This is a genomic window from Streptomyces sp. CA189 (genome assembly GCF_056428985.1).
Map to the genome: position 1 here is coordinate 227,935 of NZ_JBWJVM010000003.1, position 46,245 is coordinate 274,179.

Annotated in this window: 44 protein-coding genes (1 of these 44 only partly in view); 20 read left to right on the forward strand and 24 right to left on the reverse strand. The window is 71.5% G+C overall.

Going from position 1 to position 46,245, the window contains the following annotated elements:
* Positions 1–138, forward strand: the 3' portion of a protein-coding gene (locus tag AC061S_RS04535; RefSeq protein WP_478684507.1) for a GNAT family N-acetyltransferase. Its footprint begins 429 nt before the window's first position; the window shows 138 of its 567 coding nt (coding positions 430–567); its start codon lies off the left edge, out of view; its stop codon occupies positions 136–138.
* 5 nt (positions 139–143) lie between these two features.
* On the opposite strand, the gene AC061S_RS04540 is transcribed toward AC061S_RS04535, so the two are convergent.
* Positions 144–926 carry a GntR family transcriptional regulator gene (locus AC061S_RS04540; RefSeq protein ID WP_478684508.1) on the reverse strand — a complete coding sequence of 261 codons (783 nt, stop codon included), beginning with the start codon at positions 924–926 and terminating at the stop codon, positions 144–146.
* Positions 927–1,112: 186 nt separating this feature from the next.
* Here AC061S_RS04540 and AC061S_RS04545 point away from each other — a divergent pair, with 186 nt between their 5' ends.
* Together AC061S_RS04545 and AC061S_RS04550 are read left to right on the forward strand one after the other, a co-directional pair.
* The gene (locus tag AC061S_RS04545) at positions 1,113–2,363 is read left to right on the forward strand and encodes a PTS transporter subunit EIIC (RefSeq protein WP_478684509.1); all 1,251 of its coding nucleotides are present in this window, start codon (positions 1,113–1,115) and stop codon (positions 2,361–2,363) included.
* Positions 2,360–2,599 carry a DeoR family transcriptional regulator gene (locus tag AC061S_RS04550; RefSeq protein ID WP_478684510.1) on the forward strand — a complete coding sequence of 80 codons (240 nt, stop codon included), beginning with the start codon at positions 2,360–2,362 and terminating at the stop codon, positions 2,597–2,599. The genes AC061S_RS04545 and AC061S_RS04550 overlap by 4 nt, the downstream gene beginning before the upstream one ends.
* A gap of 70 nt (positions 2,600–2,669) precedes the next feature.
* Here the strand turns inward: AC061S_RS04550 and argG are convergent, their stop codons facing one another.
* From argG to AC061S_RS04565, 3 genes are all read right to left on the reverse strand, one after another.
* Positions 2,670–4,118 (reverse strand): argininosuccinate synthase, encoded by a 1,449-nt coding sequence (gene argG, locus AC061S_RS04555; RefSeq protein WP_327250668.1) that lies wholly within the window; start codon positions 4,116–4,118, stop codon positions 2,670–2,672.
* A 159-nt stretch (positions 4,119–4,277) separates the two neighbouring features.
* Positions 4,278–5,453, reverse strand: a complete 1,176-nt coding sequence (locus AC061S_RS04560; protein WP_478684511.1) for an SGNH/GDSL hydrolase family protein — start codon at positions 5,451–5,453, stop codon at positions 4,278–4,280.
* A 65-nt stretch (positions 5,454–5,518) separates the two neighbouring features.
* Positions 5,519–6,088, reverse strand: coding sequence for a TetR/AcrR family transcriptional regulator (locus tag AC061S_RS04565; RefSeq protein ID WP_478684555.1), 570 nt, complete (start codon positions 6,086–6,088; stop codon positions 5,519–5,521).
* A gap of 71 nt (positions 6,089–6,159) precedes the next feature.
* Between AC061S_RS04565 and AC061S_RS04570 the strand changes: the two genes are divergently transcribed.
* Entirely contained in the window at positions 6,160–6,690 is a 531-nt protein-coding gene (locus AC061S_RS04570) for an FBP domain-containing protein (RefSeq protein WP_478684512.1), read from the forward strand.
* Positions 6,691–6,885: 195 nt separating this feature from the next.
* Entirely contained in the window at positions 6,886–8,301 is a 1,416-nt protein-coding gene (locus tag AC061S_RS04575; RefSeq protein ID WP_478684513.1) for a L,D-transpeptidase, read from the forward strand.
* 98 nt (positions 8,302–8,399) lie between these two features.
* Here the strand turns inward: AC061S_RS04575 and AC061S_RS04580 are convergent, their stop codons facing one another.
* Positions 8,400–9,704 carry a PucR family transcriptional regulator gene (locus tag AC061S_RS04580; protein ID WP_478684514.1) on the reverse strand — a complete coding sequence of 435 codons (1,305 nt, stop codon included), beginning with the start codon at positions 9,702–9,704 and terminating at the stop codon, positions 8,400–8,402.
* A 128-nt stretch (positions 9,705–9,832) separates the two neighbouring features.
* Between AC061S_RS04580 and AC061S_RS04585 the strand changes: the two genes are divergently transcribed.
* Positions 9,833–10,723, forward strand: coding sequence for an esterase/lipase family protein (locus tag AC061S_RS04585; RefSeq protein WP_478684515.1), 891 nt, complete (start codon positions 9,833–9,835; stop codon positions 10,721–10,723).
* Positions 10,724–10,751: 28 nt separating this feature from the next.
* On the opposite strand, the gene AC061S_RS04590 is transcribed toward AC061S_RS04585, so the two are convergent.
* From AC061S_RS04590 to AC061S_RS04615, 6 genes are all read right to left on the reverse strand, one after another.
* Positions 10,752–11,711 (reverse strand): aldo/keto reductase, encoded by a 960-nt coding sequence (locus AC061S_RS04590; protein WP_478684516.1) that lies wholly within the window; start codon positions 11,709–11,711, stop codon positions 10,752–10,754.
* A 9-nt stretch (positions 11,712–11,720) separates the two neighbouring features.
* Positions 11,721–13,727 (reverse strand): Dyp-type peroxidase, encoded by a 2,007-nt coding sequence (locus AC061S_RS04595; protein ID WP_478684517.1) that lies wholly within the window; start codon positions 13,725–13,727, stop codon positions 11,721–11,723.
* A 63-nt stretch (positions 13,728–13,790) separates the two neighbouring features.
* Complete coding sequence (locus tag AC061S_RS04600) at positions 13,791–14,318, reverse strand: galactose oxidase early set domain-containing protein (RefSeq protein ID WP_478684518.1); 528 nt, start codon at positions 14,316–14,318, stop codon at positions 13,791–13,793.
* Positions 14,319–14,330: 12 nt separating this feature from the next.
* Complete coding sequence (locus AC061S_RS04605; RefSeq protein ID WP_478684519.1) at positions 14,331–14,942, reverse strand: hypothetical protein; 612 nt, start codon at positions 14,940–14,942, stop codon at positions 14,331–14,333.
* A 256-nt stretch (positions 14,943–15,198) separates the two neighbouring features.
* On the reverse strand, positions 15,199–15,414 hold the full coding sequence (locus tag AC061S_RS04610; protein ID WP_478684520.1) for a hypothetical protein: 216 nt from the start codon (positions 15,412–15,414) through the stop codon (positions 15,199–15,201).
* A 316-nt stretch (positions 15,415–15,730) separates the two neighbouring features.
* On the reverse strand, positions 15,731–16,222 hold the full coding sequence (locus AC061S_RS04615) for a GNAT family N-acetyltransferase (RefSeq protein ID WP_478684521.1): 492 nt from the start codon (positions 16,220–16,222) through the stop codon (positions 15,731–15,733).
* A gap of 181 nt (positions 16,223–16,403) precedes the next feature.
* Here AC061S_RS04615 and AC061S_RS04620 point away from each other — a divergent pair, with 181 nt between their 5' ends.
* From AC061S_RS04620 to AC061S_RS04640, 5 genes are all read left to right on the forward strand, one after another.
* Positions 16,404–17,225 (forward strand): SCO4651 family lipoprotein, encoded by an 822-nt coding sequence (locus AC061S_RS04620; protein WP_478684522.1) that lies wholly within the window; start codon positions 16,404–16,406, stop codon positions 17,223–17,225.
* Between the two features lie 104 nt (positions 17,226–17,329).
* Entirely contained in the window at positions 17,330–18,001 is a 672-nt protein-coding gene (locus AC061S_RS04625) for a TetR/AcrR family transcriptional regulator (protein WP_478684523.1), read from the forward strand.
* Between the two features lie 373 nt (positions 18,002–18,374).
* Complete coding sequence (locus AC061S_RS04630; protein ID WP_478684524.1) at positions 18,375–19,487, forward strand: tyrosine-type recombinase/integrase; 1,113 nt, start codon at positions 18,375–18,377, stop codon at positions 19,485–19,487.
* Positions 19,484–21,964, forward strand: coding sequence for a tyrosine-type recombinase/integrase (locus tag AC061S_RS04635; RefSeq protein ID WP_478684525.1), 2,481 nt, complete (start codon positions 19,484–19,486; stop codon positions 21,962–21,964). The genes AC061S_RS04630 and AC061S_RS04635 overlap by 4 nt, the downstream gene beginning before the upstream one ends.
* A complete protein-coding gene (locus AC061S_RS04640; protein ID WP_478684526.1) occupies positions 21,961–22,491 on the forward strand; it encodes a DUF6262 family protein in 531 nt (176 codons plus the stop codon). The genes AC061S_RS04635 and AC061S_RS04640 overlap by 4 nt, the downstream gene beginning before the upstream one ends.
* Before the next feature lie 103 nt (positions 22,492–22,594).
* On the opposite strand, the gene AC061S_RS04645 is transcribed toward AC061S_RS04640, so the two are convergent.
* Together AC061S_RS04645 and AC061S_RS04650 are read right to left on the reverse strand one after the other, a co-directional pair.
* Positions 22,595–24,910: a hypothetical protein gene (locus tag AC061S_RS04645; protein WP_478684527.1), complete on the reverse strand. Its 2,316-nt coding sequence runs from the start codon at positions 24,908–24,910 to the stop codon at positions 22,595–22,597.
* A 448-nt stretch (positions 24,911–25,358) separates the two neighbouring features.
* Positions 25,359–26,570 carry an ATP-binding cassette domain-containing protein gene (locus tag AC061S_RS04650; RefSeq protein ID WP_478684528.1) on the reverse strand — a complete coding sequence of 404 codons (1,212 nt, stop codon included), beginning with the start codon at positions 26,568–26,570 and terminating at the stop codon, positions 25,359–25,361.
* Positions 26,571–27,143: 573 nt separating this feature from the next.
* Between AC061S_RS04650 and AC061S_RS04655 the strand changes: the two genes are divergently transcribed.
* A complete protein-coding gene (locus tag AC061S_RS04655; RefSeq protein ID WP_478684529.1) occupies positions 27,144–29,096 on the forward strand; it encodes a bifunctional metallophosphatase/5'-nucleotidase in 1,953 nt (650 codons plus the stop codon).
* 28 nt (positions 29,097–29,124) lie between these two features.
* Here the strand turns inward: AC061S_RS04655 and AC061S_RS04660 are convergent, their stop codons facing one another.
* Positions 29,125–30,540, reverse strand: a complete 1,416-nt coding sequence (locus AC061S_RS04660; RefSeq protein ID WP_478684530.1) for a sensor histidine kinase — start codon at positions 30,538–30,540, stop codon at positions 29,125–29,127.
* A complete protein-coding gene (locus AC061S_RS04665) occupies positions 30,533–31,210 on the reverse strand; it encodes a response regulator transcription factor (protein WP_243333090.1) in 678 nt (225 codons plus the stop codon). Before AC061S_RS04665 ends, AC061S_RS04660 begins: the two co-directional genes overlap by 8 nt.
* A gap of 132 nt (positions 31,211–31,342) precedes the next feature.
* Here AC061S_RS04665 and AC061S_RS04670 point away from each other — a divergent pair, with 132 nt between their 5' ends.
* Complete coding sequence (locus AC061S_RS04670) at positions 31,343–32,047, forward strand: PepSY domain-containing protein (RefSeq protein WP_478684531.1); 705 nt, start codon at positions 31,343–31,345, stop codon at positions 32,045–32,047.
* A 107-nt stretch (positions 32,048–32,154) separates the two neighbouring features.
* Here the strand turns inward: AC061S_RS04670 and AC061S_RS04675 are convergent, their stop codons facing one another.
* Positions 32,155–33,804: an AMP-binding protein gene (locus tag AC061S_RS04675; RefSeq protein WP_478684532.1), complete on the reverse strand. Its 1,650-nt coding sequence runs from the start codon at positions 33,802–33,804 to the stop codon at positions 32,155–32,157.
* Between the two features lie 164 nt (positions 33,805–33,968).
* Here AC061S_RS04675 and AC061S_RS04680 point away from each other — a divergent pair, with 164 nt between their 5' ends.
* The gene (locus tag AC061S_RS04680; protein ID WP_478684533.1) at positions 33,969–34,958 is read left to right on the forward strand and encodes an amidohydrolase family protein; all 990 of its coding nucleotides are present in this window, start codon (positions 33,969–33,971) and stop codon (positions 34,956–34,958) included.
* 133 nt (positions 34,959–35,091) lie between these two features.
* Here AC061S_RS04680 and AC061S_RS04685 read toward each other — a convergent pair whose 3' ends face one another.
* Entirely contained in the window at positions 35,092–35,838 is a 747-nt protein-coding gene (locus tag AC061S_RS04685) for an anti-sigma factor (protein ID WP_478684534.1), read from the reverse strand.
* Positions 35,835–36,446, reverse strand: a complete 612-nt coding sequence (sigK, locus tag AC061S_RS04690) for an ECF RNA polymerase sigma factor SigK (RefSeq protein ID WP_478684535.1) — start codon at positions 36,444–36,446, stop codon at positions 35,835–35,837. Before sigK ends, AC061S_RS04685 begins: the two co-directional genes overlap by 4 nt.
* Before the next feature lie 372 nt (positions 36,447–36,818).
* Here sigK and AC061S_RS04695 point away from each other — a divergent pair, with 372 nt between their 5' ends.
* The 6 genes from AC061S_RS04695 to AC061S_RS04720 all read left to right on the forward strand — a co-directional run bounded on the left by AC061S_RS04695 (position 36,819) and on the right by AC061S_RS04720 (position 42,009).
* Positions 36,819–37,058 carry a chaplin gene (locus tag AC061S_RS04695; RefSeq protein WP_478684536.1) on the forward strand — a complete coding sequence of 80 codons (240 nt, stop codon included), beginning with the start codon at positions 36,819–36,821 and terminating at the stop codon, positions 37,056–37,058.
* An 81-nt stretch (positions 37,059–37,139) separates the two neighbouring features.
* A complete protein-coding gene (locus AC061S_RS04700; RefSeq protein WP_478684537.1) occupies positions 37,140–37,349 on the forward strand; it encodes a hypothetical protein in 210 nt (69 codons plus the stop codon).
* 30 nt (positions 37,350–37,379) lie between these two features.
* Complete coding sequence (locus AC061S_RS04705; protein ID WP_478684538.1) at positions 37,380–38,969, forward strand: molybdopterin-dependent oxidoreductase; 1,590 nt, start codon at positions 37,380–37,382, stop codon at positions 38,967–38,969.
* Between the two features lie 89 nt (positions 38,970–39,058).
* On the forward strand, positions 39,059–39,712 hold the full coding sequence (locus tag AC061S_RS04710; RefSeq protein WP_478684539.1) for a fasciclin domain-containing protein: 654 nt from the start codon (positions 39,059–39,061) through the stop codon (positions 39,710–39,712).
* Positions 39,713–39,981: 269 nt separating this feature from the next.
* Complete coding sequence (locus AC061S_RS04715) at positions 39,982–40,623, forward strand: RDD family protein (RefSeq protein ID WP_478684556.1); 642 nt, start codon at positions 39,982–39,984, stop codon at positions 40,621–40,623.
* A gap of 333 nt (positions 40,624–40,956) precedes the next feature.
* Complete coding sequence (locus AC061S_RS04720) at positions 40,957–42,009, forward strand: LacI family DNA-binding transcriptional regulator (RefSeq protein WP_478684540.1); 1,053 nt, start codon at positions 40,957–40,959, stop codon at positions 42,007–42,009.
* A 97-nt stretch (positions 42,010–42,106) separates the two neighbouring features.
* Here AC061S_RS04720 and AC061S_RS04725 read toward each other — a convergent pair whose 3' ends face one another.
* From AC061S_RS04725 to AC061S_RS04750, 6 genes are read right to left on the reverse strand one after another with little or no spacing between them, the layout of a single operon-like run.
* Entirely contained in the window at positions 42,107–42,457 is a 351-nt protein-coding gene (locus AC061S_RS04725) for a TcmI family type II polyketide cyclase (protein WP_478684541.1), read from the reverse strand.
* Positions 42,458–42,477: 20 nt separating this feature from the next.
* Positions 42,478–42,957, reverse strand: a complete 480-nt coding sequence (locus AC061S_RS04730; RefSeq protein ID WP_478684542.1) for an SRPBCC family protein — start codon at positions 42,955–42,957, stop codon at positions 42,478–42,480.
* Between the two features lies 1 nt (position 42,958).
* Positions 42,959–43,216 carry a phosphopantetheine-binding protein gene (locus AC061S_RS04735; protein WP_112448182.1) on the reverse strand — a complete coding sequence of 86 codons (258 nt, stop codon included), beginning with the start codon at positions 43,214–43,216 and terminating at the stop codon, positions 42,959–42,961.
* Positions 43,217–43,234: 18 nt separating this feature from the next.
* Positions 43,235–44,470, reverse strand: a complete 1,236-nt coding sequence (locus tag AC061S_RS04740; RefSeq protein ID WP_478684543.1) for a ketosynthase chain-length factor — start codon at positions 44,468–44,470, stop codon at positions 43,235–43,237.
* Entirely contained in the window at positions 44,467–45,750 is a 1,284-nt protein-coding gene (locus AC061S_RS04745; RefSeq protein WP_243333072.1) for a beta-ketoacyl-[acyl-carrier-protein] synthase family protein, read from the reverse strand. Before AC061S_RS04745 ends, AC061S_RS04740 begins: the two co-directional genes overlap by 4 nt.
* On the reverse strand, positions 45,747–46,193 hold the full coding sequence (locus AC061S_RS04750; RefSeq protein ID WP_243333070.1) for a cupin domain-containing protein: 447 nt from the start codon (positions 46,191–46,193) through the stop codon (positions 45,747–45,749). The genes AC061S_RS04745 and AC061S_RS04750 overlap by 4 nt, the downstream gene beginning before the upstream one ends.
* Positions 46,194–46,245: the final 52 nt, after the last annotated feature.

Consider the following 46,245-nt stretch of genomic DNA (forward strand, 5'->3'; position numbering starts at 1 on the left):
CTCCTGCACCAGGTGGACAACACGGCGTCCTGCCGGGTCGCGGAGAAGGCCGGTTATGGCTTCGAGGGGGTCCTGCCGGCCGCACCGCCCGCCTATCCGCTCGACGGACACCTGCACGTACGGCGCTCGGCGGCCTGACCCGCTCAGTCCCGCCCGGGGCCGGCCGTCAGGGTGGCGTGGAAGCGGTAGCGGTCGGCGCGGTAGACGACGCGGTTGTACTCGCAGGGGCGGCCGTGCTGGTCGTAGGTGAGCTGCTCGATGTGGAGTACGGGAGCATCCTCGGGCAGGTCGAGCAAGGGGGCATCGTCCGGGGGAACCAGCGCGGAGTGGACGGTGTAGCTCGCGCGGGTGGGGACGACGCCGCGTGCGGTGAGCTCGGTGTACAGCGAGGCGGTGGTGTAGTCGGGCTCGCCGATGCCCGGGGCCCGCTCGGCCGGGACGAGGGTGACGGAGTGGCACATCACCGCGTCGCCGAAGAGCCGTACCCGGTCCAGCTCGAAGATCCCCGCCCCGGGCAGCACGTGCAAGGTCTCCGCCTCCTCGAAGTCCGCCGCGCGCAGCCTGGCGGCGAAGACGCGCGCGGTCGGGGCGAACCCGAGCCGGCGGCCGTACTCGTTGAGTCCGCCGATCAGCTCCGAGGTGTGCTCGAAGGCCGGGGCGGCGCCGGTGCCGGCGCCGGTCGCGACGTGCCAGCCCGCCCGTTCCGCCGAACCGACCCGGCCCTCCTCCTGTAGCGCGTGGAGCGCCTTGCGGAGCGTGACCCGGCTGACGCCGAGCCGCTCGCAGAGGTGGCGCTCGGAGGGGAGGCGCGTGCCGGGGGCGAGGGCGCTGGCGGCGAGGGCGTCGGCGATCGCGTCGCGCGCCTGCACGTGGACGGGCCGCGACCCGTCCCGGAGGACGGGCCGCAGGTCGAGAGACTGGTTCACCCCTCCAGTATTCACCTCGGCAGCCCCTTCTCTGTACCAGGAATGGACCAGAAGGATGAGTCCCATCGGGGCCAAATCAGTCCACGGGCCCGTAACCACGGGACTTTCGGCCGAGTTCCGACCATCCCCAGTGGTCTAGTTTTGGTCTATATCTGGTCCATACGCATACGGGAAGAAGCGCACGGGATGAGCAGCCGACGGGGCTCCGGGGTCATCAGGGGGATGCAGAAGATCGGCCGGAGCCTGCAACTCCCGGTCGCGGCACTGCCGGCCGCCGGAATCATGGTCCGTCTGGGCCAGCCGGACGTTTTCGGCTCGGACGGCCTGGGCTGGGCCAAGGCGGCCGAAGTGTTCGGCCTCGCCGGCAACGCGCTGCTGGGCGCGCTCCCCCTGCTGTTCTGCGTCGGCGTGGCCATTGGGTACGCGAAGAAGGCGGACGGCTCGACCGCCTTCGCCGCCCTCGCCGGGTACCTGGTCTTCGGCAAGGTCCTGGAGGCGTTCCCGGACGGGGTCACCGGCAAGCCGACCGACCCGGGCGTACTCGGCGGCATCGTCATCGGACTGATCACCGCCGTCCTGTGGCAGCGGTACCACCGCACCCGGCTCCCCGACTGGCTCGGCTTCTTCAGCGGCCGCCGCCTGATCCCGATCCTCATGGCGTTCGGCGGCCTTGCCATGGCGGTCGCCTTCGGCCTGCTGTGGGCTCCGGTCGGCAACGGCCTGAACGCCTTCGCCGAGTGGCTGTCCTCCCACGGAGCCGTCGGCTCCGGCATCTTCGGCTTCATCAACCGGATGCTGCTCCCCGTCGGCATGCACATGCTGCTGAACACCTACGGCTGGTTCCAGTTCGGTTCGTTCACCGGCCCCCAGGGCCAGGAAGTCCACGGGGACATCGCCCGCTTCCTCGCCGGCGACCCCTCGGCCGGGATGTGGATGACGGGCTTCTTCCCGATCATGATGTTCGCCCTGCCCGCCGCCGGACTCGCCATCGCCCACTGCGCACGTCCGGAACGCCGCAAGGCCGTCACGGGGATGATGGTCTCGATCGGCCTCACGGCGATGATCACCGGTGTGAGCGAGCCGCTGGAGTTCTCGTTCATGTTCATCGCGCCGGTCCTGTACGGGATCCACGCGCTGCTGACCGGCCTGTCGATGTTCCTGACCATGGCGCTGGGCGTGAAGGCCGGCTTCACCTTCTCCGCGGGCCTCTTCGACTACACCCTGAACTGGTCGCACGCCACCAAGCCCTGGCTGATCATCCCGATCGGCCTCTGCTTCGCCGCCGTCTACTACGTGGTCTTCCGCTTCGTGATCACGAAGTTCGACCTTCCGACCCCGGGCCGCGAACCCGAGGACCAGGCGGACGAGGCGGAAGAAGCGGGCGGGGCGGAAGAGGAAACGAAGGACGGAGCGGACGCGCCGGGGAGGCGGCCGTGAGTGACGACGTGCGCCGGATCAGCCTGGCGACGGGCAAGCTGACCGCCGCTTCCCGGCGCCGTCACATCGTCGGGACGGTATGCCGTGAGGGGTACGTCTCCCTCGAACGGCTCGTCCGTGAACTGGACGTCAGCGCGATGACCATCCACCGCGACCTGCGGCTCCTGGACTCCCGGGGCGAGGTGCGCCGGGTCCGCGGCGGCGCGGTCGCCCCCTGGATGACCACGGCCTCCTGAGCAAGGCGAACGCCGCCGGCGGCCCCTCCGGGGACCACGGGCGGCGCTCCACGTCCTGGCGCGGTACCGACTAGTCGGTGCCGAACTCCATCGCGGCGCGGTCCAGCAGCTCGTCGTCGCCGGAGACCTCGCCACGGGAGGCGATGGCCTCGGCGCCGCCCTCGGGCATGGCACCGATCAGGCCGGAGCCCGGAGCCTCGACGGCGCCGATCAGGGCGGGGTGGGTCGTACCGACGATGCCAAGGCCGGCGTACTGCTCCAGCTTGGCGCGGGAGTCGGCGATGTCGAGGTTGCGCATGGTGAGCTGGCCGATGCGGTCCACCGGGCCGAACGCCGAGTCCTCGGTGCGCTCCATGGACAGCTTGTCCGGGTGGTAGCTGAACGCCGGGCCCGTGGTGTTCAGGATCGAGTAGTCCTCGCCGCGCCGCAGCCGCAGCGTCACCTCGCCGGTGATCGCCGTACCCACCCAGCGCTGAAGGGACTCGCGGATCATCAGCGCCTGCGGATCCAGCCAGCGGCCCTCGTACATGAGGCGGCCGAGGCGCCGGCCCTCGTTGTGATACTGGGCGACGGTGTCCTCGTTGTGGATCGCGTTGACGAGGCGCTCGTACGCGGCGTGCAGCAGGGCCAGGCCCGGAGCCTCGTAGATGCCGCGGCTCTTCGCCTCGATGATCCGGTTCTCGATCTGGTCCGACATGCCCAGGCCGTGGCGGCCGCCGATGGCGTTCGCCTCCATGACCAGGTCGACGGCGGAGGCGAACTCCTTGCCGTTGATCGTGACCGGGCGGCCCTGCTCGAAGCCGATGGCCACGTCCTCGGTGGCGATCTCGACCGAGGGGTCCCAGAACCGGACGCCCATGATCGGGTCGACGGTCTCGACACCGGTGTCGAGGTGCTCCAGGGTCTTCGCCTCGTGGGTGGCGCCCCAGATGTTGGCGTCGGTGGAGTAGGCCTTCTCGGTGCTGTCGCGGTAGGGCAGCTCGTGGGCGAGCAGCCACTCCGACATCTCCTTGCGGCCACCGAGCTCGGTGACGAAGTCCGCGTCGAGCCACGGCTTGTAGATGCGCAGGTGCGGGTTGGCGAGCAGGCCGTAGCGGTAGAACCGCTCGATGTCATTGCCCTTGAAGGTCGACCCGTCGCCCCAGATCTGCACGTCGTCCTCAAGCATCGCGCGGACCAGCAGCGTGCCGGTCACGGCGCGGCCGAGCGGCGTCGTGTTGAAGTAGGCGCGGCCGCCGGAGCGGATGTGGAACGCACCGCAGGCGAGAGCCGCCAGGCCCTCCTCCACGAGCGCCGCACGGCAGTCGACGAGGCGCGCGATCTCGGCGCCGTACGCCGTGGCCCGCGTGGGCACCGACGCGATGTCGGGCTCGTCGTACTGGCCGATGTCGGCGGTGTAGGTGCAGGGGACGGCACCCTTGTCGCGCATCCAGGCGACGGCGACGGAGGTGTCGAGGCCGCCGGAGAAGGCGATACCGACGCGCTCGCCGGTGGGCAGGGAGGTGAGAACCTTTGACATGGGATGAGTATGCGCGATGATGCATGATCATGCAAAATGGCGGGCCGGTGAAGATGTCGGACGACCGGCGGGCACGCCGTCATTCTGACGCGCGGCCGGGTCGGCGGCGAGTCCGGCGGGGCACCCGAGGGAGCCGCCCCGCCGGGCGCGGCGGGCGGTTCAGCCGGTCGTGAGAGCGAAGGGGCCCCCGGCGGCGAAGGCGTGGCGGGCGAAGTTCTCGGCGATGCGCACGTGGCCCGCGGGGTCGGGGTGGAGGTCGTCCGGCAGCGGCAGCTCGGCGTGGTCCGCGGCTCCGTAGAGGTCGCGGCCGTCGAGGTAGTGCAGGTGCGGGTCCTCGGCCGCCCGCTGCGCGACGATCCCGGCGAGCACCTCGCGGACGACGGTGAGCGTCAGGCGCCCGGCGGCCCGTTCGGCCGGGTCTCCCAGGGCCTTGAAGCGCAGGGTCCCGGTGCTGAAGTCGGTGGCGAGGGGGCCGGGGGTGTCCTCCTGGATCGGGCACAGGAGGGGCGACACGACCAGGAGCGGCGTGGCCGGATGGCCCTCGCGGAGGGTGTCGAGGAAGCCGTGGACCGCGGGGGCGAAGGCGCGCAGCCGCATCAGGTCCAGGTTGACGATGTTGATGCCGATCTTGACGCTGATCAGGTCGGCGGGGGTGTCGCGCATCGCGCGGGCGGTGAAGGGGTCCAGCAGGGCGCTGCCGGAGAAACCCATGTTGAGCAGGTCCACCGCCCCGCGCGCCGCGGCCAGGGCCGGCCAGGTGCCGGTGGGCCGCACCGCGTTCGAGCCGTGGCTGATGGAGCTGCCGTGGTGCAGCCACACCTTGAGCCCGCTCTGCGGCGCCGGCGTGACGGGGGCGTCGGTGCGCAGGGCGATCAGCTCGGTGATCTCGGTGTGCGGGAGCCAGATCTCGACGTCCTTGTCCCGCGCGGGCAGATTCCCGAAACGTGCGGTGCCGGGCGGCCCTTCTTCGAGTTCTACGGCCTGGGTGGCCAGGTCGAGGGTGCGGATCCTGCCTCCGGGCACGGTGGCCCGGGCCGTGAGCACGCCGTCGATCACGAGGTCGTACGCGCCGTCGGGCGAGGCCGGGAAGCCCCGGTAGGCCCTCTTGGTGGGCAGGGCGTCCAGTTCGACGACCGTGGCCCGGGTACGGAAGACCAGCCGCACGCCGGACGGGCGGGCCTCGGCCGTGGCCAGTTGGTCGTCGGGGATCTGCCGGCGGGCCCGGGCGGGCAGCCGGTGGGGCAGCAGGCCGTGCGCGGTGCGCTCCACGTCGAGGGCGCCGCGGAGGAGGTCTTCGGTGACGGGTGTGGTGATCCAGTCGTGGTCGCGGGTCATCGCCTCAGCCTGGTGATGGTCGGGGGTTGCGGGGTTGCCGGGTTACGGGGTTGCGGGATACCGGGTCACGGGGTCGCGGGCTTGCGCAGCATCGCGTCGAGCGAGTCCACGATCCAGTCCCAGGACTCCTGCGGGTCCACGGTGGTGTGGCTGAAGCCGCCGCCCAGCTCCAGGCTGACGTAGCCGTGGAAGACGCTGCCGAGCATCCGGACCGCGTGCGTCTGGTCCGGTTCGGTCAGGTCGTAGCCGCGCAGGATCGCCCGCGTCATCTGGGCGTGCCGTACGCCCGCGCTCGCGGCCGCCGTCTCGGGGTCGAGCCGGAGCCGGGCGGCGTCGTAGCGGCCGGGGTGCTCGCGGGCGTAGTCCCGGTAGGCGTCCGCGAAGGCGGCGAGGGCGTCCTTCCCGGCCCGCCCGGCGAGGGCTGCCGCGACCCGGTCGGCCAGTTCCTCCAAGGCGAACAGGGCGATCCGGGTCTTGAGTTCCTGCGAGTTCTTCAGGTGCGAGTAGAGGCTCGCGACCTTGACGTCGAACCGCCGGGCGAGCGCCGAGACGGTCACCTGCTCGAAGCCGACCTCGTCGGCGAGCTCCGCGCCCGCCCGGGTCAGCCGCTCCGCGGTCAGTCCTGCTCGAACCATCATGTGCCTCCTTTCTGGCGATAGCTATTATGCATTTGCCTAAAACCTTTAGGCAAATTAGCCTGCTGCTCATGAAGCCGCTGACCGAACAAGAGATCCGTACCGCCTTCGTGAACTGCACCAAGGGCGAGGCCAAGCGCCTGTCCGTGCCCCGCGATCTGGCCGAGCGGCCCTGGGACGACCTGGACTTCCTCGGCTGGTGGGACCCCAAGGCCCCCGAACGCGCCTACCTCGCCACCGAACTGGACGGCCGAACGGTCGCCCTCGCGCTGCGCACCTCCTCCGCCGCCGCCCCCTCCCAGGCACGGCGCAGCATGTGCTCGCTGTGCCTGACCACCCACACCGGAGGCGTCGCGCTGATGGTCGCGCCGAAGGCGGGCAAGGCCGGGCAGCAGGGCAACAGCGTGGGCGCCTACATCTGCGGCGACCTCGCCTGCTCGCTCTACGTACGGGGCAAGAAGGACGCGGGCCCGGGCGCACGGCTCCACGAGTCGCTCACGCTGGAGGAGAAGATCCAGCGGACGGTCGCGAACCTCGCCAACTTCTTCGCCAACGTCACGACCTCCGCCAACGTCACGACCTCCGCCGACGTCAGGGCCTGAAGCGCTCTCCCCTACTCCGTACGAGCCCTCTTCGGCGCCCATTCGGCCCCACAGGCCGAGTTCATGATCATCGGGCTGCCCGGAAATCGTTTTGATGCTGCCATCCGGCCGAAGGCGATCTGGGAGGGCTGCGTGGCGCGCATGCTGTCATCGACACACCGTGGAGGAAACCGGCGACGGGGCAGGACGTGGAGCGTGGCCGGGGCGGTGGCCGGGGTGGTCTTCGTCGTCGCCGCCGCGCCGCAGTCCGCGTCGCGCTCCGGTGACGGCCGGCCAGCCGGCGACGAGCAGGCCGGCTCCGTCGACCTGCTGGTCGGCCGGGTGCTGGACGACGGGGGCCGGCGGTGCGCGATGGAAGCCTTCCGGGCCGGACTCTGCGGCGGCCTGGAGCAGCAGGTGGTACGGGCCACCGCCAGCGGAGCCGGGTCCGTGGTGCGCGGTCCCTCGTCCCGCGGCGCCTCCGGGACTGCGGCGCCCACCGTCGTCCTGCCCACCGACGCCGCCGGCCCCCTGGAGATCGCCCTCGCCGGACCGGGGGTCCTCACCTACGTCACCGTCCACGACGGGCACGGCCGCTACGTGGGCGGCGCCCTGGGCGCCCGGGGGCACCACTGGGCCAACACCGAGCCGTTGCGGGCCGGTGAGACCTACACGGTCCGGGTCGGCGCCCAGGACGTGGCCGGTACCCCGGTCGGCGCGACCATGGCGTTCCGGACCGCGACCGCGGCGCAGGACGACCGGCTCACGGCCGAGTTCGGGCCGCGGCCCGGCACGTACGGGGCGGGGCAGATCGTGACGGCCTCCCTGAGCCGTCCCGTGCCCGCCGCCGATCCGGCCGCGCGGGCCCGGCTGGAACGGGCCCTGCAGGTCACCTCGGAGCCGGCGGTCGAGGGGGCCTGGCACTGGGTCGACGACTCGACCCTGCACTACCGGCCCCGTACCTACTGGCCCGCCCACGCCGTGGTGCGGGTGGTCAGCGGTCTCGACGGCGTGGAGGTCGGGGAGCGGGAGTACGGCGGCCCTTCGGAGTCCCTGCGGTTCACCATCGGGGACCGCATCGAGGCGGTCACCGACGCCGCCGCGCACGAGATGACCGTACGCCGCAACGGCAGGACCGTCCGGACCATCCCGGTGACCACCGGGAAGGCGGGTTTCCTGACGCGCAGCGGCATCAAGGTCGTGCTCGGCAAGGAGCGCAAGGTCCGGATGCGCGGGGACAGCGTGGGCATCAAGCGCGGTACGAGCGAGTTCTACGACCTGCCCGTCTCCTACGCGACCCGGGTGACGTGGAGCGGGGAGTACGTGCACGCCGCGCCCTGGTCGGTCGACGCGCAGGGCGAGGAGAACGTCAGCCACGGCTGTACGGGCATGAGCACGGCCGACGCGGCCTGGTTCTTCGACACGGTGCGGGTGGGGGACGTGGTGTCGGTGGTGAACAGCGGCGGTGAGCCGATGGCCCCGTTCGCCAACGGGTTCGGGGACTGGAACCTCAGCTGGGACGCCTGGCTGGCCGGCAGCGCACTGGGCGGCGCCACCGATTCTCCGCTCGCGTCGCCCGCCTCCGCGCCCGCGTCGGCGCACGGACCGTCCCGGCTCCTCCCCCTCACCTGAGCCGGCCCGGCGGCTTCCTCACGGGGTGGGCGCGGCGGCTCCGATGACATCCGGTCCGTGCCGCCCCGTCCTCTGAGGAACCGGCCCGCCGGTGCGCCTCAGGTCCCGGTGCGGCGGGCCGCTCCGTACGCCGTGAGGGCCGCCGCGAGGTGGCGGGCGCCGGCGGGGTCGGTGGCGTCGTGGCCGGTGAGCAGCCGGATGCGGCCCAGCCGGTAGGTCAGGGTGTTGCGGTGGACGGTGAGGGCTTCGGCGGCCTCGGCGCGCCGGTAGCCGGCCGCGATGAACTCCCGCAGTGTGGCGATCAGGTGGGGCTGGTCGTCCAGGGATGCCAGGACCCGGGCGAGGGCGTCGCGGGCGGGGCCGGGCTGCACGAGCTGGTACTCGACGGCGAGGTCGGCAAGGCGGTAGAGACCCGGGAAGCGCCCCAGGTCCTCGGCCAGGGAGAGCACTTCGGAGGCCTCCGTCTGGGCCCGCGGGATCGATCCGTGATCCTCGGCGACGGCGGCCGCCGCCGTGCACAGCAGTTCGGCCGCCGTGTCGAGCCGGGCGAGCAGCCGCCGGGTCGCGCCGTCCGGGGCGAGCGGGACGAGGAGGACGCCTCCGTCGCCCTTGAAGGTGGCCAGCACCTCGGGGTTGCCGTCCAGTTCGGAGCGCAGCGCGCGCAGGATGCGGTGGGTCGCGCCGCCGGGCGCTTCGGGCAGCCGCAGGACGACCACCTCGTACCGTTCGGCGAGGGTGCGCCCGTACCGTTCGGCCGCACGCCGAGCCGGGCGGCCGGCGAGCAGGACACCGGCGAGGTTGCGGCCGTGTTCGCGCTGCTCCCAGTCCAGGTCCGCCTGTTCGCGCAGGTAGGCCTCGGCAACCTTGGGCATGACCTCGCCGAGGAACGCCAGCAGTCCGGTGACCAGGGCGTACGGGTCGGAAACCGGTTCGGGGCCGGACGCTGCGAGTTCCCAGGCCCGGCGGGCGCCGAGCGGGTAGACCCGTAGCACCGCCTCCAGGGGGACCCCGTCGCGGGCCCGCTCCGCGCCCCAGGCCACCGGGGCGGCCAGCTCGGCCTCGGTGGGCGCCCGCCCTTCGGCGACGGTGGTGAAGAACAGCTTGAGCACGGCTTCGGTGTTCGCGACGAGGTCCCCGCCGAGGACGCTGTCGGGCAGCAGCCGGTAGGCGGGGATGTCGGCCGTCAGCCGGGCGACGGTCTCGGCCGCCATCTCCGCTATCCGGGGCAGCAGGGCGGCGGCGAGCCCCGGCGCGGCCGCGAAGTCCCCGTCCGCCGCCCTGTTCCCCGCCCTCTTCCCCTCCCTGTTCCCCGCCCCGTTCCCCGCCCCGTCCGCTGCTTCGCCCGCCGCCCCGTCCGCCGTCGCACCCGGAGCCGCACCCGCCGTCCCGCCCGCGTCATCCACCCCGGCATTGTCACCGCGCACAAACGCGGGAGGAAGCATTCTGCGCGTACCGCCAGGGGACACGGGCGGCGCGCCGGAGCATTCTGTGCAGTCCGCCCCGTGCATGACCCCCCGTCAGGAGATGTCGTATGGCACGCCGTACCCGTGCGTCGCGCACCCGCACCCTGCTCGCCAGGGCCGCCCTGCCGCTGGCCCTCATGCTCGGCGCCGCCTTCCCGGCGCAGGCCGCCACCGAGGGCGTCACCGGAGGCGGGGTCAACGACTTCTCCTGCCGGCCGAGCGCAGCGCATCCCGAGCCCGTGGTGCTGCTCCACGGCACCTTCGCCACCTGGTACGAGGACCTCAACTTCCTCCAGCTCGACCTCGCCGCCCGCGGCTACTGCACCTTCGCCCTGACCTACGGCGCCTACGACGGCTTCCCGCTCGTCGGAGGTCTGAAGCCGGTGGCCGTCTCCAACCTGGAGATCAAGGAGTACGTGGAGAAGGTGCGCGGCGCGACCGGCGCCGCCAAGGTCTCCGTCGTCGGGCACTCCGAGGGCGGGCTCCAGGCCCTCTACCTCGCCAAGATGCAGGGCATCCAGCCGCACATCAAGGCGGTCGTGGCCATCGCTCCCCCGACCCACGGGACGAACGCCGCCGGGCTGCTGGACCTGGGCGACAAGCTGATCGGCCGGGCGACCATGGAGAAGATCGTGACCACCATCGGCATCCCGGTGCTCGCCGACGAGGTGCCCGGCGGTCCCGCGATCCTGGCCCTGAACGACGGTCCGGTGGCCCAGCCCGGGATCGCGTACACGATCATCACCTCGCGCTACGACGAGCTGGTGACCCCGACCGAGACGGCGTTCGTCCGCGAGCCGGGGGTCAAGAACCAGTACGTGCAGGACTTCTGCCCCTTCGACCCGGTGGGCCACATCGGCGAGGCCTACGACCTCAACGTCTGGCACCTGGTCCGCAACGCCCTCGACCCGCGCCGCGCCACCCCGATCCTGGTGTGCGCGGTCGGCTCGCCCGGCTAGGCCGTCGGGAGGCTAGGCCAGCGGGAAGCTAGGGAAGCGGACCGCCCCGGGCAGTGAGCCACAGGGAGTACCACTCCTCGTGGCCGAGGTCCGGGGCGCGCAGGGCCGCGTCGCGGCAGGCCCGGATGCGCTCGGGGCGGCCGGTGCCGATGACGGGGGCGATCCGGGCCGGGTGGCGTTGCAGCCACCACAGCAGGATCGTCTGCGGTGTCGTGTCCTTGGCCTTGGCCAGGGCCCGCAGGTGGTCGGCGGTCGCGTGCTCGCCCACGCTCGACTCCCGGCCGGTGAAGCGGCCTTGGGCCAGCGCCCCGTAGGCCTGGAGGCGGACTCCGTTGGCCGTGCAGTACTCGACGGTGCCGGCCGGGAAGCCCACGGCGGCCGCGGCCGGGGTGTTGACGAGGACCCCGTCCTCCAGCCAGTCCCGCCGGTGCAGGCTCATTTCCAGCTGGTTGGCGGCGAGCGGGACGTCGAGGTGGCGTTGCAGCTGGGCGCACTGCGCGGCGTTCATGTTGGAGACGCCGAACTCCCGCACCAGGCCCTGGCGGTGCAGCGAGGCGAGCGCCTCGGCGACGTCCGCCGGGTCGGCCAGCGGGTCGGGCCGGTGCAGGAGCAGGACGTCGATGACGTCGGTGCGCAGCCGCGTGAGGCTCTCCTCGACGCGGCGGACGATGCTCGCGCCCCGCAGGTCGTAGATCCCGGGGCGGTCGCCTTCGGCGAGCCGGATGCCGCACTTGGTCTGCAGCGTGACGCGCTCGCGCAGGCCGGGGGTGCGGGCGAGCACCTCGCCGAAGACGGCTTCCGCCTTTCCATGCCGGTAGATGTCGGCGTGATCGAACATCGTGATGCCGCTGTCGAGGGCGGCCTCGATCGCCGCCTCGGCCGCGTCGATGTCCTCGGCCCCGTACGGGCCGGGCTGCCAGCTCCCGCCGAGAGCCATGCAGCCGTAGATCAGCCGGGTGTCGCCTGTCACTGGTGCCGTGATCGCCATGCGGTCACCCTATGAGGAGGAGGCCTTCCACAGAACCTGCTCCCCGGCCAGGATCACCAGTTCTCCGGTGGGGCGCAGCAGCAGCCGGGCGCCGGGGTGGCCGGTGGTTCCGCTCGACCAGGCCGGGCGGCCGTCGGCCTTGCGGACCAGCAGTTCACCGTCCTGGGTGAGGACGGCGTCGTGGCCGGAGCCTGCGGTGTCGGTGTGCCACGTACGGCGGCCGTCGGCGTCGAGCAGGGCGAGGTCGCCGGTGCCGTCGAGGGACAGCCGGACCGTTCCCGCGTCGAGGGTTTCGCCGGGGCGCAGTACGGAACCGGTGTGGAACTCGATGGAGTCGTCGAGTTCCCCCTCGGCCAGGGCGCGCAGGACGGGGAGGGAGGGGCTGAAGGCGTACACCGAGCCCTCGGTGCGCACGAACCGCCCGAAGTGGAGGGTGTTGGCCCGGCTGCCTGTGCCGTCCGCCGAGGGGGTCTCGAAGGCGATGGGCGAATCGGGGCCGAGTACCGGGTCGCAGCCGGTGCGCGGGTTGCGGCCGGCCGGGAAGTCCGGGTCGTTCACCCACTTGCGCATCACCAGCTCGAACTGCCCCACCAGGTCCGACTGGTGGCAGACGAAGACCAGTCCCCGCGAGGTCTCCGGACCGTGTTCCCCGCCCAGTTCGGGCTGGTAGACGGGGCCGTACGGGATTCCGCGCCGCATCAGGCGCCGCGCGTCGAGCTCCGCCTGGGCCACGGGGGAACGGCCCGGGGTGAGGACGAGGCCGTCGCGCGGGTTTCCCTTGCGGATGTGCGCGAACAGCGGCATCCGCCAACCCTGCGGGTCCTGGCTGTAGTCGAGCTTGGCGTCGGGGTGCTCGCCCGGCACGGGCAGTTGCTCCGCCGCCGGGCACAGGGCGACCGGCATCCCGCCCGGCCAGCGGCCCATCAGGCGGGCTCCGAGCCATTCCCGGCCGGCGTCGGCGGGCGCGGCGCCGGCCCGCTGGAGTTCGGCGAGGCGCAGGGCGACCTGGGTCCACCAGCCGGGCACGTCCTGCGCGAGGCGGCGCACCACCTGGAAGGCGCCGCCGGTGGCCCAGGCGGGCAGGCCCGTGGGGCGCTTGCCCGCCCGCTCGGGGCCGACGACGAACTCGCCGGCGGGGACGAGCCGGGTTCCGGGCTTGCCGAGCACACCGGCGGGGTCGGCCGGGTCGGGCTCGTCGAAGCCCCGTACTCCGGGCTGGCTGATGCAGTCGAGGAAGCCGAAGTGCTCGTGCCCGCGGAGCTCGCCGGGGAGGGTGGCCCCGTCCTGCCGGAACAGGACCGTCGCGCCGGCCGCGCCCGCGCCCGCGCGGTGTTCGGCGACGGCGGCGGCGAGGCGTTCGGGCTGGTCGGCGGCGAGGGTGAGGACGGCGTGCACCACGCGGCCGGGCTCCTCGGAGCCGAACAGCCAGGTCTGCGGGGCGCTGGTTCCGGTGTCGCCGAGCTGCTGCGCGCGGGCGGCGGAGCCCTGGGTGAAGGCTTCGGCGCTGGAGCCGGCCGGGGCGGCGGGGAAGGGCTCCTTGCCCGCGAACAGGAGCAGCCCCGGATGGGTCAGGCTCAGCCCGGTCCACAGGCTGGCCATGGAGTCGGGGTCGATGCCGCCGCTGCGTCGGCGGGCCTTGCTGAAGGCACGGTTGAAGCGGGCCACTTCTTCGGTGGTGGAGATCGAGGGCAGCAGACCGGTCAGCCAGGTCCGGGCCTTGTCGGCGTCGCGGAAGTGGAGGAAGAGGAAGCAGGCGTGGTCCTTGCGGAACCCGGCGAGGATGTCGCCCTGGGAGTTTCGGTCGGAGCGCAGCGGGAGGGGGCCGGGGTCGGTGCCCCTCCGCGCGGGCTCCGCGGCCGGGCCCGCGGCCGGGCGGGCCGGGGCCTCGGCGGCCCACGCCGTGGGCGCGAGGCCTGCGGTGACACCGACGGCGGCGAGGGCCGCCGCCTGGACCACGGTCCTGCGGGCGGGTCCGGTGCGGGGGCAGCCCGGGGGCGGCGACGGGGCGAGGGCCATCGGCTTGCTCCTAGTGGCGGTGGGGTCGGGGAGGGGAATCAGGTACGGGGAGAACGGCCGAGTTCAGCGCAGCGGCGCGGCGGGCGCTCCGGCGCCGAGCTTGATCCACTGGGCGACGCTGGGCACTCCCTTCGCGTCGAGGAGGAAGAGCATGTAGTAGCCGGGCGGGGCGGCGGCCGCGGTCGGCGGAGCCTGCAGAGTGAGGGTGTCGCCCGCGCGCCGCTTGATCCGCAGTTCCACGTGGCGCTGACTGGTGTTGACGGCGTGCGTGGCGGTGGTGGGCGCCAGCAGCACGGCCCGCTTGACCTGGTCGGGGGTGCTCGTGGTGACCTCGAAGCGGGTGTTGTGGCCGACCGGGCCGGCCGGTGCCCTGTCGAGGGCGGGCCGGGCGCCCTGGTGGAGGTAGGAGGGCTCGTACATCTCGATGGTGCCGTTCATCTCGTCGGTGATGTCGGCGTCGTTGGCGAGCTGCTGGAGCTCGTCCCCGGTCACCATGACCCGGCCGTCGGGCAGGACGACGGCGTTGGAGTGGTAGCCGCGGGGAAGCCGCTGGGCGGGGCCGAGCTTCCAGTTGCCCTGTCCGTCGCGCATCTCGAACTGGCGTCACTTCAGGTCGGCGTTGGGGTTCAGGACCCCGTTCCCGTAGTCGCGGAGGTCGTATCCGCCGCTCGTCGTCAGCAGCGTTCCGTTCGGCATCAGCAGGGTGTTGTCCTGGGTGCGTCCGAAGGCCCTGGACTTGTCGACGGTCCAGCGGCCCCCGGACAGCTTGTACGTCTTCGGGTCGGTGCGGTCCCCGCCGATGATCAGGGCCGTGTCGGGGCCCTCGTACCCGCCGGGCAGCGGCACGGCGCCCCCGTACACCCGGGAGCTGCCGTCCGGGCGGGGCGGCAGATCGGTGCGGGACTCGTCGACGGGGTCGAAGGCCCGCTGTTCGTCGTGGACCCGGCCGAGGCGGGCGCGGCGGGTGGTGTCGGGGTAGTCGACGGCGTCCCGCAGCGCGAGGCGGGTCCGGGCGTGCTCCTCAGCGTGGTCCTCACCGAGGCTGCGCCGCTCGTCCGCGCTGATCTCGCGGCGCACCCGCTCGGGGGCGACGTACGGCGCCGGCCGCGCGGCATCCGGATCGTACGGGGCTTCGTGTGCGGCCGCGGGACCGGCGGGGAGCAGGCCGAGGAGGGTGCCTGCGAACAGGGCGCGGGCGCCTCCGGGACGGGACATGGGGAACCCTTACGTGGGGGGAAGGGGGGAAGGAAAGGGGGAGGGCGGAAACGGGCAGCGGGGAGCGGGCCGGCTCGGATGCCGTGCGCGGTCACGAACGCCGTCCGGCGCGGCGCCTCGTGGAAGCCGGCGGGTTCGACGTGCACGCCCGGGGCATGGGCGTGGTCGAGCCGGAGGACCGGCCGGACGCCGTACCCGCAGATGCCGCCGAGCGCGGCGATGCCGAGGACCCCGCGCACGCCCTTGGGCCGGCCGGTCAGGACACGGAACGCCACCGAGAGGGCACCTCGGCCCGGGCGGGCGCCGGCATCCGGTCGGCGGCGGGGTGGAGGTCTATCGGCGCGCCGGCTTCGGCGCGGTCGCCCTTGCGCGCGACGGCCGGCTCCTGGGCCGAACTCACCATCAGGAAGGCCGGGGTGAAGATGAAGAAGGAGAGGACCGCTCCCGCGGCGGTGCCGACGGCGGGACCCACGTCCGGCATCTTGCGGCGCGTGCCACGTGGTGGCCGAGTTTCGCGGCGCCCATCGCGATGAGGGCGGCGCATAAGACGGAGAGGACGGCGGCGACAGCCATGGGGCCGGGGACTCCTCAGTGCGGGGGCCGACGGGCAGCGCACGCTGCCGGTGATCAACACACTCGGTGATCAACGCCGTGCGCGCGCGCCGGGGCAACCGATGGGGTGACGGTTCACTGTCGGACCGTCACCCGTACGCACCGGGGCCGGGGCCGTCGCCCCGTTCACGACGGGACGGGGCCGGGCGGGGCGGGGGCCGGTCAGCCCTCGGCGGTCAGCCCTCGGCGGTGAGCGCCCGCCGGTAGCTCAGTGCGGGGCTGCCGTCCAGGACGGTCTCCCCCACCACCGTGAACCCGGTCCGCCGGAGCACCGCCGCCGATGCCGCGTTGTCCAGGGTGGCGGACGCGGTGAGGACGGTGAGCCCGTACTCCGCGGCGGCGAGCCGGCAGACCTCCCGGACGGCCGCGGTGGCCGCGCCGCGGCCCGCCGCCCGTTCGCCGATCCGGTAGCCGAGGTCGGCGGCGCCGTCCGCCAGGTCGACCAGGTTGACGCGCCCGATCAGCTCTCCGGCGGCGTCCATCACCAGGTGGAACCGGCACGCGCCCGTGTCCTGTTCGTCGAGCAGGGCGCGGTGGCGGGCGGCGAACTCCGCGAAGTAGGCGTCCCCGCGGTCCGGTACGGAGCGGGCGAAGTACGCCCGGTTGTCCCGCTCGAAGGCCAGCAGGGCATCCTCGTGATCGGCCCGCAGGCGTTCGAGTCGCAGCATGCCGGGCAGGATATACGGGCTGCTCGGAGCGGCGCGCGCGAGTTTGCGGGGACCTCCCGGGGACACGGCGACGGGGCGGTGGAGGCCGAAATCCTCTCTGTCGGCCGAGGAGTTGTACGAGCGTGTGACGATCCGGACCCGTCCGGGGGGACAGGGACGACAACCGACCAAGGGGTGGGGAATGAAGGCAGGAACAGTCACCACGGGCATCGCGGCCGCCGTGATCGTGACGGCGGGCCTGAGTGGCTGCACGGCCGGCGCCTCCGTGGGCAAGAAGGCCGCGGACTCGGCGGAGACGCTGGTCGCGACGCTCACGAAGGTCTCCGACGAGGCCTCCAAGGCCGGCTCGGCCGAGGTCGAGATGAGCGTCACGATGCCCGACACGGGCGGCAAGCCGGTCCAGATGAACGGCGTCTACTCCTGGGGCGACGGCCTCGCGATGGAGGCGGAGATGCCGGCCGAGGACCTCCAGATGGAGAAGCTGGTCGCCGACGGCACGATCACGTACCGGCTCGTCCGGGGGGCGTACTACTACGGCATCGATCCGGCGCCGAGCGGCCCGTTCGCCGGCAAGACCTGGCTGAAGGTCGAGGCCTCGGCCGTGCTCGGCGAGCAGGGCGCCGCCGGGATGAACGCGGGCAACAACGACCCGACGGCCGGGCTGAAGTCGCTCAAGTGGGCCAGCAACGTCACCAAGGTCGGCCAGGAGGACGTCAACGGGAAGAGCTCCGTCCACTACCGCGCCACGGTTCCGGTGGACAAAATGGGCGACACCAAGGCGATGTTCGGCGCGGTGGGCGCGGGCACGGCGACCGAGCTCGTCTCGGACATCTGGGTCGACGACAAGGGGATGCCCTCGCGGCTGAACCAGACCGTCGGGGACGTCACCGTCAAGGTGGACTTCCTGTCCTTCGGCGTCGCGAAGGACATCGCGGTCCCGCCGGCCGCCGACACGGCCGACATCACCGAGGCGGTCAAGAAGGGCGGCGCGGCACAGAGCTGACGCCGGCGCGGCGGCCGGGCGGTTCGTACCGAACGGATCGGTTCATACACTGGCCCCGGCACGCACCGCCCCCGTGCCACCCCGCGGGCACGAAGGACTCCCCCATGGAAGCCGAGACGGCGAACGCCACCGACGAGTACGGCATCCCGGTCCTCCCCGCTGCCCCCGACGCCGTCCGGCGCAAGCGCCGGGCGATCATCGACGCGGCCGCCGCGGAGTTCCTCGCCGAGGGGTACGCCGCCGCCTCCATGGACGCGGTCACCAGCCGCTCCGGGGTCTCCAAAGCGACGGTCTACAAGCACTTCGGCACCAAGGAGCGACTGTTCCTCGCCGCCATCGGCGGCATCCTGCGCGAAACCTACGCCGGCCTCGAACCCGGCGGCTCCGACCTCGCGGAGGCCGCCGATCTGCGCGCCGCCCTGATCTCCCTCACCGGGGACTGGGCCGCGCTCCTGCTGCGCCCCGACAGCATGGCGCTGCGCCGCCTGATGATCGGGGAGATCCACCGTTTCCCGCAGCTCGGCCTGCTCTGGTACCGGGTCACGTACGACATGTACAACAAGCCCCTCGTCGAGGCCTTCACCGAACTCGGGCGGCGCGGCGAGCTCGACGTCCCGGACCCCGTGCTCGCCGTACAGCAGCTCATCGCCGCCACCATCGGCGTCCCGCAACTGGTGCACACCTTCGCACCCGGCACCGAGGCCGGCCCTGCGGAGCTGACCCGCGTCGTCACCTCGGGAGTCGACCTCTTCCTGGCCCGCTACGCCGCGTCGTAGCCGGGTCGGCGCGGGGCCCGGCTCCGTACGGGCCGGGCCGGCACCCGTACGGAGCCGGGGGCACGGGTCAGCGGTCCTGCGAGAGCCCGTACAGCTCGGCGAAGGTGCCGCCGAGGGCGGTCAGTTCGGCGAAGGTGCCGGTCTCGACGACCCGGCCCCCGTCGAGGACGATGATCCGGTCGGCCAGGCGGCAGTTCTCTGGGGGTTCCCCGGCTGTGGTGTGACGTCGTACGGAGCCCCGTCGTTGGGTTGGTTGCGATGGTTCTCAGGGGGTGCGGCTCTGCGGTGGATCGTTGCGATCGACTCGTGGATAGGGGTATCAGTGCGTGCATTCCCTGTACAACTGCCGTCAGGCACCCGCTATTGGACTGTGGTGGACGACGAGTTGGAGGTGGTCGAGGACGCCGACCGCTTCCTACGGGAGCTGAGGTTGGCCCGGGGGCGGGCGGAGACGACGACGAAAGCGTATGCCGAGGCCGTCATGCTGTTCCTGGTGTGGTGCGCGAGCACCAGGCGGGAGTGGCGGACCGCCGCTCGCGAAATAGGGCTGTTCATGCTCTGGCTGAAGTGGACCCCGAGGAACGGCGATCAGCGGCGGGTAGTGGTGCCGGGGCCGGGTGCGAAGCCGGTCCGGGGCGAGCGCCGGATCAACAAGGTACTGACTGCAGTCCGGATGTTCCTGGTCCACGCTGTGGTGAACAAGGCCGCGCCAGCCTGGGTGTTGGAGCAGATCTACGAACTCGGTGATGACCGCGACTTGCCCCAGCCGGCTCGCGGCGAGAGCGGTGCCATGCGGTACCGGATGCGGGCCCGCCATCGGCTCCAGGAACCCGAGAGCGCCATCGATCGGGCCAGCGACGAGGAGATCGTCGGCATGTTCCTGAAGTGCCGCTCCGCCCGCGACCGGCTCATTCTTCTGCTGCTGTCGCGGGTCGGACTGCGCCCCGGGCAGGTCGCGGGCCTGCGCCGCTGTGATCCGCATCTGATGATGGATTCCCGCACCCTGGGCTGCGATATCGAGGGCGCCCACGTCCACGTAATCCGGCGCGAGAACGAGAACCGTGCCTGGTCAAAGTCGAAGAAGTCATGGGCCATGCCGGTCGACTTCCTCGTAGTCCAGGCATTCGACCAGTACGCGCTGGAACGTCACGAGCACCTGGGAGCTGACGGCAGCGACTTCGTGCTGGTCAACCTGTTCCGGCCGCCCTACGGGGCGCCGATGACGGCCGATGCAATCGGCGAACTGTGTGAGTCGCTGTCCCTGCGGGCCGGGCTGGGCCGGAAGATCGGCCCCCGGATGTGTCGACATGCGATGGCCAGCAATGTCGCCGACGCCGGCGGCAAACTGGACGAGGTCCAGGCCCTGCTCGGGCAGAAGAGCGCGGAATCGCCGCGACCCTACCTGCATCCCAAGCCATCGCGCCTTCGTGAGGCCATTGAGCGGGTGCCTCTGCCGCGTGTGAGCACGAAAGAGGGCGATCGATGACGATCGCCCTGGTCGAGAACCTACCGGCGGAGCCGGACAACATCACCGACGTTCTCATGGGGGCAGTGACTCCTGAATTCCAGCAGCTCATGGGCTGGGACGCTGCACGCTGCCAGCTGATCTTCCCCCGCGATCATCCTCTGCTAGGCGGCCCGGAGTGCCCCGTGGCGGGCTGCGACAAGGTCGTCTTCCACACCAAGGACCAAGGGCTCTGCGTGGGCTGCGCGAAGCGCCTAAAGGCCAGCGGGCAGAGTTTCGAAGCGTTCGTGTCCACCGTCAAGCGGCACTGGCGCTCGATCGGCGTCAGCAACTGCCGGGTTCGTGAGTGCGGGCGCCCGTCGAAAACGTCACGCGCCGGGTTGTGCAGCGCCCACCTGGGCCAGAAGAAGTCGCTCGCCCTGTCGGTGGCCGAGTTCATCCGACACCCCTCCGCCAAGCCCTTGCCCGGCTTCGGTCCTTGTGAGGTCGCTGCGTGTCCCCGATCTCGCGATGGACACAGCTACCAGTACTGCACGGCGCACTACCAGCGCCGACTGCAGGAGGTACGCAAGGGCAGCACCCTCAAGGAGGAGACCTGGCGGCTCACGACCTCGGCCATCGCCCAGGCCGGCATGGTGAGCCTGCTCGGCTTGCCCGACCGGATCGTGGCCGAGATTCTCTATGGGCTACAGGAACGCGTCGCTGACGGCATCCGGCACAAGGACCACCACGTCCGCCCCTTCTGCGATCTCGTCCGGGCCCAGCAGGTCAGTTCTCTGGTCGAACTCGACGTCTCCGGTCTGGGCAAGATGAACGCGTCACTGGCGAAGGGATTCCTCAAACAGGTCCTTCGTCGGGGCATGTCGCCGGAGACCGAGCGGCACAAGAACACCTGGGACGGCGCCGCGTTCGGCATGACCGGCTACCTCCACTTCGAGAAGATCAGCCAGCCATGGCTGCGCAGGGCCACTCAGAACTGGGCTGTCGACGATGCTCCCCGTCGCCGGGGCACCAACCCCCGCGGGGCGATGCAGACACAGATCAACTGCGTCGTCCGGCTCTCCGAAAGCCTTCGGCTGAACCGGCCGGACAAGGGAACGGATCCGCGGCTTCTGAGCCGCGACGATATCGTGGCCTTCCTCAACCGGATGCGCTACCTGGTGCAGCAGGGAGAGGTCGCCGCCGCCCGCCACGTCGTCGATATCCGACACCTGCGGCGCATGCTCAGCCGCATGCGAAGCCTCGGGCTGACTCAGCCCGACCAGCCTCTGCACGGCCTGTCTGAGCAGTTCACGCTACAGCCCGAGGACATCCCGGACGACCCCGAGGACACCGAGGCCGGCCGCGACCTCCCGCCGGAGGTGATGCGGCAACTCTGCGACCAACTCAACCTCGTGGGCGCAGGTGACCCGCAGGCCCGCACCGCGGTCGAGCTGCTGATGGACACAGGCCGCCGCCCGGACGAGATCTGCCGTCTGCCCTTCGGCTGCCTCGAGCGTGATGGCGACGGCGAGCCTGTCCTGATCTACGACAACCGCAAGGCACTCAGGAACGGCCGACGGTTGCCGATCGCCAAGGCCACTGCGGCCCTCATCGTCGAACAGCAGGAGCGAGTCCGGGCCCGATTCCCGGGCACCCCGGATAAAGAGCTCGCGCTCATGCCTTCACCGGTCGCGAACCCACGCGGCACGAAGTCGCTGACTGCCAGCTGGCTCGGGGTCCGCCACCGAGCTTGGGTCGACTCCCTGCCGGACTTCCTCGTCCCCACCGTCGTCGAGGTCGCTGGTGAACGCATCACAAAGATGCTGGCCTTCGACAAGGCGAAGATCTTCCCCTACGCCTACCGGCACACCTATGCGCAGCGTCACGCAGATGCTGGCGTGCCCGTCGACGCCCTTAGGGTTTTGATGGACCATCGCCAACTTAACACTACGCAGTGTTACTACCGGGTCGGCGAGAAACGCCAACGCGAAGCGGTCGAGCGTGTCACGGCGATGCAATTCGACCGCCGAGGCAACCGCGTCTGGCGGCAGGCCAAGGCCGTCCTCGACTCCGAGCACGCCCGCCGGGCAATCGGAGTAACCCAGGTCCCCTACGGCACCTGCACCGAACCGTCGAACGTCGCCGCCGGTGGCCAGGACTGCCCGGTCCGATTCCGCTGCGTCGGCTGCAGCCACTTCCGCACCGACGTGTCCTACCTGCCCGACCTGGAAGCCTACTTGGCCGATCTGCTCCGCAACCGTGAGCGCCTGGCTGCGTTCACCGACGCCGACGACTGGGCCAAGGGCGAAGCAATGCCCTCGGACGACGAGATGAGCCGAGTCCGCCGCCTGGTCAAACGCGTCCGCGAAGAACTCGACGACCTCACCGACGAGGACCGGGATCAGATCCAGCAGGCCGTGACCGTCGTCCGCAGAACCCGGGCAGGCGCCGTCTCGCTCGGCATTCCGAAGGTGAGGCAGCCCACGCCCGACATCCGCCCCGAGAGGACCGCATGACCTCCAGCATGATCGAAGGCAAGCGCGCCGACTCCGCGCGACGCCGAGAACGTGTGATCAAGGCTCTGAACGCGGCCCTGCGAACCGGCGGCGACATCACCGTCTCCGGCCTCGCCCGCGCCGCACGAGTCGACCGCAGCTTCCTCTACCGTCACCGTGACTTGCTCGAACGCGTTCACGTCGCTGCCAACACGCCTGTCGAGGAGGGGCGATTGGCCGCCGTCAGCCGAGCCTCCCTACAGGCCGACCTGGCCAATGCGCTGGGGCGGAACTTGCGTCTCGCCGCACGCGTACGCCAGTTGGAGAAGCGGCTCTCTGAGCAACTGGGAGAGCACGCCTGGAGCGAATCAGGGCTCGGAGCCCCACCAGATGTCGATCAGCTCCAGCGCCACGTGGCCTTGCTGGAGCAGGAACTCCTTGAGAAGCGGGGAGAGCTTGTAGAGCGGACGGAGGAACTTGAGGCCGCCCGAGCCGCCAACCGGGAACTAACCCGGGTGCTGAACCAGAACTCCCCAGGCGGCCGCTGAACTCCACCTATCCGGGTGCCACCGGTAGTCCAGATACCCTCCCATGCACCGAAGTTTATCCGACCAGGGATCGGGTCGCTCCTCAAACGGCACCCGGCCGACTTCACCGCCGGCTGTGCTTCTTGCCTCTTCTTCCAGTTGGCATGTGCTGCCAGACTTTGTGATGCACTTGCCATTTAACCGACCAATCTTCGTTCCTTCCGTAACGGGCGATACGCAGGAACTCTGCTGCATTGACATGCAACTCAAGCTGGCTTTCAGGAGGCAGGCATGATCGATCATACTTGCCTCCCTGATGCAAACTGCTCATGTCGAGTATCGCCTCCATGGAGCGCGCTCCGTGCCTATATTTCTGGATCGTCAGAAATGCACGTAGAACTCCCGAATCGATGTCTTTTTCTGCTGAAGTAGAATCCCCAACAGGCGAACCTTTCAAGAATTGATGTAGGAGTAGTGCGCGATGTATCAATTGCTCTGGCCCTACAGGGCTATTTCCCGGCGGGTTGGGGCCGACTACATCGATGTATCCACGCAAGCGGCTCAGGAAGTCTGCCCCTTTGGTGGTTCGCTGCTCGGGGCGGAGTACGTCGGCCTCAAATTTGGCGTACTTCTCGAAGATTCCGCCTGCGAAAACGAAAATGCAGCGCCCAATAGGGTGGGTCAATTCTCCCGAGTGGAACTCGCCATCCGCCATCGGTGCCAAGAAATGCCGCACCCACCCCAACGGCTCGTTGTGAAATGGAGTGTCGAATTCATCCCAAAAGACAAGAGGCACTTCGCCCTTTAGGCGCCGGTCCCGAACCTGATGGAATGCGTCTGTCAACTCATCCACTGAGTCGAACTGGGATAGGTTGAACTCGAGCGGCTCCTTGGGTCCGCCTTGCATTGACCTAACCACTTGCTTGACAGCGAATGACTTGCCCGATCCAGGCGCACCGAAGACTGCAATTGATCGTGGCTTCAGTTTGTTCTGCGCCTCCCAATATTCGGAGATGAGATTTTGTATAGTGCGGAGTCCTTCCATTTCTCCACGATCAACCGTAAGCAGAGTCCCAAACTCCCCGTGAGGGATGTTCTGTAGCGCCGGCGCCCCCGGGCCTTTCTTGGCAACCGATTCCGCCTTAGAGTAGGGATCGGCGTCTTCTCCGGAAAGGGAATCGCCGAGAATGGACCACTGGAGCTTAGGGTTCGCCTTCCTGGCTTCTATGCGCACTTCCCCTAGGATGCTTTGTCCGACATCCAAGCAGCGCAATGGGAACTTAAGTTGTCCGTCTGGATGTGCACTGAAGCCATCCGCATAAGCACTGCGCATGGCGCTGATTCCGCGCCTTATCCCGGATGACAGAACTTCATGAAGATCGATTTCAAGAGTGCGACCTTCGAGGATTTGTGCCTCTTTCATTGATTTTATTATGGCGGCTGCGAGTACCTGGCTGTAGCCAAAAATCCACCCACCTGGATTCTGTCTTTCCCAAGTCCCCTCTACCATTTCAGGGCCGAAGAAAAGAGTAGCGGTGCGTGTGCGCGCCTCTTGTTCTATTAGCATGGCACCAACGGGTCCGAAGGAGACAATTAGCCTCTGGCATAGGCCCAGTGTTCGGACAGGGGAATCCCCCTCCAACGCCGCTAGTACATCTTGGGTCGAGCGTTCCCATGACAGTCCGCGGCTCACCTCGGCGCCCGCATCCCGCAGGCTATCAACATGGGTCAGGACGATCAGACGCTCGGGACAGCTTCCTCGTTCTTCAATCCATTCTGAAAGCCTTTTCCATAGCTTACTTCTTGCAACGCTTTCTCCTTTCAGCTTTATTAGTAGCCATGGTGTTGCCTCGTCCTGTTGTTGGAACTTCTCGATCAGGTCTTCCCATAGATCCGCGTCATCACTGAAGCCGAGGCATGCGTCATCGATTACAATCAGGCAGGGCTGTTGGGGCGGCTGGAGCTCATAGCCCTTTTGCAAATTTGTTCCACGGCTGATTCCCAAATACCTTCGGATTCGCCAGGGAATTTCATCCATGCTGGGTTCAGATCGTTGCTGTGAACCCGAGCGTGTTTCTGGCGCCACAGTTGGCTCTTCTCCGTACGGAGCTAGAGTGTTGAATGAGTGGTGCGTGGTGCTATCGCTAGGGGTAGGGCAATCTGTCCGATACTGTGGCCCCACTACTTGAGGTAGTTTATCGGTGGCTTTTTCGATAAGTGCTCTCAACAGAATTGCGCCACCTTGGCGCCAACACGGATAGCTCGTCGCCTTCAACCGCTCCTCCGGTCCGGGCGGGCCACCTTTAGGAAGGCGAACACCCCAATCGATGGTGATGTCTCCGGCAACCAATATGACGGAACGCGCAGAATCTGTACCGGAAATTTTCTGATTTCCGGCACGCGGGGCGGCGCCTTCGCTTTGGCGGTGGTCTTTCGTCACTGTCATCACCTTCTGAAAGCCTGTATCGGCAGGGTGATCACCTGGACGACAACGCCTCGGGCTCCTGGCTAGTTGCGCGGCGGTGGCGGCGAGTTACTGGGTGGAGTGCTGCCGACGGCACGGCATACTTCTCTGTCAGTTTCGGCTACCGAACTCAGGGGCGCAACCGGTAGGGGTGAGCAACCCTCTGGATTCCATATGTCATCGCCAGCACACCGTATCCGCATGCTTGTTAGCACCTGCCGTCGATTGCGTCAGTCCAGAAGTCTCATGCACGTCGCTATTCGCAGGATATCAACTTGGGGTATGTGCTTCCTGGTTTCACGGGACGGGGTAGAGGAGACCACTGGTGATGGCCGCACACAGGCATGCGAACGGGTAGATGGCGCAGCGTGAGTTGCCCCGCACGATGCTCAGGTTGGTGCGAGCGCGGTTCCTTGACGTCGTATCAGACGAGTGACGTCATGCTTGCGCTCACCCTGCCATTCAGCCATGCCCGCCGTTTCCTGATCACCCGTATCGGTGATGGCGCCACACCTGTTGTGATGAGTAGGCTTGGCAGCAACGCCGTTGAGCTGCATCGATGTGAGATTCTGCTATGGCAACAGGTCTGAATCCCCAGGGAATTCGTGTTCTCCATCCGGTGGGTGACGATCATGGTGATCCGGTCCTCCTTCATCTGCTGCAGGCCGGTGAAGACCTGGTGCTCCCCACGGGCGTCCATCGCCGAGGTGGGCTCGTCCATGATCAGCAGCCGGGGCTTGCGGTGGAAGGCGCGGGCGCACGCCAGGCGCTGCCACTGGCCCCCCGAGAGCTCGTGGCCGCCCCACAGCGAGCGGGCCAGGAGCGTGTCGAGGCCGTGCGGGTAGCCCTGGACAGCCTCGCGCATGCCGACCGCGTCGAGCGCTTCCCACACGGCGTCCTCGCCCCGTGCGTCGGGTTGGCCGAGGGTGACGTTGTCGCGCACCGTGAACGGCCACTGCGCGTAGGACTGGGCGACCAGCCCGACGTGGGCCCACAGGGTCCGCTGGTCGTGCGCGCGGGTCGGGGTGCCGTCCCAGTACGCCTCCCCGTCGCTCGGGACCGTGAGGCCGGTCAGCAGGCGGATGAGGGTGGACTTCCCGGCGCCGTTCTCACCGACCACCGCGATGATCTCGCCGCGGGACAGGGACAGGCTGACCGGGCCGAGCGCCGGAGTGTCCTTGCCCGGGTAGGTGTACGAGGCGTTCTCCAGGCTGACCTTCTCCGGCGGCCCCGCCGCCACGCTGCCGCGGGTGACGGCCAGTTCGCGGGCCTGCTCCAGGAAGAGGCGGTAGTCCTCCAGGTAGAGGGCGTGCTGGAACATCGCGGCGCCGTAGACCACCAGGCTGGACAGGGCGGAGGCGGAGGTCCGCATGGCGACGATGGCGGTGCCCGCCGCCGCCAGGGCCATGGATCCCGCCAGGACCAGGGCGCCCAGCGCGGCCCAGGTTCCGAGCTGGAAGAGGCCGCCGAGGGCCGCGGCGAGGAGCGAGACCCGCAGGTAGCGCGGGGCGGAGCCGACGAGTTTGGCGTCGATGCGGGCACAGACGGCGGCGTACCAGGCGTGCGCGTGGGGGCGCATGGAATTGCAGCGCAGCTCGTCGCCGAGCTTGTGGGTGGTGAGGTACCAGCGCATCATCCCGCGGATGTTGCGGCGGAGCAGGGCCGCGATGCGTCCCGGGGACCCCCGTTGAGTGGTCGAGTGAGGGAGTACATCCGAGCGCGGAGCGCGGAGTAACGAGAACAGGCCTTCGTCGCGGACCGGCGGGAACGGGCCCGGGAGGCCGGCCGGGCGGGGGCTCCGGAGCGGGCCCGGGGGCCAGAACGGCCTGATCCCGACGGAGCGCGGGGGTAATGCCTTGCACGCCCCCGGCTCACGCCGGGAGGTCGCCGGGCGGGGTGTCCGGCGGGGTGCCGGGCAGGGCATGCCGCCGGGCACCGGGCAGGGCATGCGGCCGGATTCCGGGGATGGCATGCGGCCTGGCGCTGGGGAGGACGCCGGGCGGGATGCCTGGCGGGAGACCGGTTGGGAGACCTGGCAGCTCTGCAGGCAGGTCGGCGAGGCCGCCCGAGGCGGGCCGCTCGTCGACAGGGTGAAGTTCCCCGGAATTTCGACCCGGCGACGGACGCCGCGCCACGGACGGTCACCGGGCGCGTACAGACTGCTGCCGAGCGGGCGGGAGTTGACCCGTCGGCGGAATGGGGGGCGCTGATGGAAGAGTTCGGGCGGCGTCGGTTCCTGGCCCGGGCCGCCGGAGCCGCCGGGGCCTTCGGGGTCAAGGCGGTGACCGGCACCCCGGCGGCCGCCACCAACGCGGCGGGCGACGCCCCGAGCGCGGCCGGGTACGTGGACGTACAGCTGCTGCACATCGCCGACCTGCACGGCTACCTCTCCGCCGCCCCGGCCCGGGATTCCCTGATCACCGGCGCAGGCGGCCGTACGTACGCGGTCGGCGGGGTCGCCTACATGGCCACCCATCTCGCGCGGTTGCGGGCCGGCAAGGCCAACTCGTTCTTCTTCGCGCCGGGCGACCTCTTCTCCGGCTGGGAGTTCCCCGCCTTCACCCTCGCCGACGAGCCGACCATCGAGGCCCTGAACCGGCTCGGTCTGGACTTCGCGACCGCCGGCAACCACGAGTTCGACCGCACGCCCGGCTTCCTGCGCCGGCACATGGAGGAAGGGCTCCCCTACGACGGCGCGGGACTGACCAACACCTTCCCGGACTCCAGCGGCGCGCTCTTCCACGGCGCCGACTTCCGCTACTACAGCGCCAACGCCGTGTCCTCGGCGAGCGGGGAGACGGTGCTCCCCCCGTACAACATCGAGTGGGTGGACGCGCCGGGCGGGCGGCGGCTGCCCATCGGGTTCATCCATCTGACGGTCGTCGGCACCGAGACCTTCGGGAACTCCTTCCAGCCCGGCCTCACCACCCTCGACCAGCTCGCCGCCGCCAACCTCTGCGCCGCCCGGCTCAAGGCGCTCGGGGTGGGCGCCATCGTGCTGAGCATGCACGACGGGGCGGTGGCGGGCGGGGACTTCGACTCCGGCAGCGAACCCAGCGGTCCGGCCTACGAACTGGCGCTGCGCGTATCCCCGGACATCGACGCGATCGTCACCGGGCACTGGCACTGCGCCTTCAACATGATGGTCCCGGACCCCCTCGGGCGGCCGCGGCCCTTCGTCGAGGCCGGCTGCCACGGACAGATCATCGGCGAGATCACCCTGCGGCTCGACCCGGACACCGGTACGGTCGTCCGCGCGCTCACCAGCTCCGTCAACCACCCCAACACCCGTGACGTGGCCCCCGATCCGGTGCTCAAGGAGGTCGTCGACCACTGGACCGGCTACGCGCAGCGCCACGGGGCGGGGGTCATCGGGCGCCAGCGCGCCTCCTTCCGCCGCCGGCTCTCCCCGGCCGGGGAGTCCACCATGGGCAACCTCGCCGCCGACTGGGCGCTGTGGGCCGCCCGTCAGGCGCCCGATTCCTTCGACAGCAGCCCCCGGCCCGCCCGGTCCGGAGCCGACCTGGCTCTCATCGCGATCGCCCCGCGCGTGGGCCGCAGCGTGATCAACACCGACTTGCCCGCCGGTCCCGCCCTGGACGACCCGGTCAGCTTCGAGCGGGCCTGGCGGGCCGTGGGCTACGGGTGCCCGCTGGTCAGCGCCGAGGTGAGCGGGCGCCGGCTCCACGACGCCCTGGAGCAGCAGTGGGCACTGGACGCCTCCGGCGTGCTGACGTACGCCCCGCTCGCGGTGTCGGACAACGTCCGGTACTCCTTCGACGCGGCGGGGGCCGTCGGGGACCGGGTGGCGCCGGGCGACGTGCTCGTCGACGGTGTCCCGCTGCGGCCGGAGGCCTCGTACCGGATCGTGACCACCTCGTACACGCTCACGGGGCAGGACGGCTACCCCGCCCTCGGCGGCTACCGGGAGCCAGCCCGGCACCGGCGGGACACGGACGGCTTCCCGGCGTACGTCTCGGCCCTCGGCACCCTGGAGGCCGTGTCCACGGGCCGGGTCACCGTGAAGCCAGCCCCGCTCCTCGATCCCCCGGGCGACGAGGGCCTGCTGGTGACCCCGTCCGATCCGGTACCGGGGCTGCCCGCGCCCGTCGCGGCGGAGGAGGAGGCCGCGCGCGACGCGGGACGCCGGCCGGTCTGCTGAGCGGGCGCCGTCGGCATCCCGGGCTCTGTCAGGGGCCCAGCGGGAGCGTGGCGACCAGGCGGGCCCCCTTCGGGGAGTCCCGGACGGCGAGGGTGCCGCCGAGGCGCAGGGCGATGTCGCGGGCGATGGCCAGGCCCAGACCGGTGCCGCCCTCGTCGCGGGCGCGCGCGTCGTCGAGCCGGGTGAAGCGCTCGAAGACCCGCTCGCGGTCGGCGGGCGCGATGCCGGCTCCGTCGTCGGTCACCTCCAGGACGGCCTCGCCCCGGGACTCGTCCACGCGCAGGACGAGCGTGACCCGCTGCTCGGCGTGGCGGCCCGCGTTGTCCAGCAGGTTGGTGACGAGCCTCGACAGCCAGATCGTGCTGCCGCGGACCGCGATCCCGGGGGCGATGTCCGCCCGTACCGGCACCCGTTCGCCCCTGCGCGTACGGGCCGCTTCGCGGACCACCTCCGTGAGGTCGACGGCGGTGGCCGGCGGCGGCTCGGAGGTGTCGAGGCGGGCCAGCAGGAGCAGGTCGGCCGCGAGGTCCTGGAGCCGTACGGTGTCCTCCAGCGCGCCGCTGACCAGTTCGCCCCACAGCTCGGGATCCGGGTGGGCCTGCGCGACCTCCAACTGGGTGCGGAGCACCGTGATCGGGCTGCGCAGTTCGTGCGAGGCGTCCGCAATGAAGCGGCGCTGGCGGATGCCGGCCGCCTCCAGCCGGTCCAGGGTGGCGTTCATGGTGACGGCGAGCCGGGCCACCTCGTCGCGGGTGGGCGGAACGGGCACCCGCCGGTGCAGTTCCCGGTCGCCGATCTCGGCGACCTCGGCGCGGATCGCCTCGACGGGGCGCAGGGCCCAGCCGGTGACCCGCCAGGTGATCAGGGCCACGACCAGGACGAGCAGCGGGACCACGACGGCCAGCACCGCCATGATGGTCGCGTCGGCGGAGTCGGCGTCCCGGAGCGAGGTCCCCGCGTAGACGGTGACCAGGCCGTTCGCGGTGACGGTGGTGACCTGGACCACGCGCTGGCGGTGTTCCTGGCGGGCCCGGCCGCCCTTCCAGGTGTCGCGGACCGTGCCGGGCGCGACGGGCGGCTCGGGGACGAGGGCGGGCCGGCCGCTGAGGTCGGGGCTGGCCGCGAGCACCCGGCCCCGCGCGTCGACGACCTGGAAGAAGTCGGTCCCGCGGCCCGGGGGCGGTAGGGAGTCCAGCCGGCCGGTGGCCGCCAGCGCGGCCACCTTGACGGCCTGCCGTTCGGCATCCTGCTGGGCGCTCATGGTCAGGTTGGTCTCCAGGGCCCCGAGCAGGGCGAAGGAGGCCACGCCCAGGGCCAGGGCCACCACGGCGGACGCCCCGAGGGTGGCCTGGGCGCGGACGGACCGCGGACGGAGCCGGGACACGCCCCCGCGCAGCCTGTACGCGAGCCGGCCGCGGCGGTGGGGCTGGTCGGGCTCAGCCACCGTCGGCCGCCAGCCGGTAGCCGGCACCCCGGACGGTCTCCACCGCGGCCCGGCCGAAGGGTGCGTCTATCTTCCGGCGCAGGGCGCTGACGTGAACCTCGACGACGTTGAGGTCCCCTTCGTAGGCGGCGTCCCAGACGTGCTCGAGGATGTCCCGCTTGGGTACGACCTCGCCGGCCCGGCGCGCCAGGTGCACCAGGACGGCGAACTCGCGCGCGGTCAGCCGGGCTTCGACGCCGCCGCGCGTGCAGCGCTGCCGGGCCGGGTCGACGAGGAGGTCGCCGAACTCCATGACCTGCGGGCTGCGGCGGCCGGTCCGCCGGATCAGGGCCCGGAGGCGGGCCACGAGGACCACGTAGGAGAAGGGCTTGGAGAGGAAGTCGTCGGCTCCGGTGTCCAGGGCCTCGGCCTCGTCGTACTCGCCGTCCTTGGCGGTGAGCATGAGGATGCCGGACTCGCAGCCGGCCGCGCGCAGCCGGGCGCAGACCCGGTAGCCGTTGAGGCCGGGCAGCATGATGTCGAGCACGATGGCGTCGTAGTCGTGCTCGCCGGCCATCCACAGGCCTTGCGGTCCGTCGTGTGCCGTGTCCACAGTGAAGCCCTCGGCCCGCAGACCACGTTGCAGGGCGGCGGCAAGCCGCCGCTCGTCCTCGACCACCAGTACGCGCATGGGGCAAGGTTCTCAGGTCGCGCCGCCGGTTTGCTGAAGGGTTCTTCAGCTCGCTTCAGCGGGGCTTCAGCATCCTGCTCGCAGGATCGGCCGAGTCGGGCACGTCGCCCGGAGAACGCGAGGAGCATCCAGATGACTCAGTCCAGTCCGCAGCCGCCCGAGTACCCCCCGGCCGCTGCTGTTCCCGTCGAGGGCAGCGGCGAGGGCAGCGGCGACCCGGCCGGCAAGGCGACGGGGCGCGGCGCCCGGATCGCCCGCTTCACCCGGTTCGCCCGTGAGGGGCGGGGGCGCTGGGTGGCGCTCGGGCTCGTGGTGGTGGCCTCCGCCGGAGCGGGGGCCGCGGTGGGAGCCGCGGCGGACCACGACCACGACGTCCGCCGCACGCGCGCGGAGCGAATGTGGGACCGGTTCGACGTAGAGCGGCAGAGGGGCGGCGAGATGACGGCTCCGCTTCCGGCGCGCCCCGGGAAGCCGGGAGAGCCCGGGATGCCCGGCCTGCGGGGGCAGAAGGGCGAGCGGGGCGTCTTCCCGCCGGACGGCTCGGTGCGGCCCGGGATGCCCGACGGCGAGGAGGGGGGCGTCGCGGTCGGGCCCGACCGGGCACCCGTACCGCTGCCCGCGCTGCCGGCGGCGCAGGCCCTGCAGAAGGCGGAGGCCGCCGTGCCCGGCGGCAAGGCCGAGGCACTGCGCGCGATCGCCCAGGAGGGCGGCGGGAGCGCCTGGCGCGTGGTGGTCCTCGGCTCCGACGGGGTCCGGCACGTCGTGACCCTGGCCGGCGCCGACGGCACGGTCACGAGCAACACGGTCGCGGGGAGGGGCGCCGGGGCGGCCCGCTGAGCGGGTACGGGCGCACGTCCGGGTCCCCTACCGCGGCGACGGCGGTACGGGACACCGGACGCCTCGCGCCTCGTCGCGTCGCCGTGTCGTCCACGGGTGAGCCCCCGTCAGGCGGGGAGGTCCAGCAGCCGGGCCGCAGCCTCCCGCATCTCGACCTTGCGGATCTTGCCCGTCACCGTCATGGGGAACTCCTCCACGACGTGGACGTAGCGCGGGATCTTGAAGTGGGCCAGCCGGCCGGCACAGTAGGCGCGCACGGCCGCCGCGGTCAGCGGCTCGGCGCCCTCGCGCATCCGTACCCACGCCATGAGCTCCTCCCCGTACTTCGGGTCGGGCACGCCGATCACCTGCACGTCCAGGACGTCGGGGTGGGCGTGCAGGAACTCCTCGATCTCGCGCGGGTACAGGTTCTCGCCGCCGCGGATCACCATGTCCTTGATCCGGCCGGTGATGCTCAGGTACCCGTCCCCGTCCATGACGGCGAGGTCGCCGGTGTGCATCCAGCGGGCCGCGTCGACGGCCTCGGCGGTGCGCTCGGGCTGGTCCCAGTAGCCGAGCATGACCGAGTAGCCCCGGGTGCACAGTTCGCCGGGTTCGCCGCGCGGGACGGTCCGGCCGGTGGCCGGGTCGACCACCTTGACCTCCAGATGCGGCCCGACGCGGCCCACGGTCGAGACCCGGCGCTCCACGGAGTCGTCCACCCGCGTCTGCGTGGAGACCGGCGAGGTCTCCGTCATGCCGTAGCAGATGGACACCTCGCGCATGCCCATCCGGTCGATGACCTCCTTCATCACCTCGACCGGGCAGGGCGAGCCCGCCATGATGCCCGTCCGCAGGCTGGAGAGGTCGTAGGTCTCGAAGTCCGGGTGGGCCAGCTCGGCGATGAACATGGTGGGGACCCCGTAGAGCGAAGTGCAGGCCTCCGCCTGGACGGCGGCCAGGGTGGCGCCCGGGTCGAAGGCGGGCGCGGGAATGACCATGGCCGCGCCGTGGCTGGTGCAGGCGAGGTTCCCCATGACCATGCCGAAGCAGTGGTAGAAGGGCACCGGGATGCAGACCCGGTCCTGCTCGGTGTAGCGGCACGACTCGCCCACGAAGTAGGCGTTGTTGAGGATGTTGTGGTGCGACAGGGTCGCCCCCTTGGGGAAGCCGGTGGTCCCCGACGTGTACTGGATGTTCACGGGGTCGTCGGGGCTCAGCGCGGCCTGGGCGCGAAGCAGTTCGGCCCGCCCCGCGTGGTCGGCGCGGCGGCCGCGTTCCGTGAGGGAGTTCCAGAGCGGGCCGTCCAGCAGGGCGGTGAACTCCAGTGCCGGACAGCGCGGCCCGACCTCCTCGATCATGGCCGCGTAGTCGGAGGTCTTGAACCGGTCCGCCGCGACCAGCAGCCGGATCCCGGACTGGCGCAGGACGTACTCCAGCTCGTGGGAGCGGTAGGCCGGATTCACGGTGACCAGGACCGCGCCGATCCTGGCGGTGGCGTACTGCACCAGCGTCCACTCGGGGCGGTTGGGGGCCCAGATGCCGACCCGGTCCCCCTTGGCGATCCCGAGGTCCAGCAGGCCGAGCGCGAGGGCGTCCACGTCGGCGGCGAACTCCGCGTACGTCCAGCGGCGCCCGGAAGCCATGTCGACGAGGGCGTCGCGGCCGGGGAACCTGCGGACGGTGCGGTCCAGGTTCTCGCCGATGGTGTCGCCCAGCAGCGGCACCTCGCAAGCCCCGGACGCGTAGCTCGGCTCGACGGACGGCACGGACGGCACGGACGGCACATGGACCCCCTGGGCTCGGTGGCGGGCGCCGGAGCCCCATCGCACCGGCGCCCCCTCATGATCTACGCGGCCCGCGGCCGGGGCCAGACCCCGGTGGGGCGCGGTGCGGCGGCCCCCGATTGGCCCGGCCCGTGGGCAGGGCGTTCCATCGAAGGGTGAGCACTCCGACAGCGGCGCCGGGCTCGCGGATCGACGTGCACGCCCATCTGTGGACCCCCGCCTATCTGGACCGGCTCGAACGGCTGGGCCGGACCGACACGGGCACCCAGCGCGGGATCGGCGCGGACGCCACCCCGGCCGACCTCGACCACCGCTTCGCCCTCATGGACCGGACGGGCGTCTCCCGCCAGGTGCTGTCCGTACCCCCGCAGTCCCCGCACCTGACCCGGCAGGCCGACGCGGTGGAGCTGGCCCGCGCGGTGAACGAGTCGTACGCGGAGCTGGTCTCCCGCTGGCCCGGGCGTTTCCTCGCCTTCGCCGCGCTGCCGCTGCCGCACGTGGACGCCGCGCTGCGCGAGCTCGCGTACGCCCTCGACGAGCTCGGCATGGTGGGGGCGGCCGTCACCACGACCGTACGCGGCCTCACCCTGGCCGATCCGCTCTTCCATCCGCTGTACGAGGAGCTCGACCGGCGCGGTGCGGTGCTGTACGTCCACCCGGCGGGCGAGGGCGCCGGCAGCCCGCTGATCACCGGGCACCGCATGACGTGGATGGTCGGAGCACCGGTCGAGGACACGGTCGCCGTCATGCACCTCATCCTGGCGGGCCTGCCGCTGCGCTACCCCCGGATGCGGATCCTGGCCTCCCACCTCGGCGGCGCGCTGCCGATGCTGCTGCGCCGCCTCGACGACCACCTGGCCTTCGAGTCCCCGGAGACGCCCGAGCCGCCCTCGGTGGCGGCCCGCCGGCTCTGGTACGACACCGTCGCGCACGGCCACGGGCCCGCGCTGGCCGCGGCGGCGGCCTCGTTCGGCGCGGACCGCCTCGTGCTCGGCACGGACTTCCCTTACGAGGACGGGGAGGTGTTCGTGCGGGCGGTCTCCTACGTCTCCGAGTCGGGGCTGCCCCCGCGGGAGGCCGCCGCGATCCTCGACACGAACGCGGCGGCGCTGCTCGGCCGCCCCGTGAACCCGGCGGGCCCGTGAACCCGGCGGGCCCGTGAACCCGGCGGGTGCGTGAACCCGGCGGGTGCGTGACCCCTGCCGCCGGCCCCTGGCCCCGGCCGGCGGGTGACCGGAGCCCTCGCTCCCGGCCACCCGTCCGGGTGGGCCGTACCCGTTACGCCGGGAGGGTGAGCAGGACCAGGGGGCTGGTCGTCGGCTGCGGCGATCCTCCGGCGGGCTCCAGGGTCAGGCCGACCGCCGTGGCCGTGCCGAGGCCGCCGTCCAGCACGGCCGCCCCGTCGCCGGTGAGGAAGCCGGCCGGGCGCATCGTGCCGCCGTCGGCGAGCCAGAGCTGGTACGTGCGCCCCTCCCCCGCAGCCGGCAGCCGGTCGGCGAGGAACACCGCCCGGTCCCGGGCCGCGGAGGTGATCACCGTCGCGGCGGCTCCGCCGCTGGTGCGGCCGTGAACCGTACGGGCGTCCGGGGCCGTGACCACCGCCCGCAGCTCCTGGCTGCGCGCCTCGGCCTGCCGGGCCTCCTGCCGGGCCCGGTCCGCCTGCCCGCTCTCGTAGAGCGCGGCGCCGCCGAAGAGCGCCGCCCCGACGAGGGAGGCGGCGACGACGAAGGCCCCGGCCTTGCGCGGGAGCCGGTCCAGGAATCCGGCCGCCCGGCGGACGCCGACCCTCGGGGGCACCTGCCGGACGGTCTCGATGCGGGCGAGGACCTCCGCCTTCAACCGCGGCGGAGGCGCGAGGGCCACGGCGGCCGCAAGTCGGCCGGCCGTGGCGGAGAACTCCGCGACGTCCCCGGAGCACGGCGCGCAGCGGGCCAAGTGCCTTGAGAAGGCCTCCTGTTCACCCGGGCCGAGCGCGTCCAGTACGTAGGCCGCGGTGAGGGTGTGCAGTTCTTCGTCGTGCTTCACGTGGTCACCCCCATGCAGTCGCGCAGGCGGATCAGTCCGTCGCGCATCCGGGTCTTGATCGTGGGAAGAGGAGTCTGGAGGGTCTCGGCGACCTCACGGTAGGTCAGCCCCTGGTAGTAGGCGAGGGTGACGGCCTGGCGCTGGAGCTCGGTCAGCCGGCGCAGGCAGCGTTTGACCTGATCGCGTTCGAGCCGGCTCTCCACCTGCTCGCTCACCTCGTCGAAGGGCCGTTCCTGGCCGCGTACGCCCACGTCGTGCTCGCGGGTGGCCGAGGCCTGGGCGGAGCGGACCCGGTCGACCGCCCGGCGGTGGGCGATCGTGGCCACCCAGGCCATGACGCTCCCCTGGTCGGGGCGGAAGCGGGCGGCCTGGCGCCACACGTCGATCATCACCTCCTGGGCGACCTCCTCCGACTGGGCGCGGTCGCGCACCACCTTGACCGCGATGCCGAAGACGGTTCCGGCCACGGCGTCGTACAGCGCGGAGAAGGCGTCCTGGTCGCCCTGGGCGACGCGCGCCATCAGCTCCGCGAGCTCCGCCGCGGCCGAACCGGGTCCGGTGCCGCCGCCCGGGCCGGGGCCGGGGAAGCGCAGCTTCTCGGGGTTCACCTGAGCGGCCCCCCGGTACGGCCGGGCCCTGGCGGGCACGCCGGGCACGCCGGGGACGCGAGGGGGTCTCGCCGGTCCATCCATCGCATGAACGATCCTTCGTGGCAGGCGCACCTGTTCCCCGTCCGCCGAGGTCGCGGTGCGCGCCGGGTCCTTGCTGTCTCACCCTGTCTTCGGAGCCGGTCCGCGCGCGGATTGGCCGACATACACGCGAAAGGGCATCCGTTCGGGGGAACCGGCACCCCGGGACCAAACCGCGCCGGGGGGCCGGGCCGAAGGAGGGCTGCGGGCCCGTTCCAGGGGCCGCCGCGCGGCGGGTCACGGGGCTGGGCCCCGGAGTCCGCCGCCGCACAGCCAGCAAGGAGATCTGTCGTGTCGCGTGTCCTCAAGACTGCCGCACTCGCCCTCGCTTCGGGCGCCCTTCTCGTGGGCGGGGCCTCGGCGGCCTCGGCCGACGCCGGAGCCCAGGGCATCGCCGCCCACTCCCCGGGGGTCGGCTCGGGCAACCTGATCCAGATCCCCATCCACATCCCGGTCAACGCGTGCGGCAACTCGATCAGCGTGATCGGGCTGCTCAACCCCGCGTTCGGCAACACCTGCGTCAACGCCTGACGGGTCGCCGGGACCGCAGTCTCCGGCCCGCCGCCGGATACGGGGCGGCAGCGGGCCGGTGGTCCTCCGGACCGGCGGGGAGTGGGTCGCACTCCTGAGCGCCGCCGGGTCCCGGAGGACCCGTGCGGGCGGCGGCCGTCGGCGCCGCCGCCCGCGTGCGCGGGCCGTACGGGCTTCTCCCCGTACGGCCCGTTCACCCCGTACGGCCCGTTCACCCCGTACGGCCTGTTCACCCCGTACGACCGGCGCACAAAGGTCAACACACCGACGGATCTTCACGTGATCGGATGACCGGCCCATCCGGGAGGGGTCCCGCGCCGAATGAGGGTCGTGAGCATCAACCGAAGGAGAGTCGAGCGCGGCGCCCTCGCCGCGGCGAGCGGCCTGTTGGCGGGTTACGCGGCACTGGCCGCCGCCGAGCTGACCGCGTCCCTGGTGCGGCCGCAGGCGGGACCGCTCACGGTGATCGGCGGGGCGGCCATCGACCGCACTCCGGCGGCGCTCAAGGACTTCGCCATCCGCACCTTCGGCGAGAACGACAAGCTGGTCCTCCAGGCCGGCATCCTCGCCACCGTCGGCCTCCTGGCCGCCCTGCTGGGGATGTTCGCCCTGCGCCACCGCCGTACGGGGGCGGCCGGGGTCATGGCCTTCGGTTTCCTCGGGGCGGCTGCGGCCCTCGGCCGGCCCGACGCGGCCGGGGCGGGGGACGTACTGCCCTCGCTCGTGGGGGCCGCGGCCGGAGCACTGGTGCTGTACCTGCTGGTGGGGAAGGTGGGAGCCCCCGCCGCCGGGCCCTCCGCCGACACCGCCCCGCCCGCCGCCTGGAACCGGCGGGGCTTCCTCCTAGCGGCGGGTGTCACCACGATCGCCGCCACCGGCGCGGGCGCCCTCGGCCGGGCCCTGACCGGCCGGCGCGGCGAGGGCGCCACCGCCTCCCGTGCCGCCGTACGCCTGCCCGCTCCCGCTTCGCCCGCCGCGCCGATCCCGGCCGGGGCGGCCCTGCGGATTCCCGGGGTCAGCGCCTTCACCACACCGAACAAGGAGTTCTACCGTGTCGACACCGCCCTCGTGGTTCCCAAGGTCGACGCCGACACCTGGCGGCTGCGCATCCACGGCAAGGGCGTCTCCCGCCCGCGCTCCTACTCCTTCGCCGAACTCCTCCAACGCCCGCTGATCGAAAGGGACATCACCCTCACCTGCGTTTCGAACGAGGTCGGCGGACCCTACGCGGGCTCCGCGCGCTGGCTCGGCGTACGCCTGTCGGACCTGTTGCGGGAGGCGGGCGTCCAGCCACCCTCGCGCGGCGGCCGGGCCGACCAGCTGATCGCCCGCTCGGTGGACGGGATGACGCTGGGCACCCCCGTCGAGGAGATCATGGACGGCCGGGACGCGATGCTGGCCGTCGCCATGAACGGCGAGCCGCTCCCCTTCGAGCACGGCTTCCCGGTCCGGATGGTCGTACCCGGTCTCTACGGCTACGTCTCCGCCTGCAAGTGGATCCGGGAGATCGAGCTCACCACCTTCGACTCCTACGACCCGTACTGGGTCAAGCGCGGCTGGGCGCGCCGGGCTCCGGTCAAGACGCAGGCCCGGATCGACACTCCCAAGCCCTTCGCCCGCATCCCGGCCGGGACCGTGGCGGTGGCCGGAGTGGCGTGGGCCCAGCACCGCGGCATCGAGCGGGTCGAGGTCCAGATCGACGACGGGCCGTGGCAGGAGGCCTCGCTCGCGGCGCAGGCCACCACCGACACCTGGCGCCAGTGGTCCTTCGACTGGAAGGCCGCGCCGGGCGGCCACCGGCTGACCGTCCGCGCCACGGACGGCCGGGGCGAGGTGCAGACCGAGCTGCGGACCCGCACCATCCCGGACGGCGCGAGCGGCCGGCACGGCGTCTTCGTCACGGTCGACTGACCCAAGAGGCGCCGGTTTCACGCCACTTCACACATTTTCTCCCTTCCTCTCGAATTCCACATTCACCAACCCCTTCTCTGGAGAACACCATGAACACCCTTCGTTTCCGCCGTACCGCCCTCGCCGTCGCCACGGCAGCCGTACTGCCCTTCGCACTGGCCGCCTGCTCCGACTCCGACTCCGGCAAGGACGCGGCCGCGGGTGCTGTCGCCGAGGCCAGTTCGGACGCCTCCTCCCCCGCCGCGGACGCCTCGGCACCGATGACGGCTGACGGACCCTTCGGTGCCGCGTGCGCCGGTGTCCCGAAGGAGGGCGCGGGCAGCTTCGACGGCATGGCCAAGGACCCGGTCGCGACCGCCGCGTCCAACAACCCGGCGCTGTCCACCCTGGTGGCGGCCGTCAAGCAGGCCGGGCTCGTCGACACGCTCAACAACGCCAAGGACATCACGGTGTTCGCGCCGACCAACGACGCCTTCGCCAAGATCCCGAAGGCCGACCTCGACAAGGTCCTCGCCGACAAGGCCACCCTGACCAAGATCCTCACGTACCACGTGGTCGGCGAGAAGCTGACGCCGAAGCAGCTCGAGAACGGCTCCTTCACCACGCTGGAGACCGGGAAGGTGACCACCACCGGCTCGGGCGAGTCCTACAAGGTCAACGGCACGTCCAACGTGGTCTGCGGCAACGTCCCGACCGCGAACGCCACCGTCTACATCGTGGACACCGTCCTGATGCCGAAGTAGGAGCGGTGGCGCCGAACCGGTGACCCGCAGGGGCGCCGGTCGTTGTAGAAGCGGTCAGCGAAGTGGCCCCCGGAGTCCCGGACCCGTCCTCAGGGTCCGGGACTCCATGCCGTGTTCACCGGTCCGTCACGTGGTCGGCACACGTGACAACGGATTGGACAAGTGGCCGATGTTACTAACACCATGGCCCCGCAAGTTCGCGGCTGCGCAGGGGGGCAAACCCGCTCGTTTCACGTCCCTCCGCCGGGCCGCTCGTCCCCGTCACACCCCTGGAGAGACTTCGCCATGAGCTTCGGGGCGACCCGAACAACCCCTACGGCCAGCAGCAGGGCCAGCCCGGCTACCCGCAGCAGGCTCCGCAGGGTGTCCCCCCGCAGTACGGCTACCCGCAGCAGCCCGTGGGCGGCGTCCCCCCGCAGCAGCCGTACGGCGCGTACCCGCCGGCCGGGATGCCGGGTGGCATGCCGCCCATGCCGGGCACCGGAATGCCGCCGCTGGCGCACTGGGGCCTGCGCGTCGGTGCGACCCTCCTCGACGGTCTGATCATCGCGGGACCGATGTACGCCCTCGGCTTCATCGACCTCGCCATGAGCGACGACGCGGGCGCCTCCGGGCCCGGCGTCTTCTTCTTGATCGGCTGGCTCTACGCCGTCGGCATGGGCATCTTCCAGCTCTACAAGGAAGGCGCGACCGGCCAGTCGATCGGCAAGAAGATCGTCGGGATCAGCGTGCGCCGCGAGGCCGACGGCAGCGTCCTCGGCTTCGGCATGGCCTTCGTCCGCAAGCTGGCGCACTTCCTCGACGGCATCGCCTGCTACATCGGCTACCTGTGGCCGCTGTGGGACGCCAAGAAGCAGACCTTCGCCGACAAGGTGTGCAACACCGTCGTCATCGTGGTCCCCAAGGGCTGACACGGCCCGGCGTCGGGGCCCGTCCGGATTCCGGGGGGGCCCCGACGCGTTACCCGCCCGTACCGCCGGGAGCGCTCTCAGCGTTCCCGGCGGTACGGGTTACCCTGCTGTCCGACAGAGCCGGGGTCCGCTAGTGCTGTGGCCGGAAAGGTTTGCCGGGTCGCGGTGTCCGGTGCGGTGCATCGCAAGGCGGAGGACCGCGACTCGTACTGGACGTACCGTCGTGGTCCGACAACGCGGCGAGGTGCCGTGCCGGGCGCCGTGACACGGTGAACCTTTCCGGCCACAGCACTAGGCCCTGGCCGCCGCCCCGGACACCCACGAGGAGCGCCCGTGGCCGAACAGGTTCCCGCCGGCCGGCCCACCCTGGAGGCGGTGGCCGCGCGCGCCGGGGTGTCCAGGGCCACCGCGTCCCGGGTCGTCAACGGCGGCGACGGCGTCCGCCCGCACCTGGTGGACAAGGTCCGCGCGGCCGTCCTGGACCTCGGCTACGTGCCCAACCACGCGGCCCGCACGCTGGTCACCCGGCGCACCGGGGCGGTCGCCGTGATCATCGCCGAGCCGGAGATCCGGATCTTCTCCGACCCCTTCTTCTCCCGCCAGGTCCGCGGCATCAGCAAGGAGCTGACCGCGCACGACACGCAGTTGGTCCTGCTCCTGGTGGAGCACCGCGGGGACTACGACCGGATCGAGCGGTATCTGGCGGGCGGCCACGTCGACGGCGCGCTCGCGTTCTCGCTGCACACCGACGACCCGCTGCCCGCGATCACGCGCCGCATCGGCATGCCCACCGTCTACGGCGGGCGGCCCGGCTGGACCGAACAGGCCGACGGAACCGGGCCCTGCGGTCCGGTCTCCTACGTCGACGCCGACAACCGAGGCGGTGCGCGCGAGGCCGTACGGTACCTGGTGTCCCGGGGGCGGCGGCAGATCGCGCACATCGCCGGGCCGCTGGACCAGACGTCGGCGACCGACCGGCTCGACGGGTACCGGGACGTGCTCCTCGACGCGGACCCGGCGCTGGTCGCCGAGGGTGACTTCACCACGGCCGGCGGCGCCCGCGCGATGGCCGAGCTGCTGGAGCGCTGCCCGGACCTCGACGCGGTGTTCGCCGCGAACGACCTGATGGCGACGGGTGCGCTGGGCGTGCTGCGCGAGCGGGGCCGGACCGTGCCGGGCGACGTGGCGCTGGTCGGCTTCGACGATGCCGAGCTGGTGGCGGAGAGCGCCGATCCGCCGCTGACGACCGTGCGCCAGGACATCGAGGGCATGGGACGCCTGATGGTCCGGCTGCTGCTGCGGTCCCTGGACCCGGCTCACGGATCGCACCGGGTGCCGGGATCCGTGATCACCCCGACCTCGCTGGTACTGCGCGGCTCCGCCTGAGGCACCGAGTCCCGAGGGACGGTGACACGGTGGCGGGCCCCGCACCAGGTGGGTGCGGGGCCCGAGGCCTGCCGGTCGCGCGGGTCGCTCCGTACGGCTAGCCCGTACGGGAGCCGCCCGGGCGCTCCGGGCGCTCCCAGCGGTAGAACTCCTGGGCCATGGCGTCCTTCGGGCTGCGCCAGGTCTCCGGGTTGTGCGGGCTGACGTAGGCGGTGAGCCGGTCGCTGAGGTCCCGGAACTCGGGGTGGCCGGTCACTTCGGCGATGGCCGGGCCGGGGGGCCGGTCGGATTCGATGAAGTGCATGTACACGTCGCCGAACTGGAAGAGGCTGCGGCGGGTGACCCCCACGAGGTGCGGCAACTCGCCCGCGTCCGAGGCCGCGAAGAGCTCGGCGATGTCGGGGGCGGACTGCGGCGCCATGCGGGCCACGATGAGTGCGCGGTGCATCCGGTGTGCTGCCTTTCGTCTCAGACGCGGCTGGCCGCGGGCGTGCGGCTCTCGCGTTCGCGTTGTTCGATCTTGTCCCGGATCAGCTCCAGCTGGATCTTGGAGTTGTGGTTGATGCGCTCGGTCATCCCGGCGTCGTCGACGGGTGCCTGCGGCTTCATCGCGAAGTCCTGGGTCCACACCATCCGGGTGCCGCCGGGGACTTCGAAGTACTGCCAGTGGATGTCCATGTGCTCGAACGGGCCGGTCTCGACCCGGCGGGCGCGCACGGTGCGGGTGACGGGGTCGGGCGTGCGTTCGGAGACCCAGCTCCACACGGTGCCGTTCTCGTCGGGGTGCATCGTCAGGCGGAAGCGGGTGGTGGGCCCGTCCTCCTCCAGGACCTCCAGCGAGGCGTACTCGCTGAACAGCCCGGGCCAGCTCTGGAGATCGTTGGTCATCTCCCAGACGGCGTCCATGGGCGCCTTGACGACGATTTCGTTCTCGGTGTGTCCTGCCATCTCAAGCTCCGGTCATGAGGCTGGTGTTGACGAGTTCGAGGAACTCCTTGGGGGTCTTGCAGCGGTCCGCGTCGGTGGGCAGGGCCCGGCCGCGCTGGTTCTCCAGCAGCCCGACGATGCCCAGCAGGCCCAGCGAGTCGAGGCCGTAGTCGTCGAACAGGGAGTCCGGGCGGTTCTTCATGTCGGCCGGGTCCACGGTGATGCCGGCCCCGGACTTCATCAGGGCGGCCAGCTCCTCGACGGTCAGTCGTTCGGACATGAGCGGCTCCTTCTGTCTCTAGGAGGGGATTCGGATGACGAGCGCGGCGTTGGAGCCCATGAGGCCCCGGCTCAGCACGAGCGCGGTGCGCAGCTCCGCCGGGCGGGCGCTGCCGGTCACCACGTCGAGGTCGTGGCACACGTCGAAGACGTTCGGCGTGGGCGGGACGATGCCGTGCTCCAGGGCGAGGACCGCGGCGGCGGTGTCGAGGGCGGGGGCGGCGCAATAGGCCCGGCCCGTCCCGGTCTTGGGCGCCGTGACCGGCACCTTGCGCCCGTGCGCTCCGAGGGCGGAGAGGATCGCGGCCGCCTCGGCCCGGTCGGCCTCCGGGGTGCCGAGCGCGTCGGCGAAGACCACGTCGACCTCCTCGGGGGCGCAGCCCGCGTCCCGCAGGGCGCCCTTGATGGCGTGGGCCAGGCCCTCGGCGGACGCGTCGGCCCGTTCGGGGTGGTGCGGGCCGGTGAAGGTCGCCGCGTGCCCGGCCAGCAGGGCCCGGACGGAGGCGCCGCGGCGCAGGGCCGCCTGCTCCTCCTCCACCAGGAACATCGCACCGCCCTCGGCGGGTACGAACCCGCAGGCCTTCTCGGTGAAGGGCCGGTAGGCGCGCTCCGGGTCCTCGTGGGTGCTCAGTGCCTCGTAGCCGAGCTGGCAGACGATGGAGTACGGGGCCAGGGGCGCCTCGGTGGCTCCGACCAGCATGGCCTTGCTGCCCTGGTTGATGGCCCGGGCGGCGTGCGCGAAGGCGTCGAGTCCGCCCGCCTCGTCGGCGGCGACCACCCCGCAGGGGCCCTTGAGGCCCCGGCGGATGGAGATCTGGCCGGTGCTGGCCGCGTAGAACCAGGCGATCGACTGGTACGGGCCGACGTAGCGCGGGCCCTGGCCCCAGAGGTGCTGCAGCTCGCGCTGGCCGAACTCGCCGCCGCCCGATCCGGCGGCGGTGACCACGCCGACCGAGAAGGGGTCGTCCTCGTAGTCGGCCCGGCCGAGCCGGCCGTCCTCCAGGGCGAGGTCGGCCGCGGCGAGGGCGTGGTGGGTGTAGCGGTCGGTCTGGACGAGGTAGCGCTCCTCGACCATCGAGGCCGCGTCGAAGCCCCGTACCTCGCCCGCCACGCGCAGCGGGAGGTGCTCGCAGCCCTCCCGGGTGACGCGGCCCAGGACGGAGGCGCCCGACTGGGTCGCCTTCCAGAAGGCCTCGGCTCCGATGCCGTTGGGTGCGACGATTCCGATGCCCGTGATGACCGTGCGGACGCTCACGAGACCACCTCCTCCTTGCGCTCGTCGGGGCGGGTCATGACGACCGCGGACTGGAAGCCGCCGAAGCCGCTGCCGACGGAGAGCACGTTGCGCAGCGTGCGCTCGCGGGCGACGCGCGGGACGTAGTCCAGGTCGCATTCGGGGTCGGGGGTCTCGTAGTTGGCCGTGGGCGGGACGACCTGGTGGGTCATCGCCAGGACGCAGGCGGCCAGTTCGATCGCCCCGATGGCGCCGAGCGAGTGCCCCACCATGGACTTGATGGAGGTCATCGGCGTCTTGTAGGCGTGGTCTCCCAGGACCTTCTTGACCGCCGCGGTCTCGTGGCGGTCGTTCTGCTTGGTCCCGGAGCCGTGCGCGTTGACGTAGTCGATCTCGCGGGCGTCGGTCCGGGCCTGGGCGAGGGCGGTTTCGATGGCGCGGGCCATCTCCAGGCCCTCGGTGGTCAGCCCCGTCATGTGGTGGGCGTTGCCGAAGGTGGCGTAGCCGCCGATCTCGCAGTAGACGGTCGCGCCGCGCGCGCGGGCGTGTTCCAGCTCTTCCAGGACGAGGACGGCGCCGCCTTCGCCGAGGACGAAGCCGTCACGGTCGGCGTCGAAGGGCCGGGAGGCGTGGGCGGGATCGTCGTTGTTGGGCGACGTGGCCTTGATGGCGTCGAAGCAGGCCACGGTGATCGGCGAGACGGGTGAGTCGGAGGCGCCGGCGATGCAGACGTCCATCTTGCCCTCGGCGATGGAGTGGAAGGCGTAGCCGATGGCGTCGAGCCCGGAGGTGCAGCCGGTGGAGACGGTCTGGACCGGTCCGCGCGCTCCCGTCTTCTCCGCCACGGCGGAGGCCAGGGTGGCCGGGGTGAAGGCGCGGTGCAGGTGGGCCCCGGCGAGCCGGTGGTCCACGTCCCACCAGTCGCCCGACTGGCTGACGGCCACGTAGTCGTGCTCCAGGCGGGTGGTGCCGCCCACGGCGGTGCCGAGGGAGACTCCGGTGCGCCAGGCCTCGTCCGTGGTGAGGTCGAGTCCGGCGTCGCGCACCGCCTCGGCCGCGGCCACCAGCGCGAACTGGATGTACCGGTCCGCGCGGGCCGCCTCCTCGGCGCCGAGGCCGTGTGCGGCGGGGTCGAAGTCGACCTCCGCGGCTATCCGGGAGCGGAAGCCGGTCGGGTCGAAGAGGGTGATGCCGCGGGTCGCCGTACGCCCGTTGGAGAGCAGCTCCCAGAAGGCTGAGGCGCCGATCCCACCGGGGGCGACGACGCCGACCCCGGTGACGGCCACGCGTCGGCGGGTCACGAGACCGCTCCCGCGCGGTCCGGGGGCCGCTCCCAGGCGGAACCCTCCGGGTGAACGGCCTCCTCGGTGTCCACGTGCCCGAGCTTCGGGTCCGGGGCGAGCGGTCCGAGGTGGAAGACCATGCGGGCCTCGGTGCCGCCGACGTTGCGGAACCGGTGGCGCACGTTCATCGGGACGAGGAGTCCCTGGTCGGTGAGGAGCGGGTGGGCCTCGCCGTCGAGGTCGACCTCCAGCTCACCGGCGACCACGTACACGAACTCCTCGGAGTACGGGTGGTAGTGCTCGGCGATGTGCTCGCCCGGCGCCATGACGGCCAGCCCCATGAAGCCGCTGGTGCAGCCCACCGAGGTCGGTGTGAGGACGGCCCTCAGGTCGCCGCCGCGCCTCGTGTTGGGCTGCGTCTCGCTGAGGTCCACGATGTGCGGTGGGCGTTGTCTGGTCATGGCGGGGGTTCCTCCTGGCGGTGGGGAGCCTGGACGGGGCTGGTGGGTGGGG

What these genes read in the sequence shown, in the direction of transcription:
- AC061S_RS04620 (WP_478684522.1), top strand. Translation starts at nt 16,404, where the DNA reads ATGAAGGCAGGAACAGTCACCACGGGCATCGCGGCCGCCGTGATCGTG.
- AC061S_RS04640 (WP_478684526.1), top strand. Translation starts at nt 21,961, where the DNA reads ATGACCTCCAGCATGATCGAAGGCAAGCGCGCCGACTCCGCGCGACGC.
- AC061S_RS04655 (WP_478684529.1), top strand. Translation starts at nt 27,144, where the DNA reads ATGGAAGAGTTCGGGCGGCGTCGGTTCCTGGCCCGGGCCGCCGGAGCC.
- AC061S_RS04595 (WP_478684517.1), bottom strand. Translation starts at nt 13,727, where the DNA reads ATGGCCCTCGCCCCGTCGCCGCCCCCGGGCTGCCCCCGCACCGGACCC.
- AC061S_RS04605 (WP_478684519.1), bottom strand. Translation starts at nt 14,942, where the DNA reads ATGTCCCGTCCCGGAGGCGCCCGCGCCCTGTTCGCAGGCACCCTCCTC.
- AC061S_RS04665 (WP_243333090.1), bottom strand. Translation starts at nt 31,210, where the DNA reads ATGCGCGTACTGGTGGTCGAGGACGAGCGGCGGCTTGCCGCCGCCCTG.
- AC061S_RS04635 (WP_478684525.1), top strand. Translation starts at nt 19,484, where the DNA reads ATGACGATCGCCCTGGTCGAGAACCTACCGGCGGAGCCGGACAACATC.
- AC061S_RS04585 (WP_478684515.1), top strand. Translation starts at nt 9,833, where the DNA reads ATGGCACGCCGTACCCGTGCGTCGCGCACCCGCACCCTGCTCGCCAGG.
- AC061S_RS04650 (WP_478684528.1), bottom strand. Translation starts at nt 26,570, where the DNA reads ATGATGCGCTGGTACCTCACCACCCACAAGCTCGGCGACGAGCTGCGC.
- AC061S_RS04570 (WP_478684512.1), top strand. Translation starts at nt 6,160, where the DNA reads ATGAAGCCGCTGACCGAACAAGAGATCCGTACCGCCTTCGTGAACTGC.
- AC061S_RS04710 (WP_478684539.1), top strand. Translation starts at nt 39,059, where the DNA reads ATGAACACCCTTCGTTTCCGCCGTACCGCCCTCGCCGTCGCCACGGCA.
- AC061S_RS04670 (WP_478684531.1), top strand. Translation starts at nt 31,343, where the DNA reads ATGACTCAGTCCAGTCCGCAGCCGCCCGAGTACCCCCCGGCCGCTGCT.
- AC061S_RS04565 (WP_478684555.1), bottom strand. Translation starts at nt 6,088, where the DNA reads ATGGTTCGAGCAGGACTGACCGCGGAGCGGCTGACCCGGGCGGGCGCG.
- AC061S_RS04590 (WP_478684516.1), bottom strand. Translation starts at nt 11,711, where the DNA reads ATGGCGATCACGGCACCAGTGACAGGCGACACCCGGCTGATCTACGGC.
- AC061S_RS04545 (WP_478684509.1), top strand. Translation starts at nt 1,113, where the DNA reads ATGAGCAGCCGACGGGGCTCCGGGGTCATCAGGGGGATGCAGAAGATC.
- AC061S_RS04750 (WP_243333070.1), bottom strand. Translation starts at nt 46,193, where the DNA reads ATGACCAGACAACGCCCACCGCACATCGTGGACCTCAGCGAGACGCAG.
- AC061S_RS04705 (WP_478684538.1), top strand. Translation starts at nt 37,380, where the DNA reads ATGAGGGTCGTGAGCATCAACCGAAGGAGAGTCGAGCGCGGCGCCCTC.
- AC061S_RS04560 (WP_478684511.1), bottom strand. Translation starts at nt 5,453, where the DNA reads ATGACCCGCGACCACGACTGGATCACCACACCCGTCACCGAAGACCTC.
- AC061S_RS04725 (WP_478684541.1), bottom strand. Translation starts at nt 42,457, where the DNA reads ATGCACCGCGCACTCATCGTGGCCCGCATGGCGCCGCAGTCCGCCCCC.
- AC061S_RS04615 (WP_478684521.1), bottom strand. Translation starts at nt 16,222, where the DNA reads ATGCTGCGACTCGAACGCCTGCGGGCCGATCACGAGGATGCCCTGCTG.
- AC061S_RS04735 (WP_112448182.1), bottom strand. Translation starts at nt 43,216, where the DNA reads ATGTCCGAACGACTGACCGTCGAGGAGCTGGCCGCCCTGATGAAGTCC.
- AC061S_RS04625 (WP_478684523.1), top strand. Translation starts at nt 17,330, where the DNA reads ATGGAAGCCGAGACGGCGAACGCCACCGACGAGTACGGCATCCCGGTC.
- argG (WP_327250668.1), bottom strand. Translation starts at nt 4,118, where the DNA reads ATGTCAAAGGTTCTCACCTCCCTGCCCACCGGCGAGCGCGTCGGTATC.
- AC061S_RS04730 (WP_478684542.1), bottom strand. Translation starts at nt 42,957, where the DNA reads ATGGCAGGACACACCGAGAACGAAATCGTCGTCAAGGCGCCCATGGAC.
- AC061S_RS04600 (WP_478684518.1), bottom strand. Translation starts at nt 14,318, where the DNA reads ATGCGCGACGGACAGGGCAACTGGAAGCTCGGCCCCGCCCAGCGGCTT.